The organism is Sulfuricurvum sp., from assembly GCF_030691015.1.
Classification (GTDB): Bacteria; Campylobacterota; Campylobacteria; order Campylobacterales; family Sulfurimonadaceae; genus Sulfuricurvum.
Map to the genome: position 1 here is coordinate 1 of NZ_JAUYFF010000011.1, position 57671 is coordinate 57671.

Here is a 57671-nt window from a genome sequence, read left to right on the forward strand (position 1 = left end):
GGCTGCACAAGCTGCTGCAGAACAAGCGGCTGCACAAGCTGCTGCAGAACAAGCGGCTGCACAAGCTGCTGCAGAACAAGCGGCTGCACAAGCTGCTGCAGAACAAGCGGCTGCACAAGCGGCTGCAGAACAAGCGGCTGCACAAGATGATGACAACAAGCACGACAAAGACAAAGATGACGATGACGATGATAAGCACGATAAAGACAAAGAGCACAGCGATAATCGTGATGGCGATAAACACGATAAACATGATGACAAACACGATGATAAGCACGACAAGAAAGAGCATGATGACAATCGTGATGGCGATAAACACGATAAACATGATGACAAACACGATGATAAGCACGGCAAGAAAGAGCATGATGACAATCGTGACGGCGATAAACACGATAAACATGATGATAAGCACGATGATAAGCACGATGATAAAGATGAGAAGAAAGAGCATGATGACAATCGTGACGGCGATAAACATGGAGAGAATAACGGTGAATCGATTAATCTATCCGGTTTAGCCGATTTAGCCGAAGATTCGGATCATGAAGCGGAAGAGTCATTATCCGGTGAGATTGCGTTGAGTCAAGTCTTTACTTTGGATCAAGATCCAAGCATTGCATTGTTTGAAGAAGATTTGAGTGTTACTACCACAACTGCAGTACAGAGCGATACTTCCTCTTCTTCGGCAGCGGAGTTGCAAGAATTGTATAACGATGCCTCTGATAGCGGCTTAGTCGTAGAAGCACCGATAGAGATTGCTGCAACGTAATCTGACTAATAGATAGCTTTTAGCCCCATTCCGTTATAATAAAACACTTTTTTATAGCGGAGATGGGATGAGTACGGAAGAGATCGGAGCACTACTAAGCGATAAAAGCAAGCTCCTCTCTGAAATCTATTTCGAACTTCAAGCCGCGTGTGAAGCCAAATATGGCTCTGATACCCTCGTCATCATCGAAGTGGGATCATTCTTCGAGGTCTACGAAGTCAACAACGAAACAATGAAGATCGGCAAGGCGAAAGAAGTCGCCGAATTCCTCAACATTCAGCTCACCCGTAAAAACAAAACCATCCTCGAAAACTCGATCCAAAACCCTCTCCTCGCAGGGGTTCCTACGGTATCCATCGAGCGGTATCTCAGCCGTCTGGTGCAGTCGAAAAAATACACTATCGTCCTCGTCCGTCAGCAGGGTGAAGTTCCCCATATTCGCCGTTACATCTCCAACATCATCTCTCCGGGGACGAATTTCGACTATATCGCCGAAGCGAGCGAGAACTATATCGCTTCACTCTTGATCGATCAAAACAACGGCGTTTATTCCATCGGTTACTCCGCGATCGACGTGGGGACGGGGAAAACGCTTATCAACGAGATCCACGGAACCCGTGAAGATAAAACGTATGCCCTCGATGAAGTATTTACACTGCTCCAAAGCTACCAAACTTCCGAAGTGGTGGTAACGTTTTGTGCGGGAGATATCGACCGTGACGAGGTGAATCGCTATCTGGAGATCAAGAACCATCACCGAACCTCGATGAACGAGAAGCGTCTGCGGATCGATTACCAAAACGAACTGTTTGAACGGATTTATCAGATACGTTCACTGCTGAGTCCTATCGAGTATCTTGATTTGGAGCGGTTCCCTTATGCCTCCGAGTCGCTCTGTATCCTCATCAACGTTATTATCGACCACGATGCGGGGATTATCGAGAAGATGAACCGCCCGACGTTTTTGGGAACCAACCGTTATATGTATCTCGGGAACAATGCGGCGGAGCAGCTGGGGATTATTTCGCGTGATTCGGATGAAATGACGCTCCTTAAACTCATCGATAAAACCTCTACGGCGATGGGGAAACGGCTGTTGCGTGAACGGCTTTTAAACCCCATCTGCGATACCAAACTCCTCGAAGAGCGGTACGATTTGATCGATAAAATGGGGGATCATATCGCACCGTTGGAGACAAAGCTCAAAGAGGTGTACGATCTGGAGCGGATACTTCGTCGTTTAAAACTCGGTAAACTTCACCCCTTTGAACTGGCTTATTTTTATGCGTCGCTCAGTGCGGCGGAGTCTCTGTTCGAAGATGCCGAGCGTTTAAAAATTACCTACGATAAAGCGAGTGCGCAGGAGTGTGCCCATTGTGCCTCGGAGTTGCGTCGTATTTTTAATATTGAAGCGTGTGCCAAATTCCGACGCGATCAGGTGGATCAGAATCTCTTTAACGAAGGGATCGACCCCTCTATCGATGCACTGGAACAGCTCCAATGCAATAATGAAGCGAAACTAACTGCTATTATCAGCCACATTGATACCTTTTTCGAATCGGGGGGATCGTATGCCTCTATCGGATGGCTGGAGAGTGAGGGGTATCATCTCCTGATGACCCGTAACCGCTATGTGAGTGTCGAAGAGGCACTCCATAACAGCTTTTTTACGTTAGAGGGAGAGCATTACTTTTTCCGCGATTTTCAGGTTCGTAAACTCAAAACGGCGGTGAAGCTCTCATCAACCCTCCTTGATGAACTCTCCATTGAAAATGCGGGGGCTAAATCACGGATGATCGCGCAGGTCAAAGAGCGTTACCGTGAACAGCTCGAAGCAATCGAGCGACGATTTTCCCATGCCATCGAGCATCTGATCTCTTTTCTCGCCGTCGTCGATGTGAGTTTGAGCGGTGCGAAGTGCGCCAAGCAGTATCGTTATGTCCGTCCCTCCATTGTTCCCTCACCCAAAGCATTTATCGAAACGGTGGGATTGCGTCATCCGCTGATCGAATCGCGTGAAGAGAACGGTATCTTTATCCCGAATGATCTCTTCTTAGGCTCCGTCGATCAGCACACCTATGAGGAACACTCGACGATTGAGAACGGTGAGGATGTCAAAGGGGTATTGCTGTACGGTATCAATTCCAGCGGTAAATCATCTCTGATGAAGAGTATCGGACTCTCCGTCGTGATGGCGCAGGGGGGATTTTTCGTTCCGTGTGCCACTATGCGGTTCGCCCCTGTCGATAAACTTCTCACCCGTATCGTCTCCAAAGACAACCTTTACAAAGGGCTATCGACGTTCGCCGTAGAGATGCTGGAGCTGCGTAATATCTTTAACCGAGCCACCGAGAATACCCTTATTTTGGGTGATGAGATCAGCCACGGTACCGAAACTGAATCGGCTCTCGCTATCGTCGCGAGCGCGATTCTCAAACTCCGAGAGATCGGGAGTATGTTTATTTTTGCCACCCACCTCCATCAACTCTCATCCCTCTCCGAAATTCAAAAAGCAAAAGAGATAGTATTGCTCCATCTAGGGGTTTATTACGATGAGGCGAGCGATAAATTGGTGTATGATCGAAAGCTCAAAAGCGGGAGCGGCTCGACGCTGTACGGGTTGGAGTTTGCCAAATCACTCCACATGGATGAGACCTTTTTGAAAAAGGCGTATGAGATCCGAGGGCGGATTACCGATAAAACTCACGAAGCCTCGATGCTGAAACGGGAGAAAAAGAGCCGCTACAACAACAAGCTCTTTTTGACAAAATGTGCACTGTGCGACGAAGCGGTCGACGAGGTGCACCATATCGTCCCGCAAGCGAATGCGGATGATGGCGGATCGATTGGTCATTACGGGATGAATCACCGCTACAACCTCATTCCGCTGTGCGCCAAGCACCACCGCCTCGTCCATGAGGGGAAAATCGCTATCCACGGTTTCGTGATGAGTGAGGACGGTTTACGGCTCAGTTACAGTGAGAACCCTCAGTAGTTTATGCCATCACTTTGTGAAGCGGGCGAGAGTAGGGCTGGATAAGCTGGGCGTAGATTTTCGGTATGTCGAGGATAGAGATCATCTCGTTACTAAAATCTTCGGCACTATCGGGGATAATAACCGCTTTGGTCAATGAGTTCTCATTTTTCAATACATTGCTGTAGTGGCTGATGGAGCGCAGTGGAATTTCAGGGCTGCTGTAAATCGCATCGACCACAACACCGAGATAAACGACCTGTTTTTCAATGACCGTTTTGACAAGGATGATCGTGTCACGCTCTTTGTCGTATTTTTTCTCCATTCCGAGCAGTTTAGCTAATGAAATAACGCTTACCATCCGCTTTTCAAAGCTGATAACTCCCATGTTGTATTCGCTGGCGTGGAGTATCGAGGTAAGCTCTTGGTGTGCGAGAGAACAGACAACGTTTTTGGACTCGATCGCAAAGAGTGATCCTCCGACGAAAAAGGTTGAAATTTCACACGTCTCTTCTGTTCCGTTCGGTTTAGGATAGGTATAAACACGCTGAGCCGGTGCCTCATCTTCAAGCACTTGAATCTCACCGATAGGACGGTAGAGGAGGGAAATGATGTCGTTATCGTATCCGTCACTTTGTTTGTATTCTCTGTACCCGTTGGAGCAGGTTGCTCCGAGTGCGTAATAGACCCCCTCAAAAGGGAGAATCTGCGCATCGCTCTGACCCGGGCTGAGTTCTAAAATCGATACCGGAAGGGTAAGCACCTCTCCCACACTGATCTCAGAGGTAGTAGAGGAGATGACACGGCCGCTGCGATCGATAAAGAGGGCAAACATCCCCTCAGGGATAGCATGATTTTCATCTTTAGGGAGAGTGTCGTGCAACATCGCTTCAAACTGAGATTCGGCATCAAAGACGATACCGATTCCTCCCACATTTTCGCCTTTAACATTACGGATGCAGGCATTATAGATGTAGGTTGAGCGATTGGCGTAATAAGGGCTCGGCTCGAAAGTCGATACGACATACTCCTGCGTCGTTTTAAGATCGAGTGTCTCCATCGCCCATGTGTAGCCGATTCTTTTTCCGATCAAATGTTCCTCATCAGGATGAGAGACCGCGAGTATCGTACCGTCGCGGTCATAAATAAACATGGTACTGTAAACGGTATAGAGATCGTTGATGTAACCCAAAATGGAGTTCATTTTTTCACGATCTGCTTCGCTTACATTTACCTGTGACAGACACTCTCGAAAGGTCGTGGTGAGTGCCCACCATCGGCAGTCGTTTGCCCGCTCATACAGATTACGATCCATAATATCGATAGCGAGAGAGGATTGAAATTTTAAATCTTCAAGATACTGAACCATCATGGCTGAATTGAGGTTGGCGACGGTATGATCAAACACCCGTTTGGTCTCTTCACCTGTTTTGGATATTTCAGAGAGGAGCGCTTTGGTAAAAGGGCTTTCATGACCGATAGCATTGGCGATTTGAACATTGCCGTTCCAGACGGTAATGTCGAGTTCGCTTTGGATTTTTCGGGCTTTATCCAAAATATCTTTCAGCTCTTGGGGATAGTAGGCTTGAGCGTTAGCAACCGAGTCAAACAGCTCATTTTTTTGAAATGAGGATCGTGACGAGGAGCGAAATGCAAGGTGGAGCGGAACCATCGCATGTCCGATCCATCCTGAACCGTTATACCCCTGATATCCGGTTGTCTTAACCGCTTGGTAGAGGTATTCGAATCCGGCATAGTAGGTTTGGTGATCTTCATTATTGCGAGGGCTTAGATAGGAGCCTATCGGTACATGATGCGCCGATGAGGAGGCGATAACGGTGCCGTCAGAACCGAGAAGTTCGAGGGCGATGTAGGGATTTTCACGAGTGAGTTTTCGAAAAATGCTTTGCAGCTCATTTTCAAAACGAAAAATGAGGCACAATACTCCCAAAGGCTCATCACTCTCACTTTTGCTGACACGGTAGGAGTAGATGAGGGAGGGTTTATTGTGGTTAAGATCGCTGGGGCGAAAGGTTTCGACATACCCTTGATGGGTTCGCAACGATTCACTCAACAAAGAATCTTTGGAGTGGGTGATCGGGTTGGTGGTATCGAGCTGTACGAGTACCTTTCCTTTGGTATCGAGCAAGATAATGTTTTCATAGACGCTGTATTTGGAAACATATTCACGAAACCGTTCGGTTAGCGCCTCTTTTTTTCGGATTTTGATTTCACGCATCTCCTCCGATGCAGTCATATCGGCTGAATTTAAAAAGAGGAGATAATCGCGTATATCATCATCGGTAGCGAGAAATCCGATATCGGCGGTACGTTCAAAAAGGTTACGGATCAGGATATCGATCGCCGTTTGGGCTTTGGATTCAAGCTCGTTTAGGCTTTTGTTGAAGGTCTCTTCGATGAGACGCAGCAGAGGCTCATCCAGCAAGTCTTCAAATGCTTTCCGTGTTTCGCTCGTATCCATGCCGATATTGGACATGGAACCAAGGAGGGTGAGTAAATCCCATTTAGCGGATAAAGTACTCATGTTTTTTTCAAAATTTTGAACATCGCTCATATAGCGGATGAGATGATTGCGTTGCATGCGGATTCCTAAGAGATATAAATAACGGTGACAGTATAAAGAGGTATGAAAAAAAAATAGGAAGTTGCATGATCAAAAAATAATCAATTTATGTTTGATTACCTTTTGATTACAATCTGAATGGTGGATAAATAAGCGCTACGATGAACAGCTTAGTTTTAAATTTTTGTATTGATTGGGTGTGGAACCTGCATAGCGCTCGAATGCGGGGTGTTCATCGTACGGGCTTTGAGCTAGTGTCAGCAGATCATTCACAAGAGAAAAATCGTTTTTTTCGGCAGCATCAATAGCCTCTTGGAGAATGTAGTTTTTTAACACGTATTTGGGATTGGTACGGAGCATTTTCGCGTGCCGAGCATCGGTTGATGAGGTGTTGAGACGTAATCGTTCATCGTATCGCTCAAGCCATTCGCTCAACTGATTCGGGGCGAGTGTTAATGCATATAACGCTTCTTTGTTCCCGTCATAGCGGCTGAGGGTTCGAAAAAAAGGGGTCATATCGATACGCCCGTTTTCCATGACACTAAAGAGGGAACGGAGCAGTTCGCTGTCGTTCTCATGCGCACTCTCTAGTCCGAGTTTCGCCCGCAAAAGCTCCATCAGATGCTCAGTGAAATACTCTCCGTAGTGGTCGAGTTCATTTTTGAGTTTTTCTTCATGGATGAGGGGCGAGAGGGCATGGGCTAACCGCTCCAGATTCCAATAGCCGATGCGGGGCTGATTATCGTAGCTGTACCTTCCCTGTGTGTCGGCATGGTTGCAAATATAACCGCTCTCAAAGGTATCCAAAAAGGCAAAAGGGCCATAATCGATAGTAAGGCCGATCGCGGACATATTATCGGTGTTCATGACACCGTGATTAAAGCCGACCGATTGCCAGTGGGCAATAAGGTGAGCCGTCCGTTTAACGATCTTTCCAAACATCTTGAGATAACTATTCTCGACTCCGACTAACTCCGGAAAAGATTCTTGAAGTAAAAAATCGGCTAAATTCTCAAGTTTATCGTAGCGATTGGAATGGAAAAAGTACTCAAAACTGCCAAATCGTATCCATGAGGAGGATAAGCGCAATACAACGGCTCCGTGTTCCCACTGCTCACGCGCTACTTTTTCATCGGAAGTGATGAGCGCTAAGGAGCGGCTGGTAGGGATACCCAGAGCGTGCATCGCTTCGCTGAGAAGATATTCGCGAATAGAAGAACGTAATACGGCGCGTCCGTCACCTTGACGGGAATAGCGGGTTTGTCCTGAACCTTTTAATTGTAAATTCCACCCCTTTGTAGCACCTAGATTTATGGCACGTCCGTCTCCGAGTCTGGGGACATAATAGCCGAATTGATGACCTGCATAGCACATGGCATAGGGGCGTGAACCTTGTAGTAATAAGGTTCCGTTGAGAAGTCCTTCTATTTCACTCGTATCGATTTGTAGGGGATCGAGTCCTAACAGTAGTGCCCCTGATGGATTGAAACTGACGAGGCGAGGATGTTTGAGCGGTGTCGGAGTAACTTCATGATAGAAAATAGGATCAAGTGACAAATAAGGGGTGATAAGGGTTATGTCGGTTAATTTCATACCAGAGTTTTATCGCAAAAAGTTAAAGCTCTGGGAGGGGTATAAAAGGAGTTTTATTTTTTTAGGATTCCAGCAGAAACTTCTTTTCATCATCTTCTTGTTGCAACCGGACATGGGTCGCTTTCCCCTCAGGGGTAATACCGTATTCCCTACCCGTTTTAGGATCGATAAAAAGTATACGGTTATGTCCGTTGTAGATCCCATAATTGGTAACGACGGCATGAAGATCGGCTTCGTAGAGCTTCTCTAATTTTTCTTCTAACTGTTGAAGAGAGGCTTCGGCCTCTTTAATAAGATTGACAAAGTCTTTTAGCTGTTCTGCTTCGGTTTTGTATTGTTGGAGTCTGACCATATCGGCCTTCAAAGGAATTTCTCCCTTTTTTTGTTTGGCAAGGACCCGTTCTTGGATTTGCTGGATACGCTCATTTTGTTCTTTGAGTTTAATCTTTCGGGCGATAAATTCTTTACTTTCAATTTGAATTTTTGAATTTTTATCTCGAATATTCATCTCTAACTCGGAAATTTGATAATTATAGCTTTCAATTGCAAGGGGGTCTATAATGAGATTGTTTCCCTCCCCTTCAATCTTTTGGATGGTAATAGATTCGAGTGCGATAACGCGGGCATTGGAATAGAGGGTATCGATATGAATCTCACGTGCGATGATCTCTCCCCCCATCATTTTGTTGATCCGAATAATATCGGCTTCCACTTTTCCCGCTTCCAAAATGGCGATATTGGCCTCTTTTGCTTTGAGATTGCCGCGATGGAGATGAATATTCGCAATTTCGGAAACATTGATGTGTGATTTTTTATGGGTTTGAGCTCCGATATTGACTTCACACGCTTGAATTTTGGCATTCCCTCCGACAGTTCCGCTAACATCGAGTTTTTGGACGTCGATATTGACTCCCATACCGATGGCATCTTCACTATCCACTTTTTTATTGATTTTGAGCGATACATCTTTATCGAGTCCGGTTTCAATGGAACCCGTTCTTTTAAAGCTTGCGCTTTCGATTTGGAGCTCTTGAGAGATAAAAAAGATCCCTTGTTTACGTTCTACAAATCCTGAGACAGTTGCATAAAAACGGATACTCTCCTCATCTTGTTCGGCTCGGATAGTTTCCGGATCAATGAGAATGTAGGTGGCATATTTAAGGACAGGATCAGCAACTGCGATGTGTTCACCCGTACATGCCCGCCCGTCACGTCCGTATTTCGGAAGAATATATTCGAGAATTAAATCTTCCGGATTCACCCCTTCTATAAGGCTCTTCGTTTTGTTCAGCTCTTTATAGTGTAGGATAACTTTGTCATTGATCGGAGCAATCGGGAGGAAAAACTCTCCGATAGGGAGACGATAAAGAAAAGCCAACGGCCCCTCTTTTTGGATTTTGATGATAAGTCGATTGATCTCTCGATCCAGATCCAGATCATATAGCCCTATGAGAAGTCCGTGACGAAGCTGCTTACGAACTATTGCCTCTTTGAGCCACTCTTGAACCCCTTTTTTAAGAGGAATTTTGGAGGTTGGTTGGATGATGGCAATCGCTTTGCTTTTGGTTTTATCGGTTGCGATACTAAAGTGCAAGTCGAGGTAAGGGTGGGGTTTTAGTAGTCTAATGTGTATTTGATACTCTTGGCGTATCTGAAAATGGGGAGAGCGGAGTTCAACTTCGGTTGTTTGAGAAAGGAGGTTGCTTGCTCTTAAAAGCTGCCACTCCTCATCCATCGTCTCTTTAAAATAGGTCTCATATGAGAGGAGATCAAAATCAAGTTTTTCTACCGCTATTCTATGATCACGGGCAACCTTTTTCAAATCTTCTGTAACATTTGAGGAGATTAGCGTGATCGGAATAAAAGTAGACATTTGATTTTATGGCTCCATTATTGGTACCGCCTTACGCTCGTGAAAGTTGAAATGACGCTCCAAATCAGAGTTATGAATCAGAACGGGTACAACCACAAGTGATGCGATGACTGCTGCTATTGTACCAAAAATTAACGATACTCCAAGCCCTCCGAAAACAGCGTCGCTCGCTAAGAGTGTCGACGCGAGGATAATCGCCGCTGCAGTGAGGAAAATCGGCTTGGCACGGGTGGCAGTTGCATAGGCTATCGCCTCTTTTTTATGCATCCCTTTATCGATCATAAGGGATTTTGTAAAATCGATCAGCAGCAGTGAGTTACGGGAACTGATACCGATTAGGGCAATAAATCCGATTAAAGAGGTTGCCGTGAGAAAGAAAGTGTCCGCCGTAAAGATATCCATAATCAAGTGTCCGAAAATAACGCCGATGATGGAGAGGAAACTTCCGAGCAATACGATACCGCTGAGGATAAAACTTTTGTAGTAAATTACCATCAGCAAGAAGATAAGGATCAGTGCCGCGATGAAAGCCCCCCCGAGATCGACAAACGTATCAAGAGTTACTTCCATCTCCCCATCCCACAAAAGCTCATACCGCTCCGCAGTTTTTTTATCGATCAGTTCGAGGTTAAACAGACCGATTTTACGGATTTCGTATTCATCCACAAAGGTATCGAGAATAACGTTACGGGCATCCATTAGCGGATAAACCTGAGAGACCATATCGGTTTCCGCGAGAACATTGGTCATTTGATGAAGGTTCTTAGAGAGTATCATCGGATTGGATTTTACCGCAACGATATCGACAACCTCGGTAATCGGTACCATCATCCCCATTTGATTCAAAAGTGTGAGAGAGGAGAGCTTCATCTCGATAGCGAGTTTATCACGAGATGCAAACTTTTTTCCCTCAGGGGTCAACGTGAGAAAAATAGGGATTTGATCGGTTGATTGTTGAGAGTTTTTGACCGCTACACCCATCCCTTCAAATGCCAGATATAAGACATCGTTGACGTGCTTAACATCGAGCGCGGAACGGGTGATTTTATCGGTATTGACGCGAACTTCAAATTTATCGTAAATCTCATCTTGCATAATATCGATATCGACAAGACCTTCCGTTTTTTGAAAAACACCTTGGATACGGTTACTCAGATGGCGTACTCCATTGGCATTGTTACCGTACACTTCAGCAACGATTGCCGCCATGGTCGGAGGACCCGCCGGCGGTTCGACAAATTTGATATTGGTTTGTGGATAAAGATTACCGCACTCTTTTTGAATTACGGGTCGTAAACGTTGAACCATCATATACGAAGGCTCGTCACGATCATGCTTTTTGGTCAGATTGACCACCACTTCCGCAACGTTTTCGTTGTTTTTAAAGTGGCTTCCTTTGATAAGTCCTGCAAAATCAAGTGGCGATCCTGTCCCTAAAAAGACCTCCGCATCAAGAGCTTCGCTTTCATGCTGTAAAATGGCGATAGCACATTCGCTGACATGTCGAGTTTGCTCAATAGAGCTGCCATTGGCTAAATCGAGATAGATACTGTAGGTATCATTGTTTTTACCCGGTAACATTTTTGCCAAAACGAGTTCACTCGGTATTAAGGCAACGGCGAGAATGAAGGCGATGAGTGTTCCCCAAAGAACCCGCTTCTTTTTAATAGGTGAACTCAAAAGATCGAGCAAATAATTTTCAAATTTTTGATACATTAGTGAGTTTCTCCATCTTGACCTGGTTTTTTAAGGAGCCGTACCGCTAAATAAGGGGTAAAGATATAGGCAACAAAAAGTGATGCAACAAGGGCTACAGGGACATTGGCAGGGATCGGTTTCATAAACTGCCCCATCATCTGTCCGACAAATGCCATCGGTACCATGGTGAGGATGATAGCTAAGGTCGCGATATTGGTCGGTGCTCCGATTTCATCGGTTGCTTCGATCATCAGCTCATCGGCATCTCTCTCGTGCGCTCCAGGTGCGTGGAAATGGCGATGGATATTTTCGATTACGATGATTGCCGCATCGACGAGAAGTCCGAGCGAGAGCAAGAACGCAAAGAGGGTGATCCGGTTGACGGTTTGCCCTGTTATATAAGCGATAAAGAGGGTGATAGCCAAGATAGCCGGAACGGTGAACGTAACGATCAATGATTCACGCCAGCCCAAAACAAAAATGAGCAAAATTGCGATAATGACGATGGAGAGGAGGAGATGAAACACGAGTTCATTAACCGCTTCATTCGCACGTTCACCGTCGTTGCGGGTGATAACATAATTAATCCCCTGCGCAGACATGGTCTCTTTGTATTTTTCGAGTTCTACTTTGACGGCATCGGCGATATTAACGGCATTCGTCCCTTGAAGTTTGGAAACAGTCAGGGTGATTTGGTCTTTAAGGGGTGAAAACTTCCCGTCTTCCCCTTTTACGGTTACGAGTGCCGATTTAAAGTTTTGGATATCGCTACCCGCACTGATAGTGGCAACATCACGCAGATAAATGGCAGAACCGCCGTATTGGGCGACAATGATATTTCCGACATCTTCGACACTCTCTATCGCGTTGCGCACACCGATCATAACGATTTGATTATCTTGGGTTTTCCCTTTGATTTCGGGGACGTTATAGGCTAAAGACTGCGTTGCCTGAACAATTTGTCCGAGTGAGAGGTTGTAGCCTGAGAGACGGTTAATGTCAACCAATACGTTGTACTGGTGTTTTTTAGCTCCTCGAATATCGGTAACGGCAACGTTTGGCAATCCGTTGATATGGTGTTGTATCTCTTTGACGCGATCGTAAAGTTTTGTCGGGTCTATATTAGGGTTATTGGAATAAAAAGCGACCGAGACGATAGGAATATCGACGTCAATATCGAGCGGTTTGATAATCGGCTGCATGGCACCTTTGGGGAGGATACTCATGTTCTGCATGATTTTGTCGTAGATTTTTAGGTTTGAATCCTCTTTCGCTTCCCCGATAAAAAATGCGGCATTGATGACGGCAACGTTATCCATCGCCATTCCATGAATGTGTTCGATCCCTTTAACCTCTTTGAGTTTTCGCTCGAGAGGCTTGACAATCACGTTTTGAACTTCGCTGGCAGTAGCACCGGGAAGGGCAATAATTACGGTAGAACCGCTGACGACCATTTGAGGATTCTCTTCACGGGGCATAAGCATTAGAGCCATATATCCTATGACAAGGAGAAAGATTCCGAGTATCGGTGTGAGGGGATTACGCATAAAGCCCTTGGCGAGCTTTCCGGCAGAATCGGTGGGCTGATAGGAGAGAGGGGCGTGCATCATGACTCCTAGTTGATTTCTATAGTGGCGTACATTCCGGGATAAACGGTTTGTTTAGCGCTAAACGATACTTTGATTTTAAAGGTATGGGTCATCGGGTTAGAGCTTGGGATGATGGCACTGACCCGTCCGATTCCGATATAACCGACAGAGGGGACAGAAATTTTTACTTTTTTCCCGACGGGAACGAGTTTGAGGTTATTTTCTGCGACTTCAACTTCGATTTTAAGGGCGTTTAAATCCGATAGGACAATTGCAGGCATCCCCGGCATTGCCATCTCGCCCACTTTAATGTTTTTAGCGACGACGACACCGCTATTGGGTGCGGTGATACGGAGATAGTTGTATTGGTTATCAACCTCTCTAAGACGTGCTTTCGCCTGATTGACTTGACGTTCCCCGATGAAGATCATATTTTGAAGGTTCTTTTTAGAGAGTTCGAGATTCTCCACTTCGAATTTACTGACCATGTCTTGTGCCAACAAACGTTTGTTTCGCTCTAAGTTCAGTTCGAGATTGGCGTATTGGTTTTGGTACATTTGAAGCGAGAGCTCTGCTTGGGCGATTCCGAGTTCCACTTGGGTTTTTGCTGAATCGATCTCTTTGGAATCGATGGTATAGAGAAGCTGTCCTTTGGAAACACGTGAACCTTCTGAGACGTTGACACTGGTAACGAATCCCATATTGCGGCTAGTAATCATTTTTTGGTTATCGCTGATAACACTTCCTGATAGGGTAAGGCCTGCGGCACTAAGGGTTGAAGCAAGGGCGAGAGAGGTGATCCAAAATTTCATTATTTGACTCCGTTACTAAGTTTTTCGAGGGCGAAGATACGCTCGTTACGTTGATTTTTAACCATTTGAAGGTTAAGAACTTTTTCAATTTGCTGCGATTGTTTAATAATGACATCGCTCATAGATGCGAGGTGTTCGTGGTAACGACCTTCGTAATTTTTATAGATTTGGCTTGAAAGCTCCAGCTCTTTTTCCAAGCTTTTGACTTGGGAAGTGAGGCTTTCGATTTCGGTTCGGATTTTATCGTATTGAAGGGCGATCCCTTTTTTGGCCAACTCCACTTGGGTCGTTGTTTTGATCTTTTCGATACGGGCTTTTTCGAGAGAGTTTTTATCGACTCCGCCGTTAAAGAGGTTCCAGCTGAGTTTCGCACCGATGGTATAAGCTTTATGGTCGTTGAAATCCCCTAAAAAGGTATCATCGGCACTAGATGCTTCGGCGAATGCACCGATTTGGGGAAGAAAAGGGGCATAGGCAACATCAACAAGGCGATCTCGAATCTCTAACCCTTGGGCGGCTTTTTTAAGATCGGTATTGTTTGCCAAGACATCCTCTTCGCTGATGGCTGAAGTAGGATAGTCGTTTGAGGGGAGCTCGATCTCCGTTACGGGAGTATTGAGGAGAAAACTGAGATAGTGGTAGAGAAGCTTTTTATTCGCTTCCATCTCGGTAATGCTCCGCTCAACATTGGCTTTGCGCGCTTCCACTTCGAGGAGATCGACTTTTTTGGCGTATCCCTCTTGGATCATCATCTGGGTCGTTCGCTCTAAGGTCGAGATATTTTTATGGATGGTTTTCATATGGTCGATAGAGTTTTGAAGGAGTGCCATATCGTAATAGCTTTTGCGAGTTTCGTACACTTTTTCCGTTTTAACATGCGATTCATCGAGCTTTTTGATTTGCTCCATCTTTTCAGCGATATCACCGTACGCGTTCAGTTTTCCGCCGACAAAGAGGGGAACCATATAGGTAAGTTTGCTTTGGTAATAGTTTTGGTAGCCGGGATAGTTTAGATTTTTTGGCTGAGTCGCTAACAGTTGCTGAGTATTACCGGGCAGTCCACCCATTTGTCCTAAGAACTCATCAAAACCGAAATCATTAAAGTCAGCTTCCCGTGAACTCAGTTTAAAGCCGAAGACATTTCCGGCATCATTGGAACGCATAACGTTTTGGGTCAGATCGAGTGATCCGAAGTTATATCCCTTCGCGATCGAGGTATCGCTTGAAGCGCTTTGTACGTCGAGGGCGGCACTTTTGATTTCAAGGTTATTACTTTCTAAAATTTCCAATGCCGCAGGCAGTGATAGACCCGCCCCCATCAGAGAATAAGGGGCAAAAAGCACCGATATAGCGAGAATAAGTGAACGAGTATTCATTAACTGAATCCTTGTAAAGTATTTGTGATTATAATCAATTTTATAAGATGAGTATACACTTTTAGCGATTCAATAGAAATAAAAAGGGTCAAAATAATGAGATATTAGTAGGTAAGATCATACCATAAGTTACATCGTGTTTGAAATTCTGGATAGTTTCGGGTAAAATTCGCCCAATACAAGATCAGAAAAAGGTTTTTCATGGCAACAATCGGTATGGGTGATATCAAAAAGGGTGTACGTTTGGAGATTACGGGTGTACCGTACAAAGTCGTCGAGTTCCAACACGTTAAACCGGGCAAAGGGGCGGCATTTGTCCGTTGTAAAGTAAAGAGCTTTTTGAACGGAAAAGTGATCGAAAAAACGATCCATGCGGGGGATAAATTCGAAGTACCGAATCTTGTTCATACCACGATGCAATTTTTGTATGATGATGGCGAAATGCTCCAATTTATGGACAACGAAAGCTATGAGCAACTGGGTCTTACCTACGATCAATGTGAGGATGCGATGAAATGGATCAAAGACGGTACCAGCGTTCAAATGATCTTCCACAACGGCAACGCGATCAGCGTTGAAGCGCCTGAAATCATGGAACTCAAAATCGTTGAAACTCCGCCGAACTTCAAAGGCGACACGTCAAGCGGTTCTAAAAAACCGGCTACTTTGGAAACGGGTGCGGTGGTTCAAGTTCCTTACCACGTTCTTGAGGGTGATATTATTAAAGTCAACACCGTTGAGGGTGAATACATGGAGAAAGTGAAGTAATTCACTCTCCTTGCGGATTTTTTCCGCAAACCACGCTTTTCTTTTCTTCCGCAATTTAACTTTACCTTTATTTCTTTTTTTTATTTTCAAAGTGTACAATAACACATAAAATCAGCGGCTGTTCAAAGTTAGATGCAGTAGAAGGAGTATGTAATGCTACGTGTTTTAGTACCTATAGCAGAAGGGTTTGAAGAGATCGAAGCTGTCAGTATTATCGATGTTCTTCGTCGTGCGGGTATCGAAGTCATCATGGGAACATTGAACGAGAATCTTCTCGTAAAAGGGGCCAACGGAATCACTCTCCATGCGGATAGTCCGATCAAGGGATTGTGTGCGGATGAGCTTGATATGATTGTTCTTCCCGGAGGATGGGGCGGCACCAAAGCATTGGCGCATGATACAGCTATGCAAAATCTTCTCAAAGCAATGGATGCAAAGGGTAAAAATATCGGTGCGATTTGTGCCGCACCGTACGCTCTTTACAAAGCGGGTGTTCTTAAAGAGGGGTATACATGCTATCCGAGCGTCGAAGATGAAATCGATGTTGCCGGGTATTGCGGCGATGCGAGTGCTGTTGTCCAAAGCGGCAATATTATGACATCGCGCGGTCCGGGAACGGCGATCTGCTTTGGTTTGGCGATCGTACAAAAATTACTCGGTGATGAAACGTATGAAAAGCTACGCGGCGGATTATTGGCCGATTATTGTGCCCCGCTTTAGTCTTATCCTCTTTCTCTTCACGAGCTTAGCGTGGGGAGAGATACGTCTCTCTTCCTCAGAGCACTATACCCAAGCACATGCCCTTGAGTATTGTCGATCATTAGGCACCTCTTGGCGGCAGATGTCGATACAGGAGCTTTTTGCTCATTCCACCTCAGAACCTTTTTATGAGGGATTTAGCTATTGGTCCTATAACCGCGGTCCCTCGGATACGACGGAAATCGGAACGGGAAGCGAGGGAGATGGCGGGATTATTGCGATGGTGGGGTACAGTTTTTTCCCTAAAGAGCGTAATATAACTCTCTCTCCGCCGACGAAAAAAATTGCAGCAGCGTGTATTGACACTTTTGAAACAAAGCCGGTTCACAGCTACCAGTTAACGTCACAGGGGACGGAAGATAAAAATTCCGGACTCCTTTGGCACTCGTTGGATGCTACCGATAAACGTACCAAATACACTTTCGATCAAGCACAAGAGCAGTGTGAAAACCTAACACTTCACGGACGGACGTGGAGAGTGCCGAGTCTGAAAGAACTTTACGGTATTGTCGATTATGAGTATTTTCGTCCCAGTGTCGATATGCACTATTTCGGGGCAATGATGCATCGTTATTACTGGAGCAGTGATAGCCTCAATGAAACTGAGGGATATGTGGTCGGTTTCAAACTTGGATCCGTAGCGACAGTCAATAAAAAAGAGGCGGCGTTTGTCCGCTGTGTTTCTGAATAACTTAACTTTTTGTATTGAGAAAAACTCCAGAGGGATTATGTCGAATAACGTTTGAATCGGGCAACTCTTCGATAGGAAAACGGCGTAGCATCTCTTTTGTTTTTGTATCAATGACTGCAACATAAAACATATCCGATTCTCTATCTACATTAAAACGCAATGTCGTGTTTAGCTGGTTGAGGGAATGGTTGAGATCATCAACAATTTTGGTGATATCTTCGAAGGGGAGGGTTTGTTCCTTTGTGGTTTTCGTGTGGGACAGTACCGGATTTATTTGTGCTGTTAATTGTGTATCAAACAACGATCCTAAACCATAAAACTTGATTGAATCCATTTTGTTCTTACCTATGAAATATAATTATTAGAAATATTATAGTAATATTTTGTTAGAAAATGATGCTAGATTGTTAGAAGAGTTTTCTTTATAATAAACACTTATAAATGGTCCACATTAATTTATTTTGTACAGTATGAAAGAGCAGATGCGCATAATTATAATTTTTATCTTGCTAAGCGCACTTATCAAAGCAGAAAACTACGTTGACGTTACCGTTTCCCCTAGTGCTCTTCATGAGAATTATTTTTATCTTGAAGATAAAAAAGGGGAACTGAGTATTGATAGTGTTCTGATAGAGGATACCCAAAAAATGTTTCGTCCATTAAATGGCCGTTCCGCAGGATTTGGACTGACAAAGTCCGATTTTTGGATCAAACTTTCCCTTGAAAACCCGCAAAAATATCCGATCAAACGGTTGTTGAAATTCGATTATCCCCTGTTGGATAACGTCACTTTCTATCTAAGCAATCCTGATGGAACCTATTCTAAAAAGATTAGCGGTGATTCGGTTGCCGTCGCATTGCACGAAAAAAAAGATGAGAACATTCTCTTTTCACTTACTATGCAGCCTCAAAGTAAAGAGACTCTCTACTTTCATATTCGTTCTAACAGTTCAATGGATTTACAGCTTTATCTTATGAGTGATGAAAACTATTACGCTTCTCAGGTTACTAAAACGGCTCTTTTAGGGATTTTTTACGGCGGAGCAGCCATTATGATTTTGTATAACTTTTTTCTGTTTCTCTCCCTCCGTGAACGTAGCTATTTTTACTACGTCATTTTTCAGATTGCCAATATTTTGACTCTTTTAGCCCTAAGCGGAGTCGCATTTAGGTATTTATGGCCCGATTATCCCGAAATCAACAATACAATTATCCCGTTTTTGATCGTTTTGGCTCATGTACTGGCCATAATGTTTACCCGCACTTTTTTGGATACTAAAGCATTACTGCCGAAACAGGATAAAGTTCTCTTGTTTATTTTAGCTTTTTCGTTCGTTACCCTTTTTCTTACGACACTGCTGGACTACTATCATGGACTTATCTTATCGGTCATTGTCCTTTTTATCACAACATCGAGTTTGGTATCAGTGGGGTTGATCGCCTATTTTCGCTATAACGTGAGAGCGTCAAAATTTTATCTGATCGCATGGCTATTGTTGTTTATCGGTACGATGTTGACGGGGATGAAAAATATCGGGTTACTGCCGATCAATTTTTTTACGACGTGGGGGACGCAAATCGGGGTCTTTTTCGAGCTCCTTCTCCTTTCGTTCGGTTTGGCTGATCGTATTAACGTTATCCGTCTTCAGAAAGAGCGGTTTCAGGAAGAGGCGGCACAGAAAGCAAAAATTTTGACCAATGTGTTGCGGAAGTCAAAAGAGGAGCTTGAGGGAGAGGTAAAAGAGAGGACGGAAGAACTCTCTTTGGCCAATCAGGAGCTTCACAAAAGCGTAGCGATAAAAGAGGCACTCCTTAAAGAGGTGCATCATCGGGTAAAGAACAATTTACAGGTAATTATTTCGATGATGTGGCTTCAGCGTAGACGAACCCACAATGAAGCCGTCCATACACTGATCGATGACAGTACCGCACGATTGCAAAGTATGGCGGTGATCCATGAGATGCTCTATCAAAGCCATGATATTACAATGATCAAATTAGAAGATTACCTCCGTTCCCTTGTTGATCTATGCCGGCGTAATACGTTGAGCGAATCGGTTCGAATTGATGCGTCGTTTCAACCGCTTGAGATTAATCTGGATAACGCTGTGACGATGGGATTGATCTGCAATGAAGTATTAAGTAATGTATTTAAACATGCCTATAGAGCCACCGATACCGGAAATAAACTCTTTATTCGGTGTGAACAGAGGGGTAATCGTGTCTCTCTTCGGATTAAAGACAACGGTATCGGATTTGAAGGGTTTATACAGAATAAAAAATGTATCGGCATTATGCTGGTACATGCATTGGCAGAAAAATTGCCGGAAGCGCAGATTATATATCGAAAATACAGCGGTACCTATTTTAGATTGGAGTTTTTGAATGAATCCGATATTTCTGATCGTTGAAGATGAACCGATTACCTCCCGTTTTATACGCGAGATTATCGAAGATCTAGGATATCACGTTGCGGGAAGTGCAAAAAGTGCACTGGAAGCACGAAAATTCTTAGCCGCGCAGCATATCGATATCATTATCATGGATATCAATATACAAGGCTCAGAGGATGGAATTCAACTCTCACGAAGTTTGGTGGATGATAATGTAGCCATCATCTACATCAGCGCTTACAGTGACCCCCAGACGTTGCAGGAAGCGGCCGTGACAATTCCGTATGGTTTTCTTGTAAAACCATTTAGGGAAGCGGATTTGATGGCCGTATTGCATATTGTCGTTTCGAGAGTAAAAAAAGAGTATTTGGAAGGGAAAAAACAGGCTAAAGATAAATTTCCGGAGTGCTGGCTGGATGTAGAACAAAATCGGTTGCATTGGTACGCTCAAATAATTGAATTAAGCAAGAATGAGACAACGGCACTGAACCTTTTTTGGACAAAACCGGATTCTCCGATAACGATGGAAGAGCTGCGTCAAGCGGTGTGGGGGGATAAGAGTATCGGTGATTCCACCATACGGGAATTGATCAATCGGATACGGAACAAAGTGGACACCTTAAGTATCGAAAATATATACGGGACGGGGTATATACTGAAAAAGTGATATGAATATTTAACGATTGAGAAAGTATCTGGGTAAAATAACGCCTATGAAAATACTTGTCGATGCCGATGCTTTTCCCAATGCCCTTAAAGAGATACTACTACGTGCGGTACTAAAGCGGGAAATCACCACCATTTTCATCGCCAATAAACGAATCGCTACTCCCGATGTCGCTTATGTGTCAATGGAAGTTGTGGCACAAGGCCCCGATGAAGCCGATCACCGTATTACAGAGCTGTGTGAATCGTGTGATATTGTCATAACGGCGGATATTCCTCTGGCGGATCGTATCGTGACAAAGGGAGCTGTAGGGCTTGATCCGCGCGGAACGATTTATGATGAAAACAACATCAAACACCTTCTAGCAATGCGCAATCTGATGGAAGAGCTACGTAATAACGGTGAGATTACGGGCGGTCCGAGTGCTATCGGAGAAAAGACGGTAAGGGCGTTTGCGGACGGACTGAATCGGTTACTCTCTAAACGACTTTAAAAGCTCCCCTTTACCCTTTAGACATTATAATCTTTTTACTTTTTTTCAAGGCATTTTTATATGAGCACAGTTCCCCCGTTTACCCATCTTCATCTCCATACCGAATACTCTTTACTTGATGGTGCAAACAAAATATCCGCGTTAGCCTCGCGGGTTAAAGAGTTGGGGATGACCTCGGTGGCGATGAGCGATCACGGGAATATGTTCGGGGCAATCGATTTTTATCAGCAGATGCGCGGAGCTGGGCTTAAACCGATTATCGGGATGGAAGCGTACATCCATAACGGTGAAGATTTAGGGGATAAAACGATCAAACAGCGTTTTCACGTTTGTTTGTTTGCTAAAAACGAAGCGGGTTATAAAAACCTGATGTATCTTTCTTCGCAAGCCTATATCAACGGCTTTTACTATTTTCCCCGTATCAACAAACAACTCCTTCGTGAGAATTGTGAGGGGATCATTTGTACTTCGGCGTGTTTGCAAGGGGAGGTGAATTGGCATCTCAATACCAACAGCGAGCGTAACGTCAAAAACGGGGCGTTAGGATACGATGAGGCGAAACGGATTGCATTGGAGTATAAAGAGATTTTCGGGGATGATTTTTACATGGAGATCATGCGCCACGGAATTGCCGATCAGCTTTTTATCGACGAGCAGGTTATTCGCATTTCCCAAGAGACGAATATCAAACTCATTGCGACCAACGACACCCACTACACCTACGCGGGGGATGCTCAGTATCATGAAGCATTTATGTGTATCGGGATGAATAAACTCTACGATGACCCCAAGCGTATGCGCCACTCCGTCCATGAGTTTTACATCAAATCCCCTGAGCAGATGGCACGGCTCTTTGCCGATATCCCAGAAGCGCTCTATAACACCCAAGAGATCGTCGATAAGTGCCAGCTCGAACTTAAACTCGGAAACCCGACCCCACCGAACTTTAAATTTACGACCGAATACGCTCTCGAAGAGGGGCTAACTATCGAAGAGGATTCGGAGTATTTTATCCACCGCTGCCGAATCGGTTTGGAACTACGCCTCGAACACGTTCCAGAAGCGAGACATCAGGAGTATCGAGATCGTTTAGAGTTCGAGATGCAGGTGATCAACCAGATGAAATTCCCCGGCTATATGCTTATCGTTTGGGATTTCGTCCGTGAAGCAAAACGGATGGGGATTGCCGTAGGCCCGGGGCGGGGATCGGCGGCGGGAAGTCTCGTCGCTTATAGTCTTGAGATCACCGATATCGACCCGATGAAATACGATTTGCTTTTTGAGCGTTTTCTCAATCCGGAACGGGTATCGATGCCCGATATCGATATGGACTTTATGCAAGCGCGTCGCGGCGAGATCATCGATTACGTCGTACGTAAATACGGGCGGGAGCAGGTCGCACAGATCATCACCTTTGGTTCACTGTTAGCCAAAGGGGTTATCCGCGACGTAGCCCGTGTTTTGGAGATGCCCCTCTCCCAAGCCGACATGATGGCAAAATTAATCCCTGATGAGTTGGGAATCACCCTCAACGGTAAAACCAAAGGGGGAGAGTTCAAACCCGGAGCGTTCCAAAAAGAGCCGAAGATCCAAGAGTTAGTCGAATCCGATCCGCAGATCGCGCGGGTGTGGGAGTTCTCTAAAAAGCTCGAAGGGCTTAAACGCAATGCGGGGATGCATGCGGCGGGAGTCGTTATCTCTAATGAGCCTCTCTGGAAGAAAACCCCGATCTATAAACCCTCAGGCGAGGAGACATTTGTCACTCAGTACTCCCTCAACTACCTCGAAGACATCGACCTGATCAAATTTGACTTCTTGGGACTTAAAACCCTCGACGTTATTGATAACGCGATCAAACTGATCCGTAAGCGTTACGACGTCGAGGTGAATTGGCATAAAATCGATGAAAATGATCCCAAAGTGTACGAAATTATCCAAAGCGGTGACACGATCGGGATGTTCCAAATCGAGAGTTCAGGGATGCAGGATCTGAACAAACGGCTCAAACCCTCTTCATTTGAAGACTTGATTGCGGTACTCGCCCTCTATCGTCCGGGACCGATGGAATCGGGGATGTTGGATGACTTTATCGAACGTAAGCACGGACGTAAAAAGATATTTTATCCGTTTGAAGAGGTGAGCTTTGACGCGCTCAAAGATACCTTGGAACCGACATACGGGATGATCGTTTATCAAGAGCAGGTTATGCAGATCGTTCAAACGATTGGGGGGATGAGCCTCGGCGGTGCGGACATCGTACGCCGCGCGATGGGGAAAAAGAAAATCGAAGAGATGCAAAAGTACAATAAAGAGTTTTCCGAGGGGGCGGTCAAGCAGGGGCTTGAGTATAAGAAAGCCTCCGAACTCTTCGACCTGATCGAAAAATTCGCCGGATACGGGTTCAACAAATCCCACTCGGCGGCATACGCGATGGTGACGTTCCAAACCGCGTGGCTCAAAACCTACTACCCGCAAGAGTTTATGGCGGCACTCCTCACCTCGGAAAAAGACAACACCGACAAGGTCGTCAAATACATCGACGAAGCCAAACGGATGAAAATCTTCCTCGGTGCCCCCGATATCAACCACTCACAGCTCGAATTCTCCGCGATCAACAAAGACGGTCAGGATCAAATCCTATTTGGTCTTGGGGCGATCAAAGGGGTCGGAGAAGCGGCAGTCGAGTCGATCCTCGAAGCACGGAGTGAGGGGGAATTTAAAGATATCCAAGACTTCACCAACCGTATCGAGCCTCAAAAAGTGAACAAACGGGTGATCGAGTGCATCATTAAAGCGGGGGGATTGGATCATTTTGGATACTCTCGCCGTGCATTGCTAGAACAGGTCGAAACCCTCGTCGAGACGGCAAAAAAAGGCTCGTCCCTGAAAAAAGATGCCCAATTTAGCCTTTTCGGAGATGATGAAGAGGTGACAGCGGTCGAGCTGAGTCTCAAAAATATGGATGAGTTTGATCTCAAAACCCTTCTCGATTTTGAGAAAGACACCCTCGGCTTCTACGTCTCCGGTCATCCGCTCGATAACTTCCGCGAGCAGATCGACGCGATCAACTATACCCTATCATCCGAAGTGGAAAACATCGAGGACGGTTCCACTGCCATCTTCATCGGAAAAGTCGAAACGATCACGAAAAAGATGTCGAAAAAAGGGTCAATGTTCGGACTTGTGAGTCTGATGGATTTCCACGGCAATATCGAAGTGATGCTCTTTAGTGACAGAGTCGATCAGCTCGAAGCGATGGATCTCGATGAACCGATAGCGTTCAAGGTCAAAGTCACCCACACCGAGATGTTCACCCGCATCAGTGTCACGAAGATTATGACCCTCAACGAAGCGAAAAAAGAGGCGAAAAAGGTAGAAACCAAAATCGTCGAAAACCTCCCTCCTCAGGAGCCGTTGCAACTGCGCATCCGCCTCAGCGACAACCTCGAAGCGTTAGAGAAACTCTACACCCTCGTCCGCCGTCATCCGGGACGCCGTGAGATCAAACTTACCATCGTCTCGAAACTTGCTGATGTAGTGATCGATTCGGCGATACGGGTGGATAATAAGGTGATTGAAGAGTTAAGTGCGTTGGAAGATGTGGATGTAATTTAATCCTTGCAATATCTCCCTTTTTTATTATAAGGAAGTTTTTGTTCTTTTTTAATTTTTTGTTCAATATCATTTAAATGGTTTTTATATTTGTATAAATCTGGATGGGTATAATCTAAACTTTCTAGAATTTCTACTGCTTTTTTTGCTGTGATTAATGCTTGTGTACATTGTTTATGTTGTTCATACAAGTATGAAAGGTTAAAATAGGTAAGAGCGGTGTCTGGATGTTTTTCGCCTAGAAGCTCTTGCTGAGTATTTAATGCTTTTTCATAGAATATATGAGCCTTTTTATTTTCTCCTATATCATGATACAACGCAGCTAAGCTATTGTAGCTTTGAGCAGTGTCAGGATGTTTTTCTCCAAATGTGTCTTCTCTAATTTTTAGTGCTTTTTCATAGAGAGGAAGTGCTTTTTTATATTCTTTCAAAGATTTATAAACTGAAGCTAAATTGTTATAGTTGTTGGCAATATGAGGATGGGTTTTCTCTAATAATTCTTCTCGAATTTTTAATGCTTTTTCAAGTAAGGGAATTGCAATTTTATGCTCATTCATGCTGTGATATAACGTACCAAGATTATCGTAAGAACTAGCAACATATGGAGTTATTATTCCTAAGAAATCTTCTCGAATTTTTAATACTTTTTTATGAAGAGTAAGTGCTTTTTGATGATCCTTCATATTTTGATGCAATACAGCTAAGTTGTTGTAAGTTTGAAGAGTATCAAAATGTCTTTCTCCTAATGTTTTTTCTTGAATTTCTAATGCTTTTTCAAATAAAAAGAATGCATTTTTTAATTCCCCAAGACCTTTATATAAAACTCCTTCTAGATTGTAATTTTTTGCAACTTCTACAGAGTTTTCTCCAAATACCTGTTTACGTAATATTTCTGATTGCATCTGTATTTCAAGAGATTTTGAATAATTTCCTGTTGAAAAGTACAGAAATGTAAGTGAATCCAAAACTCCAGCAATGTGATTGTCTTTATTACTACTGTAAAGAGATAAAAGAGAGTCAATGATGGGAATAAATATTAGTTCATAGTTTGGAATTATAATAGCGTCGTCAGGGTGAATATACGATGCGATAGCATCGAGTATAGGTGTTGCTTTAGTATAGGATAGAGGATAATTATCCCAAATGAATGTTTTTACAATTTGATGAAGTTTATAACTATTCTCTTTTTTTGTCAGCCATCCGCGTTGAACGAGTTTAGCTAAATTTCTTTTTGTATTTACATCTGTAAGAGATAGCAATAATTTTTCTTCTTCGATTTCAATAGATGGAAATGTAGAAAGCTGTTGCAGAAGAAGTTTTAAATCGGGGTTTTGTTCTTCTTCAAATTGCCGTTTAAATCGTTGTTCAAGATGTATGTTGAAACTTTTTTCGTCATGCGCTTCAATTTTTCCAATTTGACCACTTTTGATATTTTCTCTGAGTTCTTCTAATGTGAGATAACCCGATGCAAGTGTTTTCGCCGTGAGATAAATGAATAAAGAATGATTATCTAGATATTTGAGAATATCATCGATGTTCTCATCGGTAGAATAGTAACTAACAAAAAGGGCTCTTGCATCTTCATCTGAAAGCACTTCAAGATTTAGACTATATTTACTTTCTAAATCGCCGCGTCGTGTTGTAATCAGAAGGTGAAAATTTGAGTTAAGAGCTTTTATTTTTTCAAAATCTTCACGATTGTATAGATTGTCTAGTAAAAGTAGATTTTTAGTTTTTAGGCGTTGAAGTTTGGTGATAATAGATTCAAGGTTATCATTTTCAGTTAGAGCAAATCGTTCTTTGAATTTGATGCGGAATAGTTCTTCAATAGATGTTTTTTCATCAGAAAATTCTAAAAAAGCAATGTTGTCATATCGTTCTTTGTTTCTGTGTAAATATTCATAAGAGAGTTCACTTTTTCCGATACCACCAATACCGTTGACGATATATACCATCCCTTCATTTGTGAGAGTATCTTCTAGTTTTTTTAATTCATCTACGCGTCCTAAAAAATTTTCATTTCTAGGAGGCAGGCTTGTTAAATAATCTGCATTATTTTTAGTAGGAACTGAAGTAATGGATGAAAGTCTTTCTATTGATTCACTGGTGGTGGGTATTAATGATTTGATTTTATCGATTAAAGGTTGACCGTAATCATCAAAGAAAATGGGAGTTATTTTTCCTTTTAACTTTTTTGGTAATGAAGTACCATTACGTAGTAAAACATAGTGTTCACTCGAATTACCTTCAAAAATAGCACAGATTTTTTCGAGTTCATTAACAAAAAAATCATCGTCTAAGCTATATCCGATAAATAGAAAGCTTTTACTTGCTAAGAATGTTAGTAATGCAGTATATGCGGCTTTAAATTCGCTATTTGCATTATTGTCATAGAGTTTGTTATAACTTTCAGTAGTTAAAACTAAATTATCGATATGCTCAATATGACCATGTAAATGCCATACAGTTGGTTTTAAAACACCATCTCGTAAAGCTTTACCTTGCTCACTTATGGATTGTATATCCCAATATGCTGTATCAGAAGGGCTATTTGATGCCCAATGCAAAACTTTGTCGTAATTGGTGGTGATGATGAGGTCTTGTCCAAGTTCCCAAATGGATTTTGGAAGTGCAAGTGATTCAAGATCGATTTCAGATGAATGTTTATCAAATATTTCTTTTAGTAGATCGTTAAATGATTGTTTAGAAGGATAAAACTTCTTTATTTTATCTGCTACTTCGAGGTAATCAAATTTTGAAAGTCCAAAGTAGGCATTAATCAAGTTGGCTTCTGCTGAATGACCAGATTTTTCTAAATTGTAAGCAAATTTTTTTAGTAGTTCAGTCCAGCTTGGAAATAATTGATTGCCATTTTTATCTTTGATCTCCATCGATACACCTGCACCGACAAAAGGGATCACTTTGTTTTCACGAAGCAGTCTTTTGAGCTCTTCTTCCATTCTTTTCCTAAAGTTATTGAGAAATAAAAATTATTAATTAATAGCGTAACAGATTATATGTTAAATATTACTTCTTTAAGCGATAGATTTTTACAACAAAATGGCTATTGGAAAGTATCACGAAATATTTGTTATAATGTTTTAACTTTCCATGAGGAAACATTATGGCTGAATACCGATCCATTATCACCATCAACCCTCAAATTCGTTCAGGTAAACCAACGATTCGTGGTATGCGCATTAGCGTGTATGACATCCTCGATATGCTCGCAAACAAGATGAGTTTCGCCGATATTATCGAAGATTTCCCTGAGCTCACCGAAGAGGACATTCTCGCGGCACTTTCCTATGCGGCTGATAAAGAACACAAAGTTTCGATCTGCGCATGAAGCTTTTGTTTGACCAGAATCTCTCGTATAGATTGGTCGTAAAAGTGAGTGATGTTTTCCCACAATCGGTTCATGTTGCCGCATTGGGTCTCGATAAAGCCTCTGATTATGACGTTTGGGAATTTGCCAAAACGAACGGGTTTGTTATCGTGACCAAAGACTCTGATTTCAACGATCTCACCACCTATCACGGATTTCCCCCTCATATTATTTGGCTTCGTTCGGGCAATAGTTCTGTTGATAAAAATGCAGAACTTTTATTGGGGTATGCGGATCGGATTAAAATGATGATTTTGAGTAACGAGACGGGGATTGTCGAAGTCATCGGGTAATAAAATATTAAATTTGAATAGAAAGAGAAAGTATGCGCGAATTTAACGAAGAGATGATCAGTTTTATCGATGCCTCTCCGACACCGTTTCATGCGGTGGAGTGGATGGCAAAAACACTGGAATGCCGAGGTTTCATCGCTCTGGCGGAAGATGAGGAGTGGAATCTGGAAATCGGGAGTGACTATTACGTCACCCGTAACGACTCTTCGATCATCGCCTTTACCTATCCGCCGTGTCAGGAAAAAGGGTATACGATTCTAGGTGCCCATACCGACTCTCCTCATTTGCGTCTCAAGCCCAATCCTTTGACCACCTCGGCAGGGGTAAAACGGCTCGGAGTTGAACCTTACGGCGGAGTCTTGCTCAACCCGTGGTTTGATCGTGATTTGGCGTTAGCGGGTCGTGTCGTATATCTGGAAGGGGAAGTGCGTAAAGAGGCATTGATCAATATCAACCTCCCTATCGCCGTTATTCCCTCCCTCGCCATCCATCTTGACCGTGACGCGAATAGCTCAAGAACGATTAATGCCCAGACCGACATCGTCCCGATCATTGCGACGGGAGATGTTGACTTCGAAACCTTTATCCTCTCGCAGATACAAGCAAACAGCAGTGAACTTACCCTTTTGGCACATGAACTCAGTTTTTATGACACGCAAAAAGGTTCATTTGTCGGTGTAAACAGCGAATTTATTGCCTCGGCACGTTTGGATAATCTCCTCAGCTGTTATGTGGGGTTGAAGGCGCTGTTGGAGACTTCCAATCCGATGATGCTTGCGTGTATGGATCACGAAGAGGTGGGGAGTGATTCTCACGTTGGGGCAGGGGGGACATTTCTGGAAGAGACGCTTCGTCGTATTGCAGGGGAGAATTTTACGACCCTTATGCGCCGCTCTTTGATGGTGTCGTGCGACAATGCCCATGCCCAGCACCCTAATTTTCCAACCAAACATGAGTCTGAGCATGCACCGCTGCTCAATTGCGGAGTAGCGATTAAGATCAACTCCAATCAGCGTTATGCGACCAGCTCGCGTACTCAAGGGAGATTCGTTCAGTGCGCACGTGCGCTTCAGATTCCGACACAGACATTCATTACCCGAAGCGACATAGGATGCGGAAGTACTATCGGACCTATCACTTCAACACGTCTAGGGATCGAGACGATCGATGTCGGGGTACCGACTCTGGGGATGCACTCTATCCGTGAACTCTCAGGGATCAGTGATGCGTACGGACTCTATCGTATCTTGATGCATTTGGGGGATTTCTAATGTCAGAGTCTATCTCACCCGACGAACTTAAAGCACTCATTGATCAAACCTATAAGGTCGAAGAGGAGTATGTAGCCCTTCGTCAGTCGTATGAGTATCTCCAAAGTACAATTGAGCAGGTTATTGAGTTTCTTCCCAATGCGATTTGGATCGTGGAACAGGACGGATCTATCTTTTTGCAAAATTCGCAGGGGAAAGCGTTAGGGATGCTTTTTGAGACGCTCCGCTTGGATGAGGAAGATTATGAGATGACCTTTAAAGAGCGCTCCTATCTCATCAAATCGGCACAGCATAATGAGAAACGGTTACTCAGTGCTACCGATATCACAGAGCAGAAACGGAAAGAAAATCTCGCCACTATGGGGCAGATGGCGGCACATCTCTCCCATGAAATCCGTAATCCTATCGGCTCTATCGCCCTTCTTGCTTCTACATTGATGAAACGGGTTAAAGATGAGAACAAACCGATTGTGACGGAGATCCAAAAATCGCTTTATCGGATCGAGCGAATCATCAAAGCGACCCTGATGTTCTCCAAAGGGGTAAGTGCTCAAAAAAATGCCCTTCGTTGGTGGCAAATACGTGAAGCGCTACTTAGTGCTATCGGCTATTACAGTTATGCAAAACCTATTGAGTTTATTTTTCCAGAAGAGGATTTTGAACTTTTTGGTGATTTGGATCTGCTGACAATGCTCTTTACCAATTTTGTTTTTAATGCCATTGATGCGATTGAACTCGATGAAGAAGAAGAGGGGAGAATCGAAATACGCCACTCAAAAGAGGGGGAATATCATGTTTTTGAAATCTATGACAGCGGAATTCCCATCGAGAATAAAAAATGGCTTTTTGAAGCCTTTAAAAGTACCAAAGAGAGAGGAAACGGACTAGGATTGGTTCTTTCTAAAAATATTGTGGAGTCACACGGTGGAGAGATCGCATTGTGTGAAGGGGATCGCAAGGGATTTCGTTTCACCCTCTCTTCTTAAAGGGGCTTAGGTTCTCCGAGGTAATACCCTTGGAGATAATCTACCCCCATCTCTTTACATTTAATATAGACCGCTTCGGAATGGACAAACTCCGCTACCGTTTTGAGTCCTAAGTGTTTTGAGAACTCGGTGATAGCAGTAAGAATCGTCTGAGCATTAGTATCGGTATCGATGTTACGGATCAATGAGCCGTCAATTTTTAGGAAATTGACATCAAGTTTGATGATATGGGCAAAGTTCGAATATCCGGTACCGAAATCATCGATAGCGATACGGCATCCGAAGGTTTTGACTTCGGCAATAAAGGCGGAGACTTCCGGATAGTTTTCAATCCCCTCACTCTCTAAGAGTTCAATAATGATTCGGTCGGTATGGCCGGAATCACGAAGTTTTTGCATTAAAAATTCTTTTGTCGGTTTATCGAAAATATCATCTACGGAGAGATTCATTGAATAGGTATGCGGTGATGTTTCCAACATATTAAATACTTCCTCAATGACAAACCGTGACAGAAGAGGGTATAGACGTGATTGACGTGCAGCCGGAAGAAAATAGCCCGGAGAGACAATCTCTCCGTTATTATCAATCATCCGAATGAGTGCCTCGTACTCAATAATATCTCCGCTTACCGCATCAAAAACCGGTTGATAATAGAGGCAGAACTGATTCTCTTCAATAGCCTCTTTTAGCTTTTTGCTCCAGAGAATATTGTGCTGATACTCTTGTCGGATTTGCATCGTCTCATCGTATAGCTGATAGCTAAGGCGCCGTTTTTTAGCCGTTTTCAATGCCATATCGGCATTGGCTAAAAGATCAATAGTATTGTGACTACGGTTTCGTGCGATATCCATCCCCATGGTCAAGGTGACATAGATACTGGCACCGTGAAGGTCATAATATTGAGCTTGCAGATGGCTGATGATTGAGAGACGCGCTGCTTCCAACTGTGTTGAGTTCATAGCCTCGCTCAGTGTAATCGCATATTCATCGGAAGGCATTTTATACAGTTGCATCGGTAAATCTTTTATAGCATCTTGAATGGAGTTCGTTAGAGCTAAAATAGTTTCATCCCCGATGGCATGTCCGTAAAAGTCGTTGATCTCTTTGAAATTATCAATATTGAGGAGGATGAGTGCATAAAAGCGGGTAGTATGCATGTCACGAATCAGGGCATTACGATTAGGTAATGAAGTGAGATGATCGGTATGGAGCTGATGTTCAAGTTTTTGGTTGAGTTCACGGGTAATTTCGGTATCACGTTCGATTCGGCGGATAAGAACACGAAACCCGTAATGGAGAACGATAGCAACCACCGTAAGCAAAAATAGACTGACAAGGAGAAGGTTCCGTATCTCTCTTTTATATTCAGTGACATCCTCGGTGATATCAAAAGCACATGTCATCATCGCGATGATTTCGTTCTCATAGTTAGTGAGGGAACGTGAAGCGATAACATAATCGGTTTCCCCAATGGTGTAGCTGTTACTGTTGCTAAAGGTAAAAGAGGGGGGAAGTTTATCAAAAAGGGGATCGTTGGACGAGACGATGGAGTAGCCGTGATAGATAATGTTTTTAGAATCGGGTAAAAGACTTTTGAGTTTCTTGGTATCAAAAGCGATTGCACTTTTAATGCCTGAATGGGCATCGAGACGTTTTTGGACACGATCGATTTTGGCCACGGTTTGAATAAGGCCGACAAAGGTTTTATTTTTGAAGATAGGAATAATGGTGACTACGGAAACATCGTAGATGGTCACATCCAAAGTGGAAACACTTTGGCGCGTTTTGATGGCATGAGCTAAAACAGGACGTTTATGGAGAATATTATCTCCGTATTTTTTAGGGTCTTGGAGTCTGAGAAAGTGGACACCGTCTGCTCCGATAAATCCACTCATATCGACTTCGCCGCGTCCTTTTGCTTCTTCAAAATAAGGAAGTGTAAGACGATAAAGTTCTTCTCTATCGTGTGCGGCAAACGCATCGACAATTTCACGGTTTCTTGCGATTTTACAAGCAAGCTCACTCAGCCCTTTTTGAGTATCTAACATTGCCAAATCAAAAGAGTTGCGCAAAAGGGCACGGTGGGCGGAGGTTTTTTCGTCTAAAACATGTTTTTTGTCTTGAACTATAGTAACAATAAAAATTACAATGAGCAATATGACAAGTGCTATAGAATAAAGAGATGCACGCTGTTTAATTTTATTCACTCTTTACCTTTTTCATCACTTATTCTATATTATTATAACATACGAAAAAAGGATTTGCGATAAAATGATTAATAATTATTAATAACATATTATTTTCGGAACAGAATAGAACCTAAACGTACCATGTTGGAACCGCATTCTATCGCAAGTTCGAAATCACCGCTCATCCCCATAGAACAGACTGTAGCCTTCGGTAATGTCTCAAAAATACGGCGGGTTGTTTCAAAACTTTTTCGGACAATCGTAGGCTCATCTGTATGTGCTCCGATAGACATAACCCCTTGCAACTGCAAACGGGGACACTCTTCGAGAATTTGGAGATATTTTTCATGAATCTCTTCGGGGAAGAATCCGCTTTTGGACTCTTCATAGGCCGAATTGATCTGAACCAAAGCGCGAAGTGTCATATCCTCTCTCTCAAGCCGCTCATTCAGTGCATGGGCGAGTTCCAAGGAGTCGATTGAGTGGAGGAGATGGGGGCGGACACTTAAAAGATGATTGATCTTATTTTTTTGCAAGGTACCGATGAAATGCCATTCGATAGGGAGTTCATCCAATGTTTCACTTTTGGTAACGAGGTCTTGCACTTTATTCTCTCCGAAGGCACGCTGTCCTATCGTATAGAGCGATTTGATAGCTTCTGCATCCACGTATTTGCTGGCGGCGACAATTTTGACGATGTGATGGTCATTCATCCGTAAACGGGCTTTTTCGACCCGTTCGATAATACGGTCAAAATGGAGCTTTTGTTCTAAGGGTGTCATTGCATGAGCCTCGTAATGTCGTTATACAATCCCAAACTCATCAATCCGAGAAGTAGCACCCATCCCCCGATAGTGAGCTGGGTAATAACCGCTTCGCTCGGTGCACGTCGTCGGATCATCTCATAGAGGTTGAACATAATGTGCCCCCCATCAAGTGCCGGTATCGGGAGAAGATTAAGAACACCGAGATTGACGGAGATAAGAGCGGCAAAGAAAAAGAGAGACATCCAACCATACGATGATGCATCGGCGGTAATTTGGACGATACTCACCACCCCTCCTACCTCTTTGGCAGGGACAACTCCCGTGAGAAGTTTTTGGACGCTTTGGAAGATAAGCAAAGAGGAGTTATAGGTCTCTTCGCTGGCGTATTCAAAGGTGCCGATTACACTGAGTTCCATTGTATGCGTCACACCCGCCGGGGCAATACCTACCATCCGTTGCTGGATGGTCTCTTTAAAAATATTTTGAGTTTCGGTGATTTTAGGAGTGACGGTGAGATTGTGGATAGTTTCACCGCGCTCAATCCGGAGGCTCAATGCTCCGACAGAGGCTTTGATATGATCGGAAAGTTCATTCCACTCATTGATGCTCTCACCATTGATGGAGAGGACAATATCCCCTTTTTGAAGCCCTGCGATGTCGGCAGGAGACTCTTTGACTACCTTTCCGATTACAGGGGAGAGGGTTTGCGGTCCTCCCAAGGCGATGGCATAAAAAAAGACCCAAGCGAGGGCGAAATTTGCCAATGGTCCCGCGAGGAGGATAATAATCCGCTGCCACGGCTTTTTGCTATTGTAGCTGTCATTATCGCTGCTCAGTGCCGTGGGATCGAGATCGTCCTGCCCTTTCATTTTGACATACCCGCCCAAAGGGATGGCGGAGATTTGCCATTGTGTTCCGATCCACTGAAACGAGAGAAGTTTTTTACCGAAACCGATACTGAATACTTCGACATAAACACCGAAAAAACGGGCCGCACTGTAGTGACCGAGTTCATGAAAGAAAATGAGTACCGATAAAACGGCGAGGGCGACGATCCAGCTCACGATTATCCTTTTACCTTATAGGCTTTGCTAAAACCGATCACGTATTCGGCTCCGGAATAAACGGTTAGTGCTACGGCTATCCATAGCAGACCATCTCCAAACGGCCAATGCATCAATAAAAAACCGATAGCAATCATCTGGGCGACCGTTTTGACTTTACCCGCCATCGATGCACTGACATCGATCCCCTCAGAGAGGGAGAGGGTGCGAAGCCCTGTAATGAAAAGCTCGCGGACGATGATGATATAGATCGCCCATGCCGATGCGGCACCGCTCATCATCAGTCCTAAAAAAGCGGCTAATGTGAGCATCTTATCGGCGAGTGGATCGAGAATCTGTCCGACGATGGTGATTTGATCCAGTTCACGCGCAATATAACCGTCAAAAAAATCGGTAACGCTGGCGATAACAAAGAGGAGAGATGCGGCGTAGTAGCTCCAGCTGATGTCCCATCCCGCATCGCTAAAGATCTGTGGGTTGAGAATGATCCAAAACATCACCGGAGCGATTAGGAGGCGCGAAAGCGCGAGAAGATTGGGAAGGTTAAACACCCGATGAGCCTTTGATTAATTCTTAATGAAGCGCGGTGTACTGCGCGTGAGCTCTCTGCTGAAGAGAACACAGTGTTAACGTAGCTATCGGGACGAGTTCCGATAGCGTATTACATTATTGAAACGTTGTCCCGCCGTCTACAACGATTGTTTGTCCTGTAAGCCATGATGAACCGTTACCGCAGAGGAAGAGACACGCACCCGTTAAATCTTCGGCTTCACCCATACGGCTAAGCGGCGAGCGTTTTACCACTTCCCCTTTTACCTCTTCGTAGTTCGGGAACGCTTTAAGAGCATCGGTATCGATCGGACCGCCGCTGACGGCATTGACACGAATCCCTTTTTCACCCAGCTCGGCTGCGGCGTAGCGCACCATCGCCTCAACGGCCGCTTTGTTGGTTCCGTGACCCGCATAGTTAGGGGTATACACGAGATTTCCGGTGGAACTCATAGAAATGATCGAACCGCCGCCTACTTTTTCCATCCGTTTTGCCGCTTCTTGCGCACCGACGACGAAAGCATTGACCGTTGCCGTATAGATGTTATTAAGCCCTTTCGGTTTGAGACGCATAAACGGACCGAAACCGCCGACTACCGCACGCCCTGAGATTATCGCGTTGGAGATGAAAAAATCAAGGCGATCAAAATCTTCATCAAATTTTGCATAGACCTCTTTATACTCATCAGGCTCTAAAATATTGAGAGCGTATCCGCGGCATTTAACACCGTAGTTTTTTTCAACATCAGTTGTAATCTCTTGTGCGATCTCAGCGTTGGAGTTATAGGTAAACGCTACGTTTACCCCTTTTGATGCGAATGCATAGACGATCGCTTTTCCGATACCTCGGGTTCCGCCGCTGATGAGTAGGGTTTTTCCTTGCATATTCAATTACATTCCTTTTATAGTGTAGTTTTTCATAACATTCTCAAGACGCTTCATATTCTCATTGCTCGGAAGAACGAGAGGAAGACGATATTCGAGTGTATCGAGTAGCCCTGCGATGTACATTGCCGCTTTGATCATAACCGGATTGGATTCGAGAAAGAGGGCTTTATTGATCGGGAAAAGCGCATCATTCAATGCTTTTGATCCTGCTAAATCACCAGAGAGCGCTTTGGCAACCAAATCACTTTTTAAATCGGGGAGGAGGTTGGAGGTTACCGAGGTGATCCCTGCACCGCCGCAGGCGAGAATCGCGTAATCGATCGCATCATCCCCGCTGAATACTTTGAGTTCCGGTCGGCGTGAGAGGAGTTCGATAGTACGCTCGATGCTCCCCGTCGCCTCTTTGATTCCGTAGATGTTTTTGACATCATCATAGAGACGGATAACGGTATCGGCAGAGATATCGACGACCGTGCGCCCAGGAACGTTATAGAGCATGAAAGGCAACTCCGGAACCGATTCGGCAATGGCTTTGTAGTGCTGATAGAGCCCCTCTTGGGAGGGTTTATTGTAATACGGTGCGACAGAGAAAATCGCATCGACACCGCACCCTTGAGCCGTACGAGCCGCTTCGATCGCTTCTGCGGTTGAGTTGCTTCCTGCCCCTGCGAGGACTTTGGTGCTGGTTCCTTTGCACACGGCAACAGCGATCTCCATACAAATACGGTCTTCTTCGTAGCTGAGCGTTGCACTCTCACCCGTTGTTCCTACGGGACAAACGGCATTTATTCCATTGTTGATTTGTCGTTGAATGAGATCAGCGTATTTTTGCTCATCCAATTTCCCGTTTTTAAACGGGGTGATGAGGGCGGTTGTTGAGCCAGTTACTAGATTCATTTTTGTCCTTTTCGGAGGATTAGCGTTGTTGATTTTTCAGGTTTGAGATACTCTTTTGCCACTTTTTGGATCTCTGAGGGTTTGAGTGCTTCGATCGCCGCTTCATACTGCATCAAAGGTGAGATATCACCGCGAGCGAGGTAGCTTCCGAACAAATCGGCTACCGAGGTGGAGCTCTCCAGTGAGTAGATAAAATCGGCTTTGGTGTTGATTTTAACTTTATCAAGCTCCGCTTTCTCTACCGGTTTCTCTTGGAGGGAACGGATGATTTTCCAAATCTCTTTTTCAACCTCTTCCGCTTTGACGCCGTTATTACAGACCGCTAAAAATAAAAATACGCCGGCATCGATATTTTCCATATTATAGGCATAAATTTGGTTGACAAGCCGCTTCTCATCGACCAATACGCGGCTCAAACGTGAGCTTTTACCGGAGCTGAGCATCTCACTGAGAGCCGAGAGTTTAGGTTGATCGGAGTGTTGAAAGTTAGGGATAGGAAAACTGATGGCGAGCATCTCCACTTCACTCTCTTTGTTCACTTCTACACGGCGTGCTCCGTCTTGTTCGGGCTCAAGTGTTTTGACGGTCGGTATATTGAGAGTATTGGGAACCGACGCGAAATGTTTCTCTGCCTCCTCGAAGACACGCTCGGGCTTAATGTCTCCCGTAACGATTAAAATGGCATTTTTCGGCTGATAATAGGTTTGATGAAAACTGCGGATATCCTCCAGTGTCCATGTTTGAATATCGTTCATAAACCCGATCGGTGTCCAGTGGTAGGGATGATAGATGTAGGCGCTGTTAAACAGACGAAAATAGAGATATCCCATCGGATTGTTATCTGTTCTCCATCGACGCTCTTCGGCAACGACGTTACGCTCAGGCTGGAACTCTTCATCTTTGAGGTTGAGATTTTGCATTAATTCAGAGAAGAGGGAGAGTGATTTACCGAGGTTTTCGGTACTTGATTTAATGTAATAGTGGGTGTAGTCAAATCCGGTCGAAGCGTTGTTCAGACCGCCGACACTTTTTACCTCTTCGTCAAACTCACCCGCTTTGAGGTTTTTTGTCGATTTGAAGTTCATGTGCTCGAGCATATGGGCGATTCCGCTTTTTCCCATCACTTCATTGCGGCTTCCCACTTTGTAAAAAATATCGGTAGAGATAACCTGTGAACCGTTATCCATGGGGATAGCAACGACTTGCAATCCGTTGGAGAGGGTTGAAGTTTCATAATGGGGCAGAGATGAGGCCATAAGGGTTCCTAGAGACAAAATTGTTGCAATGAGGATTTTCATCGCCGATCTGCGCCGATTGCTTCGGTGATGGAGGTGAAGCCGTCCGATGCCAAAAGATCGATCAAACCGCTGTTGATCTCTTCGATCACTTCGGGACCTTTGAAAATCAACGAGGTGTAGATTTGCACCAATGAGGCACCTGCACGAATGCGGCGGTATGCTTCCTCAGGTGTGCTGATTCCGCCGACGCTGATAAGGGTTGTTTTGCCGTAAAGTTCACGTGCAATCGCATCAAAAATATAGAAGCTTCGCTCGCGTAATACTTCACCGCTTAAGCCCCCGATATCTTCGGGTTCAGAGACCAGAGAGTAATCAATGGTGGTATTGGTAGCGATAATCCCGTCTGCTCCGCTCTCAACCGCGTGAACACAAAGGGCTACCGCTTGATCTTCAGACATATCGGGGGCGATTTTGAGCAAAATCGGTTTGCTGGTAAGGGCTTTGGCTTCGGCAAAGAGTTGGCTGATAAACGCTTCGTTTTGGAGATCGCGCAATCCCGGAGTGTTAGGGGAAGAGATGTTAATAACCATATAATCGGCGTACTCGTGGAGTGCTTTGATGAGGGTTGTGTAGTCTTTGATCGCTTTATCATCGGGGGTGATTTTGTTTTTTCCGATGTTGACACCGATAGGGGTGCTGAACGGATAGATATTTTTGAGACGGTGAGAGATACGGAAAAGGCCGTCGTTGTTAAATCCCATCGCGTTTTGAAGAGACTCCTCTTCGATATGTCTCCAAAGACGCGGGCGGGGATTTCCCTCTTGCGGTTTCGGGGTGAGAGTTCCGATCTCAGTAAAACCGAATCCCATAGACATAACGCCGTGAAACATCGTCGCATTTTTATCGAATCCTGCGGCAAGCCCGACAGGGTTAAGAAACGTACGTCCAAAAAGTTCTTGGGTAAGGGAAGGGTGGGTTACGAAATGTTTCGCCATCCAGCCGTTGAAGAGGGGGGGACAAAAACTGGCACTGCGAAGAACTGCGGCGGCAAGCGTATGGGCGCTTTCGGGTTGAAGTTTAAAAAGCCAGGGTTTTAAAGATTCGTAATCAAACATACCATCCGCCTCATCGTGATTAAAGTTGCCGCGATTATACTCAAAAAAGGATTAATAGGGGATTATTCGCCCATTTTCCCTGCAAGACGGCGGTAATTTTCGGAGGTTTCGAGAAGCTCTCGGTGGGTTCCGCGAGCGATAATGTGCCCCTCTTCAAAATACAAAATAATGTCGGCATGTTCAATCGTACTGAGGCGGTGGGCGATGATCAGGGTGATTTTATCCTGAGCATACGATTGTAATGCCTCTTGTATACGTTTTTCGCTTTCATTATCGAGCGCACTGGTCGCTTCATCCAATATAAGGAGGGAGGCGTGTTTGTAGATCGCTCGGGCAATAGCGATACGCTGACGCTGACCGCCTGAGAGATTGGCACCGAACTCTTGCATGATCGTGTGTATACCCTCAGAAAGAGCCGATGCAAATTCGAGTGCATCCGCTTTTTGCAGAGCACTTTTGACCCTCTCTTCATCGATCTCATGGCCGTACGCTACGTTGGCCGCCAAGGTATCTTGGAGGATGTAGACCCGCTGTGATACGGCGGCGATTTGGTTACGGAGAGAGTTTTGCGTATATATCTTGAGATTATTTTGATTAAGGGATACGGTTCCTTCTGTAGGGTCGTAAAAGCGCAGCAGCAGATTCACCAAAGAACTTTTTCCTCCGCCGCTTTGACCTACGAGGGCAACGGTCTGCCCTGCGCTGATAGAGACGTTGATATGCGACAGTGCGGTTTTATCGCCGAAATTGAGGCTCACGTCGTCGAATCGGACTTCTTTGATCGCTTCATCCAGCGAGCGTGTACCGTCTTTGATCTCGTTTTCAATATCGAAAATATGGAATACCCGCTCGCTGGCGGCCTGAGCATCTTGAATTTTACTGTAGATGGCACTGACCCGACGAAGGGGCTGAAATACGAGTCCGACAGCGGTTAAAAAAGCGGTGAATTCTCCGACGCTCATCGCTCCCGAATAGACCTGCTGCCCTCCGACGAAGATAACGCACGCGAGACCTATAGAGGCTATAATCTCCATCAGCGGTGAGACCAGTTCGCTCGTGTAGGTCGATTTCATATTGAGTTTGAAAAACTGCTCATTTTCATTTTTAAACCGTGTTACTTCATACCGCTCCGTCGCATTGGCTTTGATAATTTCACTGTTGTTGAACACTTCGGTTAAACGGGTCATCAAATCGGCATTTTTTTCCTGAGATCGGTGTGAGAGCCGTTTAAGGCGTTTGGTGATCTTAATGATGGGAAAGATGAGTACCGGCATGACAAACAGTGCCCAAAACGCGAGTGTCGCATTGAGATAAATAACATATCCGACAAGGGCAACCACCGTGAGACTCTCACGGACCAGTTCGGGCATCATGGTAGAGACAAAATACTGAATACGGGCGATGTCGTTGGTGATTCGGGAGATGAGCTCTCCGCTGCGATTGGTATAGAGAAACTGCATATCCATATGGACGATTTTATCGAGTAGGTTTTCGCGAAGACGGGAGACGATGTGCATACCGATATAGGTGTTATACACCGCTTGCAAATAACGGCCGAGCGATTTGATGACATAAATCCCTACCAACAAAGCGGGGATGATATAGAGCATATCGGCTTCTTTTTTAATGAACATATTGTCCATCAGCGGCTGCATGATTTGAGCCGTCCCTGCCGTTGCCGTTACGGTGAGGAGTATCCCGATGAGTACCATCACATATTGGAATTTATATCCCCGTATATAAGGCCAGTACCGTTTGTAAATTTCACTGAATTTCAATCGCGCATCTCCCAAAAAGTTCCCTCGGTCGTATCCATAATCGAGACTCCTAAAGCGGTAAGCTCATCGCGAATCGCATCGGACGTTGCAAAATCTTTGGCTTTTTTGGCCTCACTCCGTTTTTCGATCAAATCATCGATTTTTGCTTTTGCCGCATCATCCAACCCGAATTGGAAATACCCATACGGATTTTGTCCTCCGAAACCTAATACCGTTTCGACGGTCGTGAGGGCGGAGAGGAGAACTTGGCGATAGGTTTTATCTTTGGGATTGGTATCGAGTGCGTCATTGGCTGAACTGATTAGCTCATCGATGAGGGCATAGGCACGCGAGACATTGAGATCATCCCCCAAAGCTTCAAGAAGATTCTTTTTAAATTCGGTATCGATAGTTTCGGCACTAAGTCCGAAGAGCCGTTTTTTGAGGCGATAGAGGCGATCAAGACGTCGTTTGGACGCGATCAAATCCTCTTCGTTGAAGTTGAAATCTCCCCGATAATGGGTGCTGAGGAGGTAGAAGCGTAATACTTCGCCATCATAGCTTTTGAGGGCATCTTTGAGGAAAAAACTGTTCCCCAAACTCTTGGACATTTTCTCACCGCCGATCGTGACGAATCCGTTGTGCATCCAGTATTTCGCCAATTCATGGTTCGTTGCACAGCGGGTTTGCGCCGCTTCGTTTTCGTGGTGGGGGAAGAGGAGATCCGCTCCGCCTCCGTGGATGTCGATGGCATAGTCACCGACATGGGGACTCACGTAGCGCTCGATCATCGCCGAACACTCCAAATGCCACCCCGGACGACCGCGACCAAACGGTGAATCAAAGGCAACCCCATCATCATGCACCGCTTTCCAAAGGGCGAAATCGGCTTCATTGCGTTTTTCGGAAACTCTCTCGACACGGCTGACGTTCTCCATACTTTGACGGTTGGAGAGGGAGAGGTAGTTTGTATCGCTTTGGGTATCGAAATAGATATCACCGTTTTGAATCGTATAGGCGTGTTTTTTGTCGAGGAGACGCTGAATCATCTCCGCCATCGCATCGATCGATTCGGTCGCTTTAGGCTCTAGTGTCGGTTTTTGGACGCCGATCGCTTCCATATCGCGATGGTAGGCCGCAGTGTAGCGCTCAGCGATTTCGGTTGTGCTGATCCCTAGTTCACGTGCTTTATTGATGATCTTATCGTCGATATCGGTGATATTGCGGGCGAAGAGGACGTCATACCTCTCCGCTTCCAAAACACGGCGAAGCAGATCAAACACCAAGGCACTCTTGGCATGTCCCAAATGGGCATCGTCATAGACCGTCGGGCCGCAGACGTAGAGGGAGACTTTCCCCTCTTGGAGCGGTATAAAAGGTAGTTTTGTTTTTTGGACGCTGTCGTATATGGTCATGGGTTTCCTGCTAATTTATCGTATCCATTGTATCAAAAAGGTGTTTAAACTATAAAAAGCCGCTCCGAAACCGAGCGTTCCGAGGACAAAATAGAGGCTGAAACGGGTTTTGAGAAGATCAAAAAAGATCTTCCATCCCACCGCTTGGATGGTGAGGATAAACTGCACCGCACCGCCGATACTCCCTGCCAATGCCAAACCTGCCGCCCCCATCGATTGCATCAAAATAACCGAGAAAATCAGATTGATCACGAGGGAGATGACGGCAATCTTCGCCGCTTTGAGATGTTTGTGCTGGGCGTAGAGGTACATCGAAAAGAGCTTTGCCAACCCAAAAGGGATAAGTCCCACCATATACATTTGCAAGACGCTTGCGGTATTGAGGGTATCTTCGATATCAAACGCTCCCCGCTCAAACAACAGCCAAATGATCGGTTCCGCGAGCAAAATCCCCCCTAAAACGGAGAGACCCAGCAGGGCGTTGAGAAGCCAAAACGATTTGTGGAGGTTCTCGAATGCGAGTTCGTTATTGCCGTTATTGATCGCTTTGGCGATTTTGGGAAACAGCGCCGTAGTGATAGCGAGGGCGATGATGGCGAAAGGGAGCTGAAAAATACGGTTGGCGTAAAAGAGATACGATACCGAACCCGCCGCTAAAAACGAGGCGAGAGAGGTGTCAATAAACGAGGCGATTTGCGCCGTGGAGTTCCCGACGACCGAGGGGATAAAGAGCGATTTGAATTTCGATTCCTCTTCTTTGACATCTTTGGTTTTACGGTATTTCCATCCGCCGACTAACACTTTCATCAGCCCTTGTTGACGTATAGCGTAGAGGTGGGTAGCCACTTGGAGAAGCCCTCCGATGAGGATGGAGAAACTGAGGGCGTAAACGATGGTCTGAGGGTCGGAGTTGGTAAAGAGGATCAGGGCGACGATCATCGCGATATTGAGCCAGACGGTCGAAAAAGCAGTGGTGAAAAAATGCTCTTTATGTTGTAACAGTGAGCCTAAAAAGGTGACGATAAAGATGAGATCCAAATACCAAAAGTTGATCGCGGTCAGCGGAGCGGTTTTGGAGATAAGATCATGCCCCCAATCCCACGCCAACATTTTGGTAAAAAACCCGGGGAAGAGGGTGACGAGAAAAGAGAGGAAAACGATAAACACCATAAAACGGATGAAGATAGCGACGGCAAAGACACTTTTTTGATTCGAGGCGATGTAAGAGGGCATAAAACTTTGGGTAAACGAACCCTCCGCGAAGATACGGCGGAAGAGATTCGGGAATTTAAACGCCATTAAAAAGATATCACTCCACATATTGGCACCCAACACGGACGTCATCAGAATATCGCGTCCCAGACCCGTTACACGGGAGATAAGGATACCAAAAGAGTTGGAGAATATCGATTTAAACATAGTTTATATCAAGCCCTGAAATAGATTTGATGCAATTTTAGCTGATATGGGATTAAAAGTCATCGGAGTAGGGTATTTCGTCATTCCCGACTTGATCGGGAATCCAGTTTTTGAAAGGGTAGTTATGTGAATAGTCTAATCAAATTATTGGTAAAAATTCGATGTATTTTTAAAAAAATTATTAAATTTAAATTTTTATATATATAATGTTTTTTTTCGATGATTTTTATCAATATAAAAAAGGATAATTATGACTAAAATTATAAAATTCACTGATGGACTCGATGTTGAGATTGAAATCAATGAAAATCAAGCGCATGAAATTGCTGATCATTCTGTCATCAATGCATCAATAGATCAAGTTCAAACTTTTTTAAAAAAAGTAATGCAACCTTTTAGTAATACATACAAAGAGCTAAGTAAAGATATGAATATTGACTCTACCAAAATATCTATAGGTGTAAAAGTTGGGATAGAGGGGAATTTTATTTTGGCTAAAAGTAGTGCTGAGGCAAATATTCAAGTTGAAATGACATTGAGACCAATCAATGCTTAATTCTGTTTTTTTAATTTCTGGTCCTGATCAACGCTGTATAGGCACAGGTTTCGTAATTGATCAAAACGATGACGGTGTTTTTGTTGCAACATGTGGTCATGTAATAAATAATTGTACACAGGGAGTTTATGTCGAGAATTATCTAGCTGAAATTATTCTCAATAAATACGATGATGGACTAGATTTAGGAGTTTTATTTGTTAAAGGGCTGCAACAGACTCCTTTCTTACTTTCCGAAGAGTCAGATACTCAAAAAGTCAAAGTAATAGGCTATTCTCGATTTATGGATAAATCTAAGAAGGAAACTATTTATAATATTCCGATTAAAACTGATGTTCAAATAATTACAAATAGCTTTACAGTCAATACAATTAAATTAAGTCCAAAAGAACCAATTATAAGCGGATACAGTGGTTCTCCAGTTGTATGTGAAGATACAGAAAAGGTCATTGGAATTGTTGCAATACAAGAGGGAAAAGAAACAAATTATGCGATTGGTATCAAACATCTTTTAGAAGTTTTTTCTGTAAAGCAGTCACATTTGAATACTGAAAAAACAGTAAGCTCAAAAAAAAGGCTGAGCACTCAGTTAGACTCAACAAAATACGCTGTAGTGACTAACTTATTTAAAACTAATCTTGATGTTGCATTAAAGTCATTTTCAACGCAACCAACAATCTGGATTGAGCCTAGATTACATACAATAGAGGAAGAATCCAATAATGCAGTGGATGAGGATACAAAGGTAGATATTAAAAATATATTGAATAATCCAAAATCTTATGTAATTAAATCACGTCAGCAATATGGGTTAACTTCGTTATCTCATTACCTAATATATGAAGCATGGACGAATCCTAAACCATCTTTTTGGTTGTATTTAGATTCTAATGAGTTAAAACCTCATAGGTCAGAAGTCCAAAAGCTTGTTAATAAAAAGCTGATGGCACTAAATCTTACGATTGAAGATGTTGAATGTGTTATTTTAGATGAATTTTCTAGTAATCTTGAAAATGCAAATGAAATATTAAATAAAACAAGTGATTATTTTGAAAACATACCCCTCATTGTGATGTTGACACATGTTGATAATCCCTTATTAAATGAATCAATTACAACACCTTCTAATAGAAATTTTACTGTGTTAAATCTGTGGGCATTACCAAGGTCTGATATTCGTGAAGTAATAAATAAGTACAACGAGAGAAGGTATATTGGTGATGAAAACAAAATTTTAACAAGAATCGTCTCTGACTTAGATGTTTTAAATATACCGAGAACCCCTCTTAATTGTATTACGATACTAAAGATTTATGAAATAGATTTTGATGATAGCCCAGTAAATCGCACAGAAATGATAAAAAGAGTTTTATTTCTTTTGTTTAATATTGATGATATTCCAAAGTATAAAACTAGACCTGACTTAAAAGACACAGAATTTGTTCTAGGGTATTTTTGTGAACAATTACTAATTGAAAACTCAGTTTATTTCACGAGAGAGGTTTTTTTGAGTAAGTTAGATAATTTTTGTTCTGCAAGTGAAATTGATCTTGATATACATGTGATTTTCGATGTATTGTACGAAAATAATATTATTGTCTCAAGAGGAAATCGATTCTGTTTTAGGTTTACATATTGGATTTATTATTTTGCAGCTCATCGAATGCATCATAGTCCTGATTTTGCTAAATTTATTCTTGAAAACATGCGTTATGCTTCTTATCCAGAATTAATAGAGTTTTATACTGGTATTGACCGAAGACGAGATGATGCAATACATACACTTACAAGCGATATTCAAAAAACTCGCCTACTCGTAGAAAGTAAATGTGCTTTTCCAACAAGTTTTAATATATATGATATTGCACAATGGAAACCCTCAGATGATTCAGTTGAAAAAATGCATGAAGAAGTTACTGATACTGTATTGAACTCAAAATTACCTGACATCATAAAAGATGAATTTGCAGATCAGTCCTATTGTAGAACTCGTCCATTACATCAAGAAATTCATACAATCCTTGAAGAATATTCATTTTTGCGTTTGATGAAAGGTATAAAAGCAGGTGCTAAGGCATTGAGAAATAGTGACTATTCTGATCCTATAATTCGACATGCATTATTAGAAGAAATTTTACTTAGTTGGGAACAAATAACAAAAATCTTAGTTGCATTATCACCTATTCTATCTAAAGATGGATACGCTACATTAGAAGGTGCTACTTTTGTATTGGATGGTAATTTTAGTGGTTCAAAAGAAGAAAAATTTAATCAAATTGTTCAGTTATTGCCAAGTAATGTGGTCAATTGGTATAAGGATGATTTATTTTCAAAAAAAATGGGTTCTTTATTGTATAAGCATATTGAAAAAAAGCCAAATAGCTTTATGCAACATACATTGAATCTCTTAATCGCCAATAAGAGACCAAAAAACTGGGATAAACATATAGAAAGCTATATAGAAAATGAAAATAAGAATTCGTTTTACTTACTTGATATATATAACCAATTACGAGCAGAATATAAATTTAGTTTTGCATCAGATAGTGAATTAAAATCTATTGAAAGATTAATGAAAATGACAGTTGCTAAACATCAATTAGGGATGAAAAAGCCTAGTATGACAATTATCAAAAAAGTTTCTGATGATATTCTACCTACTCGACATATTGATTTATAAATAAAAGAAAAGTGGACAGGCTACTTTAATACTTTCCCCGTTCGTGGTGAGCTCAAGGAAACATCGCTTCGCGAGCGGTACCCTTGTTTTGTCGAACCATGAACTTGATTATAAGAACCCTTCGACAGGCTCAGGGCGAACGGAAATTCAGACATAAAATAAATTTTACGCAATTTTAACCGATATGTGATTAAAATAGGGGCAATTACAAAGGATAGAAAGATGGGGTTGCTTAGTAAAGACGGTGAAACTGTGACAACTGTAGCGTCGATAACGCCGATAATTGTACGTACTTCGAACGTAGCCAAAGAGCTTTTACAAGTTTCACTTACCTATAAAGTCCCCGTCAATTCCCTTGACTTCCATCTTCTCGGTACTCAGACCTTTACGAAATCATCCGTAGAAGGATCAGGAGAGGATTGGGTAGAACTTACTTCCGATGAGGTGAAAGATCTCAAAGAAGATGATTTCTTAAACCCGAAATTTGAACTCAAACAAGTCCATGAAATCGAAATTTACTCTATTACCGAATCTAACCCGCTGGAATCGATTGATATGTCAATCGGTGGAAATGCGACGCTGTGCAAAATTTATTTGACCATCAAAGCGGGAAGTGTCGCACATTATTACGAAACGTTTCAAGAAGATTTTGTCCATTTGATAAACAAAAAGAAGCTTCGAGCCAACCTGATGATCGGGGTATTCGACTCGGTGATGGTTCAAAATTTCGGAGAACTTTTAGCTAAAATCCGTGTTCAGGGGACGTATCGTTTTGAGACGCAGGAACGCTATCTCGTAGCGCAAGGGTATGAGCCGATAGAGACGGTGAATGATAAATTGATTCTCCATTATGAAAGCAAGCGTCAAAATATGGACGAGCACGGAAGGGTTGATTACGCAAAACGCGGGTATGTGATGAGTGCGGTTAAAGATGAGTTACTCATCGAATATATCAAGGCAAAACGTGGGGAAAACGGGAGAAATTGTCGGGGAGAATTTATCCTACCTAAAGAACCGATCATAAAATTTGAACCTACCTTTACCACCGGAGAGAAAATCACGGTGATTGATACCCCAAAAAGCATTGAATACCGAGCCGGAGCAGGGGGGTACGTCACCTTCGAGGGTGGAGTTTATAATATCAATACCGAAGTCGAAGTGACGGAGATCAGTTTTAAAACGACGGGTTCGATTGATACCCAGCTCGATGCCGATGTCTCCATCAACGTTAAAGAGAAAGATTCGATGAAAGATGCGATCGGGCAGGGGATGGAGGTGACGGTTCACTCCATTAATATCGAAGGTAACGTCGGTCCTAATGCTAAAGTAACCGCGAAAAAAGCGACGGTTGACGGGCAAGTGCACCAAAGTGCCATTATCCGTGCGGATGAGCTCACGATTAATGTCCATAAAGGGACGGCGTATGGCAAAGACGTTCATATCACCCGACTCGAACATGGGAGTGTCGAAGCCGATAAAGTGACGATTACCCAAGCGACGGGGGGAAAAATTCGTGCCCGTGAGATTATCATTGAAGTGCTGGGCTCTCACGTCAAAATGGCGGCTTCTCATCGGATAGAGATTCGTAAGATTGTAGGGGGGGAGAATCAATTGATTATTGATCCGATGATCAACGAATCGGATGAAAATCTCCATGAACGTTCCGATCAGATGGCTCAGGTTAAGAATTCGATCCGTGATATTAAAAAAGAGTTGGAAGGATATGAGCAAACGTGGCGGGAAAACACCCCTGCTATGGATGATTTAAAACGAAAACTGACCCATTATAAAGCAAACGGTATTAAAATGCCGATTGCATTTGTTCAGAAATATCAACAATATCAGCTGTTTCGAGAGAAACTTGAAGCGCTTCGAAATGAGCTAAAAAGCAAAGAAGATCAGTACGCGTGGCTGGCTGAAAAACATACGGCGCTTCAAGCAGGGATTTTTGAAGCACGTATTATCAATCATGATCGTTGGCACAATCACAATGAGATTATTTTTAAACTGATCGATCCCCACGTCGATGTCTTTTATATCCCCTCCGATAACTCCGAAGAGAGAGTGTTAGGGTTGTATCAAGATGAAGACGGTGCATTTTCAATTAAGGTTATGTCGCAATGATTATTGGATTAGAGGGAATTATTGAGTACAAAGAACCGACATCGGTTCATTTGAATGTCAACAGTGTCATTTACGAGGTATTTATCTCCTTGCATACGTACAGTTCAATCGGTTCGGAAAAGGCACGCTTGCATATTCACCATGTAATCCGTGAAGACGCTCAACAGCTGTACGGATTTGCCCACAAAAGTGAAAAAGTTCTCTTCGAGGGGATGCTAAAAATCAACGGAATCGGACCAAAAGCTGCCCTTGCTATCTGTTCGACCTTTACGCCGGAGCAGTTTGCGGGTATTATTTCATCTAAAGATGTCAATGCGTTGAAAAAAGTTCCGGGGATCGGACCTAAAAGTGCGGCACGGATTATGGTCGAATTGGCCGGTTTCGATGCCATTCTTTTAAATACGGCTCCATCGGCAAATTCTGCAACAATGGAAGCGATGATGGCGTTAGAGTCACTCGGATTCAAAAAAGAGCAGATTGCCAAGGCACTAAGCCACTCTATCGCAACCGACACGCCGACGCTGGTCAAAGAAGCGTTAAAACAACTTCAAAAACTTTAAAGGATACTCATTGAAATTAGCTATTTTATTCGGCGGAGCCAGTTATGAACACGAAATCAGCATTGTAAGTGCTATCACGGTCAAAGAAAAGCTAAGCCGTTTTGAACTCAGTTTTATTTTTTGCGATCAGGATCATAAATTTTATCTCATTGACGGTGCCAAAATGAAAGCGGTCACTTTTTCACGCGGAGAACACCGTAAGATGCCTCAAATTTTCCTTACCAACGGCGGATTTGAGCAACGGGGACTTTTCGGTTCAAAAAAACATGAGATGCCTGTTCTTAACCTGATCCACGGCGGAGACGGTGAAGACGGCTCAATCGCCTCACTGATGGATTTTTTCCATATCCCTTTCATCGGTCCTCGCAAAGAGGCATCGATGCTCAGTTTCGATAAACATTACACCAAATGGCTTGCCGCTTCACTCGGTGTCAAGACACTTCCGTATGAGATTTTACGTAAAGAAGATAAGAGAGTTATCGCCACAGCCTATCCGTTTATCGTAAAACCTGCCCGTTTGGGAAGCTCGATCGGTGTGAGTATCGTACGTGAAGCCTCAGAGCTTGATTACGCACTCGATGTCGCTTTTGAATTTGATAACGTCCTTTTGATCGAGCCGTTTATCGCGGGAGTCAAAGAGTACAATCTCGCAGGCTTCAGCGCACGCGGCGAGATGACCTACTCGATTGTCGAAGAGCCTCAAAAAGCGGAATTCCTCGATTTTGAGAAAAAATATCTCGATTTTTCCCGTTCGGGAAATGTTGAACATGCGGCGGTGAGCGATGCGTTGGTTGCACAGTTGCGCGAATCGTTCACTAAAATCTATTTGCCTCTGTTTGAAGGGGCATTGATCCGTTGCGATTTCTTCGAGATTGAGGGTGAAGTGTATCTCAACGAGGTCAACCCGATCCCGGGATCGATGGCGAATTATTTGTTTGAAGATTTTAGTGCTTCTATCCAAAAGCTTCTGGGTGCATTGCCCGATAAAAAAGCGATTCGGGTCAATTACGACTATATCCACTCTATTTCCCAAGCCAAAGGGAAATAAGCGTGGCAGTTAAATCGGTTCAATACAAACAGCACACCTTCTCTATCAGCTATGAGATTCTCAATCCTTCTGCCCATTACGATATCATTTTTTTGCATGGTTGGGGTTCTCATAAAAACTTGATGAAACATGCCTTCGGCGCCCATTTAAAACAATTTCGCCATATTTATATCGATATGCCGGGATTCGGAAACAGTACGTGTAATATGAGCCTTACGACCGAAGATTACGCCACGATTTTAGAGACGTTTATTTCGATGATCGAAGCCGATAAAATGATTGTTTTAGGACACTCATTCGGGGGGAAAGTAGCGACGCTGCTCAATCCTGATTTTTTGGTGTTGGTCGGATCTGCGGGGATTCTTGTCCCTAAACCGTTTACCGTACGGGCTAAAATCGCCCTCTTTAAACTGTTAAAATTCAGCGGACTCACCTCGTTACGCCGCTTTTTTGTCGCTCCCGATGCTCAGGGGTTGAGCCAGCCGATGTATGAGACCTTTAAACAGGTTGTAAATGAAGATTTTAGTGAGAAATTTTCTGCCTATAAGGGGAAAGCACTTTTGTGCTTCGGTCGCCAAGATACGGCGACACCGCTATGGACTGCCTATAAGATTGCGCAACTGATACCTGCATCAAACGTGGTTGAGTTTGACGGAGACCACTATTTCTTTTTGGAACAGAGTGCTTCGGTTGCCAAAGAGATTGAAAAGTCCGTTTTAAAAAGTTTAGAACACTAAGGGAAAAGTATGGAACTGATACCGATAGCCGCATTTTTAGCCAATATCATTTTTGTAATGGGATTGGGGTGGTATTTGATCACCAATCTCCAATGGTACGATTATCGGATCGAGAGGGTTGTTCTGCGTCACCATAAAACATGGTGGCATGTCGCGTATTTTATCGCTCCGTTTATCCTCTATTATGCTCTGTCGCGTTACAGCCTCTTTGTGGTAGCGCTCTACCTACCGCTTGTGTATCTGTGGCATGTCCGTCTGGACAAAAAAGTGGTTTTGACATGGCGGGTTAAACGCTTTTTGATTCTCCTTGTCTCGTTGACGTTGATGATCAATCTTTTGATAGCGTTCAAAGGGTGGGGAAACAGCTACAGTGTTATTTTCCCTCTTGTTCTGACTTACATTCTCTCATGGGGGATTGAGAAATTTTTATTTTTGGCCTATAAGCGCGAAGCCAAACGTAAAGTGGCTGCTATGAGCGATTTGACCATCATCTGTGTCACAGGAAGCTACGGAAAAACATCGATGAAAAACTTTATCGCGCAGGTATTGGGTCAAAAATTTAATGTTTACGCAACTCCTCGCAGTGTCAATACCCTCGGCGGTATTATCCGCGACGTGAACGAATCGCTTCCCGCCAATACCCAAGTCTATATCTGCGAAGCGGGAGCGCGTGAGATCGGCGATATCTATGCCATTGCACAGCTGCTCCATCCTCAGATCGTTGTTGTAGGTAAAGTAGGGCCTCAGCATCTGGAGTATTTTAAAACGCTTGAGCGCATTCAGCGTACCAAGCTAGAGATTATCCATTCCGATCGCTTGAAACGGGCGTTTATCCACACCTCTGTAACGGATGAGCCGCATGAGAAAGTGACCTTTTTCGGGGATGATATCCATAATCTTGAGGCGACGTTGGAGGGGATCGATTTTGATCTGAGCGTGAATGACGAGGAACGTCATTTTCACACCTCTGTTCTTGGCGGATTCCAGAGTATCAATATCAATGCGGCGATCTTGATCGCGCAGGAGATGGGGATGAGCGGCGATGAGATCGTGAACGCGGTAGCAAAACTCAAAAGTGTCGAACACCGCCTTGAGCGCCTCGATGCGGGGGGAAAAATCATCCTTGATGACGGTTATAACGGCAACATCGACGGAATGCTGGAAGGGGTACGGTTGTGTTCGCTTCACAACGGGCGAAAAGTGATCGTCACTCCGGGGCTTGTGGAGAGTACCGAAGCGCTTAATCGCGAGCTTATCAGTGCTATTAACGGTGTCTTTGATATTGCCATTATTACGGGTCAGCTTAATGCGGCGCAGTTTGATAAAGAGTTAAACGTTCCCAATAAAATCATGTTGAGTGATAAGTCACAGATGGTTAAAACGCTGGGTGAAGTGACCCGTGCGGGTGATATTATCCTCTTCGCCAATGATGCGCCGAACTTTATTTAGAACGATAAAGGAATAAAATCCCTTTATCTACGCTTGCCGCTATGGCACTGAAGCTTGCCTCATTCGAGGCAGATTGGAGATAGCTGATGGAAAATATTTTATACGCTCCGTGGCGAACCGAATATGTCAGCGGTGAAAAGGGTGAGGGGTGTGTATTTTGTCACATCACGGAGCATCCTGATTTGGATGAAGCGCAACACGTTCTTTACCGTGACGAACGTTGCTTTATCGTAATGAACCGCTACCCTTATACCCCCGGACATTTTATGATTATTCCCCACCATCATACCGATGCCCTCGAAGCACTCGATCCGCAAACGTGGCTCCATATGAGCGCCTTGGCTCAGAGAGGGGTGCGTCTTCTCAAAGAGGGTTTCGGCGCACACGGTGTCAATATCGGGATGAATTTGGGGCGTGCCGGAGGTGCGGGAATCGCCGAGCATATCCATTTGCATTTGGTTCCCAGATGGGAGAGAGATACCAATTTCATCACTTCGATTGGTGAAACACGGGTCTACTCGACCGATTTTGAAAGAATTTATACGAAGTTAAAAGAACAAACAGAAAACTATTTTGGAAAATGATCCCCTTTCGGGGGAATCAAGAGTGCGAAAAATTAGCGGATGAGGATCTGTATACGACGATTTTGTGCTCGTCCCTCAGGCGTTTTGTTGGATACGATCGGTTCACTTGAACCTTTACCGGAGATTTTGATACGATCAGACGCAATAGAGTTTTGAATCAGACGTGATCCGAGTGCGTTGGCTCGGTTTTCTGAGAGCGTTTGATTTTTAGCTTTTGCTCCACTGCTGTCGGTATGACCGATAATACTCATCGTAGCGGCGGGATTTTCCTCCATAAATTTAGTTAAAGTAGCAATATCCGATTCCGCCGATGCGGGAAGTATGCTTGAGTTACTGGCAAAATTCAAATGAAGGGTCACACTGCTCGGGCACCCTTTGGTATCAACTTTATACCCCTTAGGGGTATCAGGACACTGATCGTTTGAGTCGACTATTCCATCGTTGTCCCTGTCGCTCTCTTTTTGTATCATCGGTGGAGGCGGAGGTGAGGTAATTTCAACTTTAGGTTCGGGGATAATAACCGGTGTTGGAGCCGTTTTTTTTTCGGAGCAGGCATCAGGGTGAGTAGGGGCAAAGTAGGTGACATTCGACTCACCGTATAACGATTGCATGCTCATCGTTAAAAGGAGCATAGTGAAGGTGGCTTTTGCGCGAAAACATACATTCATTAAATTTTTTTCCTTCTTGAAAGCGAATAATGTTATTCTAACATATAAACAGATATTAAAAATATGAAATAGAAATAAATCCCGTTAAACAGGGAAGAATTAGATATTTTTGTGATAACTTTTCGGCTATAATTCACTATTGCTAGGATTAGAAGAAGTAATATACTTCATAATTGATAATTTTTATTGTCTAAATTAGTTATAATTAAGTATGTTAACTGCAAAAGAGTGGGAGCTATTTTATGTTCAATCGTAGAATTTTATTTTCAAAAGCAGCGGTAATGATCTCGTTGTGTGCTGCTTCAACCTTAAATGCTTTGAGTTTAAGAGAAGGGGTGGATGAAGTCCTCTCAACCCATCCGGTAGTATTAGAACGGTTGCATAATTACCGTGCAACGTTGGAAGATTTGCGTATAACCGAAGCGCAATATCTCCCGACCCTTGATTATAGCGCTTCAGTTGCCCGTGAGAAAACCAAATCACCGACGACACAAAATGTAAGCCGTTCATTAAGCAGTTATGAACACTCATTAGAGTTGACTCAAAATCTTTTCAACGGATTTGGAACGGTGTATGAAGCCGATTATCAAAAAGCCCGTATTTTAGCGGCATCCAATCACTACATCGAAAATGCAAACGATATTGCGTACAATTTTGTGAACATCTATATAAATGCCCTTAAAAATCGGGATTTGCTTTGTATTGCAAAAGCAAACGTACAGTTTAATGAAGAGATATACGATAAAGTAAATAAACTCTATACGGCGGGGATAACAACCCGCTCCGAATCTGAAAAAGCCGATACTTCCCTCTCCTTGGCAAAATCGAATTATGTCGTCGCTAAAAATAATTTGGATGATGCGATGTTTAATCTTGAACGGGTATTAGGGCGTCACGTGAATGCACAAGATCTTGAAGACGGGAGTTTTAGAGGTGTTCTCCCCTCTACGATTGAAGAGATGAAGGAGTATGCGCGCTCGCACAACCCTTCGGTTTTAGTCAGTGAGTACAACGTAAAAGCGGCATACGCTCAACGTGAAGCGTCCTATAAAAACTATTATCCTAAAATCGATGCGTTTGCACGTCAAAGTTGGGCGAATGATGTCGGGGGGATAGCAGGAGATGACGATCGAACGAAATTTGGGTTAACCTTGAGCTATAACCTCTATCGAGGCGGAGCCGATGAGTCTCAAGCACAGAAAAATTTGAGCAAAATGCATCAAGAGGGTGAAAACAAGCGTGAAACGGTGCGTAAGCTCGATGAACAGGGGGAACTCTCTTGGAGTGCGAAGACCTATATCTCTGAACAATTGGTTCATCTTAAACGGTATGAAGCTACCAGTGCCAAAACGCTTGAGCTGTATCAAAAAGAGTACGATTTAGGGCGTCGGACATTGTTGGACCTTTTGGTAGCTCAAAACGATTCGGTTGCGGCGCAATCGCAAATCGTTCGTGCTGAAAACGATCTCTTATTCGCACACTATCGTATTTTAGATGCAATGGGGTCGATGGTTCAAAATATTTTGGGCTCAACGGGGGAAGTGTATCCTCAAAAAGCGGGGTTACATTTTTTGGATAATACTCCGGATAATGATCAGCAGGTAGAAACGCTTATTTTTGCGGATCGGCAAGAGGGCTCTTATAAACGAGATTCAAAATGAGTGAAGAGTTAGAAGGTCGGATAGCAGACCCTGAGGGAGCAGCGTTCGGTGTTGATCCGCTATTGCAGTGTCTGGTCTTATTCACGCAGATTTATCATAATCCCTTTACTGCCGAAGCATTGATGGCAGGACTGCCTACGGCACCGTGGGGTGGGGCGCTTCGTCTTTATAGTCTCAAATCATCCAAAGGTCTTTTTGCCCGTGCCGCGAGTCGTGCCGGTTTGAAAAGTACGTTAGTTCATCGAAAACTCTCCGATATCTCTCCCTTGCAATTACCAATGATCCTCTTGCTTGACAACTCTCAAGCGTGTATTTTAGATTCGATATCTGAGGATCGAAAAACATATAAAATCATCCTTCCGGCGGAAGAGGCGATCGAAGAGAGTGTCCCTTTTGAGATGTTAAATCAAGAGTACGCAGGGTTCGCTTTTTTGATTAAAAAGCCGTTTGTCTACAATGAAAGTGATTCTCTGACACTCAATATCAAGCATAAACATTGGTTTTGGGATACGTTGAAACTCTCAAAAAATATTTACCGTGACGTTATTTATGCAACGGTGCTGGTGAATCTGTTTGTTTTAGCGAGTCCTCTTTTTACAATGAGTGTGTATGACCGTGTTATCCCCAACAATGCTACTGAGACATTATGGGTCTTTGCTATCGGGGTTTTGGTCGTCTATGTGCTGGATACGTTTTTAAAATTTACCCGAGCCATACTTTTAGAGAGTGCCGGTAAAAAAAGTGACATTATCATGTCATCGATGATTTTTGAAAAAGTACTTGATCTTAAAATGGCATCGCATCCCAAATCGGTCGGTTCATTTGCCAGTAATTTAAAAGATTTTGATTCTATACGCTCTTTTTTGACTAATTCTACCCTGACGGCGCTGGTTGATTTTCCGTTTGCGATCCTATTTCTATTGGTGATCGGATACATCGGCGGATGGATGGTTGTGGTTCCGCTTGTGATGATGTTCCTCATCTTGGGGTATGCTGTTTTTATGCGCCATCCTCTTCGCGAAAGTATCGAAGAGACCCATAAATCGTCTGCGGCCAAAAGCTCGATTTTAATCGAAGCGTTGCAAAACATCGAAACGCTAAAAACCCTCGGAACGACGGGACAGGTTCAATGGGCCTGGGAAGAGGCGACGGGCGAAATCGCCCAAAAAAGTTTGAAATCACGCCTCATTTCGACCTCTATCTCTACCGTAACCGGTTTTTTAACCCAATTGACGACCGTAGTATTGGTAATTGTGGGCGTTTATCTGATCGGTGAGCATGAGCTAACGATGGGGGGGCTGATCGCTATCATTATTATTGCGGGACGTACCGTTGCGCCGATGGGACAAGCGGCAGCATTGATCTCCAATTATTCAGACGCCAAGGCGGCATACGATGCCATTGAGGGGATAATCTCTCAGCCTTCCGAGCGTCCTCACGGAAAAAAATTCATCACCCGTCCTGAACTCAAAGGGGAGATAGAATTTAAAAATGTCAGTTTTTCGTATGATGAATCGGATCACAGTGCATTAAACAATGTCTCTTTCAAGATCAAACCGGGGGAAAAAGTAGCGATAATCGGTCGAATTGGATCGGGGAAAAGTACCATATCCAAGCTTTTGCTCCATCTTTATGAACCGAATGAAGGATCGATTTTACTCGATGGTATCGATATCAAACAAATTGATCCGGCGGATTTGCGCAAAAATATCTC

The 57671-nt window shown here is 43.7% G+C and carries 44 protein-coding genes (1 of these 44 running past the window's edge); 23 read left to right on the top strand and 21 right to left on the bottom strand.

The window, feature by feature from the left end:
- Together Q8O20_RS08680 and Q8O20_RS08685 are read left to right on the top strand one after the other, a co-directional pair.
- Nucleotides 1–772: hypothetical protein (locus tag Q8O20_RS08680; protein ID WP_305530828.1), on the top strand; the 772-nt coding region annotated here is incomplete at its 5' end.
- Between the two features lie 67 nt (nucleotides 773–839).
- On the top strand, nucleotides 840–3767 hold the full coding sequence (locus Q8O20_RS08685; protein ID WP_305530829.1) for an HNH endonuclease: 2928 nt from the start codon (nucleotides 840–842) through the stop codon (nucleotides 3765–3767).
- Nucleotide 3768: 1 nt separating this feature from the next.
- Here the strand turns inward: Q8O20_RS08685 and Q8O20_RS08690 are convergent, their stop codons facing one another.
- The 7 genes from Q8O20_RS08690 to Q8O20_RS08720 all read right to left on the bottom strand — a co-directional run bounded on the left by Q8O20_RS08690 (nucleotide 3769) and on the right by Q8O20_RS08720 (nucleotide 15271).
- On the bottom strand, nucleotides 3769–6348 hold the full coding sequence (locus tag Q8O20_RS08690; protein WP_305530830.1) for a chemotaxis protein CheW: 2580 nt from the start codon (nucleotides 6346–6348) through the stop codon (nucleotides 3769–3771).
- A gap of 138 nt (nucleotides 6349–6486) precedes the next feature.
- Nucleotides 6487–7923 carry a YdiU family protein gene (locus tag Q8O20_RS08695; protein ID WP_305530831.1) on the bottom strand — a complete coding sequence of 479 codons (1437 nt, stop codon included), beginning with the start codon at nucleotides 7921–7923 and terminating at the stop codon, nucleotides 6487–6489.
- Between the two features lie 61 nt (nucleotides 7924–7984).
- Nucleotides 7985–9796 carry a hypothetical protein gene (locus Q8O20_RS08700; protein ID WP_305530832.1) on the bottom strand — a complete coding sequence of 604 codons (1812 nt, stop codon included), beginning with the start codon at nucleotides 9794–9796 and terminating at the stop codon, nucleotides 7985–7987.
- A gap of 6 nt (nucleotides 9797–9802) precedes the next feature.
- Nucleotides 9803–11512, bottom strand: coding sequence for an efflux RND transporter permease subunit (locus Q8O20_RS08705; protein WP_305530833.1), 1710 nt, complete (start codon nucleotides 11510–11512; stop codon nucleotides 9803–9805).
- Nucleotides 11512–13101: an efflux RND transporter permease subunit gene (locus tag Q8O20_RS08710; protein WP_304743123.1), complete on the bottom strand. Its 1590-nt coding sequence runs from the start codon at nucleotides 13099–13101 to the stop codon at nucleotides 11512–11514. The genes Q8O20_RS08705 and Q8O20_RS08710 overlap by 1 nt, the downstream gene beginning before the upstream one ends.
- Nucleotides 13102–13109: 8 nt before the next feature.
- A complete protein-coding gene (locus Q8O20_RS08715; RefSeq protein WP_304743114.1) occupies nucleotides 13110–13895 on the bottom strand; it encodes an efflux RND transporter periplasmic adaptor subunit in 786 nt (261 codons plus the stop codon).
- Nucleotides 13895–15271, bottom strand: coding sequence for a TolC family protein (locus tag Q8O20_RS08720; protein WP_305530834.1), 1377 nt, complete (start codon nucleotides 15269–15271; stop codon nucleotides 13895–13897). Before Q8O20_RS08720 ends, Q8O20_RS08715 begins: the two co-directional genes overlap by 1 nt.
- A gap of 201 nt (nucleotides 15272–15472) precedes the next feature.
- Here Q8O20_RS08720 and efp point away from each other — a divergent pair, with 201 nt between their 5' ends.
- The 3 genes from efp to Q8O20_RS08735 all read left to right on the top strand — a co-directional run bounded on the left by efp (nucleotide 15473) and on the right by Q8O20_RS08735 (nucleotide 17489).
- Entirely contained in the window at nucleotides 15473–16039 is a 567-nt protein-coding gene (efp, locus tag Q8O20_RS08725) for an elongation factor P (RefSeq protein ID WP_294893503.1), read from the top strand.
- 153 nt (nucleotides 16040–16192) lie between these two features.
- The gene (locus Q8O20_RS08730; RefSeq protein ID WP_305530835.1) at nucleotides 16193–16759 is read left to right on the top strand and encodes a DJ-1 family glyoxalase III; all 567 of its coding nucleotides are present in this window, start codon (nucleotides 16193–16195) and stop codon (nucleotides 16757–16759) included.
- On the top strand, nucleotides 16701–17489 hold the full coding sequence (locus Q8O20_RS08735) for a DUF1566 domain-containing protein (protein ID WP_305530869.1): 789 nt from the start codon (nucleotides 16701–16703) through the stop codon (nucleotides 17487–17489). The genes Q8O20_RS08730 and Q8O20_RS08735 overlap by 59 nt, the downstream gene beginning before the upstream one ends.
- Before the next feature lies 1 nt (nucleotide 17490).
- Here Q8O20_RS08735 and Q8O20_RS08740 read toward each other — a convergent pair whose 3' ends face one another.
- Nucleotides 17491–17823 (bottom strand): flagellar protein FlaG, encoded by a 333-nt coding sequence (locus Q8O20_RS08740; protein WP_305530836.1) that lies wholly within the window; start codon nucleotides 17821–17823, stop codon nucleotides 17491–17493.
- A gap of 148 nt (nucleotides 17824–17971) precedes the next feature.
- Between Q8O20_RS08740 and Q8O20_RS08745 the strand changes: the two genes are divergently transcribed.
- From Q8O20_RS08745 to dnaE, 4 genes are read left to right on the top strand one after another with little or no spacing between them, the layout of a single operon-like run.
- Nucleotides 17972–19900, top strand: a complete 1929-nt coding sequence (locus Q8O20_RS08745; RefSeq protein ID WP_305530837.1) for a 7TM diverse intracellular signaling domain-containing protein — start codon at nucleotides 17972–17974, stop codon at nucleotides 19898–19900.
- Complete coding sequence (locus Q8O20_RS08750; RefSeq protein WP_305530838.1) at nucleotides 19875–20549, top strand: response regulator; 675 nt, start codon at nucleotides 19875–19877, stop codon at nucleotides 20547–20549. The genes Q8O20_RS08745 and Q8O20_RS08750 overlap by 26 nt, the downstream gene beginning before the upstream one ends.
- Before the next feature lie 46 nt (nucleotides 20550–20595).
- On the top strand, nucleotides 20596–21042 hold the full coding sequence (locus Q8O20_RS08755) for a YaiI/YqxD family protein (protein ID WP_305530839.1): 447 nt from the start codon (nucleotides 20596–20598) through the stop codon (nucleotides 21040–21042).
- Nucleotides 21043–21102: 60 nt separating this feature from the next.
- Nucleotides 21103–24657: a DNA polymerase III subunit alpha gene (gene dnaE / locus Q8O20_RS08760; protein ID WP_305530840.1), complete on the top strand. Its 3555-nt coding sequence runs from the start codon at nucleotides 21103–21105 to the stop codon at nucleotides 24655–24657.
- Here the strand turns inward: dnaE and Q8O20_RS08765 are convergent.
- Nucleotides 24654–27614 (bottom strand): tetratricopeptide repeat protein, encoded by a 2961-nt coding sequence (locus Q8O20_RS08765; protein ID WP_305530841.1) that lies wholly within the window; start codon nucleotides 27612–27614, stop codon nucleotides 24654–24656. The two genes, dnaE and Q8O20_RS08765, sit on opposite strands and share 4 nt — an antisense overlap.
- Before the next feature lie 164 nt (nucleotides 27615–27778).
- On the opposite strand from Q8O20_RS08765, the gene Q8O20_RS08770 reads away from it, so the two are divergent.
- From Q8O20_RS08770 to Q8O20_RS08785, 4 genes are read left to right on the top strand one after another with little or no spacing between them, the layout of a single operon-like run.
- Nucleotides 27779–28003 (top strand): DUF433 domain-containing protein, encoded by a 225-nt coding sequence (locus Q8O20_RS08770; protein WP_305530842.1) that lies wholly within the window; start codon nucleotides 27779–27781, stop codon nucleotides 28001–28003.
- Nucleotides 28000–28335 carry a DUF5615 family PIN-like protein gene (locus tag Q8O20_RS08775; RefSeq protein ID WP_305530843.1) on the top strand — a complete coding sequence of 112 codons (336 nt, stop codon included), beginning with the start codon at nucleotides 28000–28002 and terminating at the stop codon, nucleotides 28333–28335. Before Q8O20_RS08770 ends, Q8O20_RS08775 begins: the two co-directional genes overlap by 4 nt.
- A gap of 32 nt (nucleotides 28336–28367) precedes the next feature.
- A complete protein-coding gene (locus tag Q8O20_RS08780; protein WP_305530844.1) occupies nucleotides 28368–29606 on the top strand; it encodes a M18 family aminopeptidase in 1239 nt (412 codons plus the stop codon).
- Nucleotides 29606–30592 (top strand): PAS domain-containing sensor histidine kinase, encoded by a 987-nt coding sequence (locus Q8O20_RS08785; protein ID WP_305530845.1) that lies wholly within the window; start codon nucleotides 29606–29608, stop codon nucleotides 30590–30592. Before Q8O20_RS08780 ends, Q8O20_RS08785 begins: the two co-directional genes overlap by 1 nt.
- Here the strand turns inward: Q8O20_RS08785 and Q8O20_RS08790 are convergent.
- From Q8O20_RS08790 to murJ, 11 genes are all read right to left on the bottom strand, one after another.
- Nucleotides 30589–32799: an EAL domain-containing protein gene (locus Q8O20_RS08790; RefSeq protein ID WP_305530846.1), complete on the bottom strand. Its 2211-nt coding sequence runs from the start codon at nucleotides 32797–32799 to the stop codon at nucleotides 30589–30591. The two genes, Q8O20_RS08785 and Q8O20_RS08790, sit on opposite strands and share 4 nt — an antisense overlap.
- An 89-nt stretch (nucleotides 32800–32888) precedes the next feature.
- Complete coding sequence (locus tag Q8O20_RS08795; protein WP_305530847.1) at nucleotides 32889–33563, bottom strand: YggS family pyridoxal phosphate-dependent enzyme; 675 nt, start codon at nucleotides 33561–33563, stop codon at nucleotides 32889–32891.
- The gene (gene rseP, locus Q8O20_RS08800; protein WP_305530848.1) at nucleotides 33560–34612 is read right to left on the bottom strand and encodes an RIP metalloprotease RseP; all 1053 of its coding nucleotides are present in this window, start codon (nucleotides 34610–34612) and stop codon (nucleotides 33560–33562) included. The genes Q8O20_RS08795 and rseP overlap by 4 nt, the downstream gene beginning before the upstream one ends.
- A 2-nt stretch (nucleotides 34613–34614) precedes the next feature.
- Nucleotides 34615–35163, bottom strand: a complete 549-nt coding sequence (gene pgsA / locus Q8O20_RS08805; protein ID WP_305530849.1) for a CDP-diacylglycerol--glycerol-3-phosphate 3-phosphatidyltransferase — start codon at nucleotides 35161–35163, stop codon at nucleotides 34615–34617.
- Nucleotides 35164–35278: 115 nt separating this feature from the next.
- Complete coding sequence (locus tag Q8O20_RS08810) at nucleotides 35279–36046, bottom strand: enoyl-ACP reductase (protein WP_305530850.1); 768 nt, start codon at nucleotides 36044–36046, stop codon at nucleotides 35279–35281.
- A gap of 6 nt (nucleotides 36047–36052) precedes the next feature.
- A complete protein-coding gene (gene dapA, locus Q8O20_RS08815) occupies nucleotides 36053–36946 on the bottom strand; it encodes a 4-hydroxy-tetrahydrodipicolinate synthase (protein WP_305530851.1) in 894 nt (297 codons plus the stop codon).
- Nucleotides 36943–38244, bottom strand: coding sequence for a M16 family metallopeptidase (locus tag Q8O20_RS08820; RefSeq protein WP_371131552.1), 1302 nt, complete (start codon nucleotides 38242–38244; stop codon nucleotides 36943–36945). Before Q8O20_RS08820 ends, dapA begins: the two co-directional genes overlap by 4 nt.
- Entirely contained in the window at nucleotides 38241–39299 is a 1059-nt protein-coding gene (locus Q8O20_RS08825; RefSeq protein ID WP_304738492.1) for a quinone-dependent dihydroorotate dehydrogenase, read from the bottom strand. The genes Q8O20_RS08820 and Q8O20_RS08825 overlap by 4 nt, the downstream gene beginning before the upstream one ends.
- A 62-nt stretch (nucleotides 39300–39361) precedes the next feature.
- Nucleotides 39362–41077 (bottom strand): ABC transporter ATP-binding protein, encoded by a 1716-nt coding sequence (locus tag Q8O20_RS08830; RefSeq protein ID WP_305530853.1) that lies wholly within the window; start codon nucleotides 41075–41077, stop codon nucleotides 39362–39364.
- Entirely contained in the window at nucleotides 41074–42471 is a 1398-nt protein-coding gene (gene cysS, locus Q8O20_RS08835) for a cysteine--tRNA ligase (RefSeq protein ID WP_305530854.1), read from the bottom strand. The genes Q8O20_RS08830 and cysS overlap by 4 nt, the downstream gene beginning before the upstream one ends.
- A 15-nt stretch (nucleotides 42472–42486) precedes the next feature.
- On the bottom strand, nucleotides 42487–43890 hold the full coding sequence (murJ, locus tag Q8O20_RS08840; RefSeq protein WP_305530855.1) for a murein biosynthesis integral membrane protein MurJ: 1404 nt from the start codon (nucleotides 43888–43890) through the stop codon (nucleotides 42487–42489).
- 250 nt (nucleotides 43891–44140) lie between these two features.
- Between murJ and Q8O20_RS08845 the strand changes: the two genes are divergently transcribed.
- The 8 genes from Q8O20_RS08845 (at nucleotide 44141) to Q8O20_RS08880 (ending at nucleotide 53628) form a co-directional block, all read left to right on the top strand.
- Entirely contained in the window at nucleotides 44141–44446 is a 306-nt protein-coding gene (locus Q8O20_RS08845) for a CU044_2847 family protein (RefSeq protein ID WP_305530856.1), read from the top strand.
- On the top strand, nucleotides 44439–47126 hold the full coding sequence (locus tag Q8O20_RS08850; protein WP_305530857.1) for a serine protease: 2688 nt from the start codon (nucleotides 44439–44441) through the stop codon (nucleotides 47124–47126). Before Q8O20_RS08845 ends, Q8O20_RS08850 begins: the two co-directional genes overlap by 8 nt.
- A 222-nt stretch (nucleotides 47127–47348) precedes the next feature.
- On the top strand, nucleotides 47349–49250 hold the full coding sequence (locus Q8O20_RS08855; protein WP_305530858.1) for a flagellar assembly protein A: 1902 nt from the start codon (nucleotides 47349–47351) through the stop codon (nucleotides 49248–49250).
- The gene (ruvA, locus tag Q8O20_RS08860; protein ID WP_304743307.1) at nucleotides 49247–49810 is read left to right on the top strand and encodes a Holliday junction branch migration protein RuvA; all 564 of its coding nucleotides are present in this window, start codon (nucleotides 49247–49249) and stop codon (nucleotides 49808–49810) included. The genes Q8O20_RS08855 and ruvA overlap by 4 nt, the downstream gene beginning before the upstream one ends.
- 10 nt (nucleotides 49811–49820) lie before the next feature.
- Nucleotides 49821–50858, top strand: coding sequence for a D-alanine--D-alanine ligase (locus tag Q8O20_RS08865; RefSeq protein ID WP_305530859.1), 1038 nt, complete (start codon nucleotides 49821–49823; stop codon nucleotides 50856–50858).
- A gap of 2 nt (nucleotides 50859–50860) precedes the next feature.
- Complete coding sequence (locus Q8O20_RS08870; protein WP_305530860.1) at nucleotides 50861–51595, top strand: alpha/beta fold hydrolase; 735 nt, start codon at nucleotides 50861–50863, stop codon at nucleotides 51593–51595.
- Nucleotides 51596–51604: 9 nt separating this feature from the next.
- Entirely contained in the window at nucleotides 51605–53044 is a 1440-nt protein-coding gene (locus Q8O20_RS08875) for a UDP-N-acetylmuramoyl-tripeptide--D-alanyl-D-alanine ligase (RefSeq protein WP_305530861.1), read from the top strand.
- Nucleotides 53045–53130: 86 nt separating this feature from the next.
- Nucleotides 53131–53628, top strand: coding sequence for an HIT domain-containing protein (locus tag Q8O20_RS08880; RefSeq protein WP_305530862.1), 498 nt, complete (start codon nucleotides 53131–53133; stop codon nucleotides 53626–53628).
- A 32-nt stretch (nucleotides 53629–53660) separates the two neighbouring features.
- On the opposite strand, the gene Q8O20_RS08885 is transcribed toward Q8O20_RS08880, so the two are convergent.
- Nucleotides 53661–54296: an OmpA family protein gene (locus Q8O20_RS08885; RefSeq protein WP_305530863.1), complete on the bottom strand. Its 636-nt coding sequence runs from the start codon at nucleotides 54294–54296 to the stop codon at nucleotides 53661–53663.
- A gap of 242 nt (nucleotides 54297–54538) precedes the next feature.
- Here Q8O20_RS08885 and Q8O20_RS08890 point away from each other — a divergent pair, with 242 nt between their 5' ends.
- A complete protein-coding gene (locus Q8O20_RS08890) occupies nucleotides 54539–55957 on the top strand; it encodes a TolC family outer membrane protein (RefSeq protein WP_305530864.1) in 1419 nt (472 codons plus the stop codon).
- Nucleotides 55954–57671 carry the 5' portion of a type I secretion system permease/ATPase gene (locus tag Q8O20_RS08895; protein ID WP_305530865.1) on the top strand. It continues 463 nt past the right edge of the window, so 1718 of the gene's 2181 nt are visible here — the first part of the coding sequence; it begins with the start codon at nucleotides 55954–55956; its stop codon lies off the right edge, out of view. The genes Q8O20_RS08890 and Q8O20_RS08895 overlap by 4 nt, the downstream gene beginning before the upstream one ends.

What these genes read in the sequence shown, in the direction of transcription:
- Q8O20_RS08715 (WP_304743114.1), bottom strand. Translation starts at nt 13,895, where the DNA reads ATGAAATTTTGGATCACCTCTCTCGCCCTTGCTTCAACCCTTAGTGCC.
- Q8O20_RS08755 (WP_305530839.1), top strand. Translation starts at nt 20,596, where the DNA reads ATGAAAATACTTGTCGATGCCGATGCTTTTCCCAATGCCCTTAAAGAG.
- Q8O20_RS08880 (WP_305530862.1), top strand. Translation starts at nt 53,131, where the DNA reads ATGGAAAATATTTTATACGCTCCGTGGCGAACCGAATATGTCAGCGGT.
- Q8O20_RS08765 (WP_305530841.1), bottom strand. Translation starts at nt 27,614, where the DNA reads ATGGAAGAAGAGCTCAAAAGACTGCTTCGTGAAAACAAAGTGATCCCT.
- dnaE (WP_305530840.1), top strand. Translation starts at nt 21,103, where the DNA reads ATGAGCACAGTTCCCCCGTTTACCCATCTTCATCTCCATACCGAATAC.
- Q8O20_RS08885 (WP_305530863.1), bottom strand. Translation starts at nt 54,296, where the DNA reads ATGAATGTATGTTTTCGCGCAAAAGCCACCTTCACTATGCTCCTTTTA.
- Q8O20_RS08690 (WP_305530830.1), bottom strand. Translation starts at nt 6,348, where the DNA reads ATGCAACGCAATCATCTCATCCGCTATATGAGCGATGTTCAAAATTTT.
- Q8O20_RS08850 (WP_305530857.1), top strand. Translation starts at nt 44,439, where the DNA reads ATGCTTAATTCTGTTTTTTTAATTTCTGGTCCTGATCAACGCTGTATA.
- Q8O20_RS08730 (WP_305530835.1), top strand. Translation starts at nt 16,193, where the DNA reads ATGCTACGTGTTTTAGTACCTATAGCAGAAGGGTTTGAAGAGATCGAA.
- cysS (WP_305530854.1), bottom strand. Translation starts at nt 42,471, where the DNA reads ATGACCATATACGACAGCGTCCAAAAAACAAAACTACCTTTTATACCG.
- Q8O20_RS08745 (WP_305530837.1), top strand. Translation starts at nt 17,972, where the DNA reads ATGCGCATAATTATAATTTTTATCTTGCTAAGCGCACTTATCAAAGCA.
- Q8O20_RS08825 (WP_304738492.1), bottom strand. Translation starts at nt 39,299, where the DNA reads ATGTTTGATTACGAATCTTTAAAACCCTGGCTTTTTAAACTTCAACCC.
- Q8O20_RS08695 (WP_305530831.1), bottom strand. Translation starts at nt 7,923, where the DNA reads ATGAAATTAACCGACATAACCCTTATCACCCCTTATTTGTCACTTGAT.
- murJ (WP_305530855.1), bottom strand. Translation starts at nt 43,890, where the DNA reads ATGTTTAAATCGATATTCTCCAACTCTTTTGGTATCCTTATCTCCCGT.
- Q8O20_RS08700 (WP_305530832.1), bottom strand. Translation starts at nt 9,796, where the DNA reads ATGTCTACTTTTATTCCGATCACGCTAATCTCCTCAAATGTTACAGAA.
- Q8O20_RS08785 (WP_305530845.1), top strand. Translation starts at nt 29,606, where the DNA reads ATGTCAGAGTCTATCTCACCCGACGAACTTAAAGCACTCATTGATCAA.
- Q8O20_RS08875 (WP_305530861.1), top strand. Translation starts at nt 51,605, where the DNA reads ATGGAACTGATACCGATAGCCGCATTTTTAGCCAATATCATTTTTGTA.
- Q8O20_RS08795 (WP_305530847.1), bottom strand. Translation starts at nt 33,563, where the DNA reads ATGACACCCTTAGAACAAAAGCTCCATTTTGACCGTATTATCGAACGG.
- dapA (WP_305530851.1), bottom strand. Translation starts at nt 36,946, where the DNA reads ATGAATCTAGTAACTGGCTCAACAACCGCCCTCATCACCCCGTTTAAA.
- Q8O20_RS08685 (WP_305530829.1), top strand. Translation starts at nt 840, where the DNA reads ATGAGTACGGAAGAGATCGGAGCACTACTAAGCGATAAAAGCAAGCTC.
- efp (WP_294893503.1), top strand. Translation starts at nt 15,473, where the DNA reads ATGGCAACAATCGGTATGGGTGATATCAAAAAGGGTGTACGTTTGGAG.
- ruvA (WP_304743307.1), top strand. Translation starts at nt 49,247, where the DNA reads ATGATTATTGGATTAGAGGGAATTATTGAGTACAAAGAACCGACATCG.
- Q8O20_RS08705 (WP_305530833.1), bottom strand. Translation starts at nt 11,512, where the DNA reads ATGTATCAAAAATTTGAAAATTATTTGCTCGATCTTTTGAGTTCACCT.
- Q8O20_RS08750 (WP_305530838.1), top strand. Translation starts at nt 19,875, where the DNA reads ATGAATCCGATATTTCTGATCGTTGAAGATGAACCGATTACCTCCCGT.
- Q8O20_RS08890 (WP_305530864.1), top strand. Translation starts at nt 54,539, where the DNA reads ATGTTCAATCGTAGAATTTTATTTTCAAAAGCAGCGGTAATGATCTCG.
- Q8O20_RS08770 (WP_305530842.1), top strand. Translation starts at nt 27,779, where the DNA reads ATGGCTGAATACCGATCCATTATCACCATCAACCCTCAAATTCGTTCA.
- Q8O20_RS08775 (WP_305530843.1), top strand. Translation starts at nt 28,000, where the DNA reads ATGAAGCTTTTGTTTGACCAGAATCTCTCGTATAGATTGGTCGTAAAA.
- Q8O20_RS08740 (WP_305530836.1), bottom strand. Translation starts at nt 17,823, where the DNA reads ATGGATTCAATCAAGTTTTATGGTTTAGGATCGTTGTTTGATACACAA.
- Q8O20_RS08810 (WP_305530850.1), bottom strand. Translation starts at nt 36,046, where the DNA reads ATGCAAGGAAAAACCCTACTCATCAGCGGCGGAACCCGAGGTATCGGA.
- Q8O20_RS08780 (WP_305530844.1), top strand. Translation starts at nt 28,368, where the DNA reads ATGCGCGAATTTAACGAAGAGATGATCAGTTTTATCGATGCCTCTCCG.
- Q8O20_RS08735 (WP_305530869.1), top strand. Translation starts at nt 16,701, where the DNA reads ATGAAACGTATGAAAAGCTACGCGGCGGATTATTGGCCGATTATTGTG.
- Q8O20_RS08855 (WP_305530858.1), top strand. Translation starts at nt 47,349, where the DNA reads ATGGGGTTGCTTAGTAAAGACGGTGAAACTGTGACAACTGTAGCGTCG.
- Q8O20_RS08720 (WP_305530834.1), bottom strand. Translation starts at nt 15,271, where the DNA reads ATGAATACTCGTTCACTTATTCTCGCTATATCGGTGCTTTTTGCCCCT.
- Q8O20_RS08710 (WP_304743123.1), bottom strand. Translation starts at nt 13,101, where the DNA reads ATGCACGCCCCTCTCTCCTATCAGCCCACCGATTCTGCCGGAAAGCTC.
- Q8O20_RS08845 (WP_305530856.1), top strand. Translation starts at nt 44,141, where the DNA reads ATGACTAAAATTATAAAATTCACTGATGGACTCGATGTTGAGATTGAA.
- Q8O20_RS08820 (WP_371131552.1), bottom strand. Translation starts at nt 38,244, where the DNA reads ATGAAAATCCTCATTGCAACAATTTTGTCTCTAGGAACCCTTATGGCC.